Genomic DNA, 55,967 nt, shown 5'->3' with positions numbered 1-55,967 from the left:
CAAAGAAGTCATCGAGATTGACGTCATCAACATGGTGCTGAAAGTCGACGGCGTCGACCGTCTGGCAGAACACCGTAAGGCCATCGGCCTGTAACCCCTTAACCGGTCAGCCAGGCTGGCCGGTCATCCAACTTTGAAGAGAGCAACATCATGGAAAACATCACCGAAACTGTCACCACCGAAACTGAAAACCCGAACATTGTGATCCTCGATAATCCCGTCATGCGCGGTGAGCAAAAAATCGAACAGGTGACCGTGTTTAAACCCAATGCGGGAACCTTGCGCGGTGTGAGTCTCGCTGCACTGGCAAACTCTGATGTCGACGCGCTGATTAAGGTGCTGCCGCGCATGACTTATCCGGCACTCACCGAGCATGAAGTCACACGTCTGGAAGCATCAGACCTGATTTTATTCGCCGGTAAGGTGGTCGGTTTTTTGTCGCCATCTTCGGCTCGCTGAAATTTCCCGACAACCTGTCGGTCGATGACCTGATGGCGGATATCGCAGTGATTTTTCACTGGCCGCCATCAGAGCTGTATTCCCTGAGCGTGACCGAGCTCATCACATGGCGCGACAAGGCGCTGCAGCGTAGCGGAAACCACCATGAGCAATAACGTCAGACTTGAGGTGCTGCTTAACGCAGTAGACCGGGCAAGCCGACCGCTTAAAGCTATCCAGACCGCCAGCAAATCCCTTGCTGGCGACATCCGCACTTCACAAACCAGCCTGCGCGACCTCAATGCGCAGGCGTCCCGAATTGACGGATTCAGGAAAGCGAGCGCACAGCTTGCCGTGACCGGTCAGTCGCTTAACAAAGCGAAACAGGAGGCCGCAGCGCTGGCCGTCCAGTTAAAAAACACGGAAAACCCCACGAATGCGCAGGCGCGCGCGATGGAGGCGGCAAAGAAATCCGCTGCTGACCTGCAGCTCAAATTTAACGGGCTCAGGCAGTCGGTACAGCGCCAGCGCACCGAGCTCGCGCAGGCCGGGATTAACACCCGCACATTGTCGGCGGATGAGCGCCGTCTGAAATCCAGTATCAGCGAGACGACCGCGCAGCTTAACCGGCAACGTGATGCGCTGGCGCGCGTCAGTCAGCAACAGGCCAGACTCAGCGCGGTTAAACGTCGCTATGAATCCGGGCAACAGCTCGCCGCCGGTGCGCGCAATGCCGGGATGGTGGGTGTCGGGGTGGCGACCGCCGGGCTGTATGGTGCATCGCGCTTTATTGCGCCGGGCATCGGTTTTGATAAACAGATGTCAGGCACGCAGGCGATCCTCGGTCTCGATAAAGGGGATGACAAGCTCGCGGCCATTCGTCAGCAGGCGCGCGATATCGGTGCGACAACGGCCTTTTCGCCGGGTGACGTGGCGCGCACGCAGACCACGCTCGCACGCTCGGGCTATAACGCCGATGACGTGCTGGCCGCGACCGGGTCAACCGTAAACCTGAGCCTCGCGGCTGACGTGGATATCGCTGAAGCCGCCGACATTATCACCAATATGCAGTCGGCCTTTAACCTGCCGACCACGGAGATTGAGCGCGTCGCGGATGTGATGACAAAAGGTTTTACGTCATCCAATACCGGCCTTGTCGAGCTGGGCGAGGCGATGAAGTATGTCGCACCTATCGCGGAAGCTGCCGGGGCGAGCATTGAAGACACGACCGCCATGCTCGGCATTCTGGCTGATAACGGGATTAAGGGCTCGATGGCCGGTACGGGGGCGAGTGCCATTTTCAACCGCCTGCAGGCACCAATGGGTAAAGCCGTGGACGCCATTGCAGAGCTGGGCGTGAAAACCCGCGACAGCAAAGGGAACATGTTGCCGGTCGAGAAAATCCTCAAAGATATTCATAAGTCCTTCGTGAAAAATAAGCTCGGAACGGCTGAGCAGGGCGAATATCTGAAAGTGATTTTTGGCGAGGAAGCCATGAAGGGGGCGATTAAGCTGGTCGCCGCTGCCGGTGATGGCTCGCTCGATAATAAGCGCCAGCAAATCCGCGACTCGAAAGGCACGACTGAACGTATTGCGAAAATCCAGACCGATAACCTCGACGGCGACCTGAGAAACCTGCAGTCGGCATGGGAAGACCTGCAGATTGAGGTTTTCGAAAAAGAGGATTCAGCACTGCGCCGCCTGACGGTTTCCGCGACTGAGTGGCTCGGCAAGGTCGCCGCCTGGGCGAAAGCGAACCCTGAGCTTACGCAAACCCTGTTTAACCTTGTCGCCGGTGGGATGGCGCTGATTGGGGTGCTCGGGGGGATTGGTCTGATAGCGTGGCCGGTAGTAACGGGTATCAACATGATTATCGCCGCTGCCGGTATTCTTGGAACAAATCTGGCCGCAATGGGCACGGCCATTGTATCTGTCCTCGGTGCTATCACCTGGCCGGTTGTGGCCGTGGTTGCAGCATTTGTGGCCGGTGCGCTCCTGATACGTAAATACTGGGAACCCATCAGCGCATTCTTTTCGGGCGTGGTGGAGGGGCTCAAAGCTGCCTTTGCACCGGTGGCGGATATCTTTGCCCCGCTCGCGCCGGTGTTTGATTCCGTCATCGAAAAATTGCGCGGAGTCTGGCAGTGGTTCACTGACCTGATTGCGCCGGTTAAGGCAACGCAGGAAACGCTCGACCGCTGCAAAAATGTCGGGGTGGCGTTCGGTCAGGCGCTGGCTGATGCCCTGATGGCTCCACTCAATATCTTTAACAGCCTGAGCGGTAAGGTTGGCTGGCTGCTGGAGAAACTCGGGGTTATCAAAAAAGAGTCGGGCGACCTCGACCAGACTGCAGCGAAAGCCAGTGCAGCAGCCGGTGCGCAAAACGGGTCTTATATCCCGGCAACGTCTGCGTATGGAGGTTATCAGGCCTATCAGCCAGTAACTGCGCCTGCTGGCCGGTCTTATGTCGACCAGAGCAAAAGCGAGTATCACATCACCCTGCAGGGTGGCGTTGCGCCGGGCAGCGACCTTGAGCGACAGCTAAGTGACGCCGTCGAGACATTAGACCGGAAAAAAAGGGCGCGTCAGCGTTCAAGTATGCGCCATGACGGATGAGGGCTAAAGCATGTTAATGGTACTGGGTTTATTCGTGTTTGAGCGCCGCACGCTGCCGCATCAGTCGATGCAGTATTCGAAGGATTACCGCTGGGCGTCAAACGACCGCGTCGGCAAACCACCGGCTTATCAGTTTCTCGGGGAGGGGGAAACCTCACGCACGCTGTCGGGTGTGCTTTACCCTGAAATCACCGGCGGTCGCCTGTCGCTGACGGCTATCGAACTGATGGCCGATGAGGGCAGGGCGTGGCCGCTGATTGACGGAACGGGCATGATCCACGGCATGTATGTCATCGATAAAGTGACCCACACGCACAGCGAATTATTCAGCGACGGCGCGGCCAGAAAAATCGAGTTTAGCCTGTCGCTAAAGCGGGTCGATGACTCACTCGCCGCTATTTACGGCGACCTGAAAACACAGGCCGACAATCTGGTGACGTCTGCCGGTAACTGGCTGGGAGGGCTGGCAGGATGATTACCGGAATGAAAGTGCAGGCCGGGGCGCTCATTGCCCCGGCGTTTATGCTCACGTTAGATGGCGATGACATCACGCAGAATTTCAGCGACCGGCTTATCGGTCTGACGATGACGGACAATCGCGGATTCGAAGCTGACCAGCTCGATATCGAGCTCGATGATACCGACGGGCTGGTCGAGCTGCCGCCGCGCGGTGCAAAGCTGACGTTGTGGTTAGGCTGGCAGGGCTCAGCCTTGCTGAATAAGGGGAGTTTCACGGTCGATGAAATCGAGCACCGGGGCGCACCGGATACGCTGACCATCCGGGGGCGCAGTGCTGATTTTCGCGGGACGCTGAACTCACGCCGGGAACAGTCATGGCATGACACCACGCTCGGGGTCATTGTTGAGACCATCGCGGCGCGCAACAAACTGACGGCCAGCGTGGCCGACACGCTGAAAGCGATCCCCGTCCCTCACATCGACCAGACGCAGGAATCCGACGCGGTGTTTTTGTCCCGTCTGGCTGACCGCAACGGTGCAACGGTGTCAGTAAAAGCGGGGAAACTGCTATTCCTCAAAGCCGGTAGCGCGATGACGGCCAGTGGCAAACCTATCCCGCAAATGACCGTCGAAAGGGGCGACGGCGACCGGCATCAGTTTGCCATCGCCGACCGGGAGGCATACACCGGCGTTACGGCGAAATGGCTGCACACCAAAGACCCGAAACCGCAAAAGCAAAAAGTGAAGCTGCAGCGAAAACTGAAGGTGCAGCACCTGCGCGCGCTGCAGCACCCCAAAGCGGCCAAAACCACGGCAAAGGCCAAAGCCAAAAAAGAGCAGGAAGCGCGCGATGGTGAGTATATGGCCGGTGAGTCTGATAACGTGCTGGAGCTTACAACCATCTACGCGACAAAGGCGCAGGCCATGCGCGCCGCTCAGGCTAAGTGGGACAAGCTGCAGCGCGGTGTCGCAGAGTTTTCAATTTCGCTGGCGTTTGGCCGTGCGGATTTATTTCCCGAAACGCCGGTTGCGGTGAAAGGCTTTAAGCGCGTTATAGACGAGCAGGCGTGGATAATCAGTCGGGTGGTGCATAACCTCAACGGGAACGGCTACACGACAGGCTTAGAGCTTGAGGTTAAGGTTTCGGATGTGGAGTACGAAAGCGAGGAATTAAATCAATAAAATCTACTTAAGTGTTTGTTATGTAAGGTGTTAGCGGTTAAAATCAATGCATCGAAAATTTAAAGAGGTGCTCGCTATGTTTCACTGCCCAAAATGCCATTTCGCCGCCCACGCTCGCACAAGTCGCTATTTTTCTGACACGACAAAAGAGCGTTATCATCAGTGTACAAACATCAATTGCAGTTGCACGTTTGTCACCACTGAGACGGTCGAGCGGTTTATTGTATCGCCTGGTGAAGTCGTGCCAGCGCCGCCGCACCCGACCCAATCAGGCCAGCAACAAATCCACTGGATGTGACCAAAAGAAAGTCCCGCTAATGCGGGGTTTTTAAATATCTAAGTTGTTTCTCCCTCAATCGAGCGCCCGAAAAGTACAAATAGCTGAAATTTATCTCATAGGTAAAGTCAACTCTGGTGCGCCACTGTTCGGTTAACTATCCCCATTGGGTGATGTCTGGGAGGCCACTTTATGTGTATGACTCCAAGTAAACTTTGGAAGTTGGGAAGTTAACTGTGTTATATTTTTAAGCGATTTCAAATAATCCAGCTTTTCATAATGACAACAACGATATACCGTGAATACGAATTTGCTGCATGTGATGGGAGATGGTCTTCTGATGGGCACCCGCGCAGGGATGTCCTTGAAAAGAAGGCTATTCACATCAATTACAAGGGGCGCGAGGCTATCTCCTTTATGTGTGGAGATCACCCCATGATAGTACTTATGCAAGCACTTCAACTGAAAGTAATAACCGGTGATCAATACGCCAGTCTGATGAGCTTGTACATGGATGTTGATGATTTTTTCTTTGGCTTGGTCGTTCTTGACAAGGATACTGGTGATATCATTCTCAGCCATTACACACCCCCCATGGTTCAGATCAGACGTCAGGAGATCGCCTATGATTTAGGCTCGTCTGGAGGCATGTATGCTGCTGAATGCATTTACTATACTGAAAAAAAATTAAGAAAAAAAAGGCGTCATAAAGGATTTTTTACATCATTAGTTAGATGTAAAGTCTCAAGTGCTGTACAATATGCATACAGACGAGACCCCTTATCTGGCGGAAAAGTGTATAAAGCAATCTGGGGTCATAATGGCATAGAATTCAATAACATACCCTTGGTTAGTGATTGTGCTAAAAATCGATATTGTTTAAACTTACAAAAAACATTAAAAATAATCCACAACAGGTATTTAGAGATAATGACTATGAGACAGAATGCCCAGCTCAATCCGGCAGCCTCGCTCTCTAAAGCGGGACAGCCGCAGAAGAAACCAGAAAATCAGGCTCCAAAGGCAAATGGAGACAATGGGCAGCAGATGACTATGTCTAGGGTTATCAAATACGCTCGCCTTTTTTCTGACTAACCTCTTGGGTTACATGCACCGTAACATAAACAGGGTTCATCTTTTTCAAACCTGCTGATTCCTGTTGCAACCCATTTCTTAATACATACCTGATAACCTACAATTATTTAGGTTATCAGGTTTTTGTGCCTCCTATCCTAACTGCTCAGGTTGGCCAATTACAAACTCATGAAATAAATGCTTGGCATCAGCTTTTCGCTCGAACAGACGGTCTAAAGCAGGCTCGTCGCTCACCAATGATGCTTTCATGCGCAATTAATAGTTAAACAAAAAGCCCCGCATAACCGGGGCCATTTGTCTGATGTGGTCTATATGTGGACATCGAATGAAATAAATCCTTTTATTTCATTGTGTTGAAGCATTTTTAAAAGCTCCTGAGGGAGCCTTTTTAATGTCTGGCACATCAATCATCTATTCCCTCTGATTGACGCGGCAAATCATCACACAACTCTTGTAACTCATTGAACAGTCTTGCCATATGGAAACCATCACACACAGAATGGTGTATCTGAAGGGCGACAGGCAACAATACTTTTCCATCCTGATTGTAGTATTTACCAAGCGTGAACATCGGGGCGAAAAAGTTTTTCATGTCAGCAACGGTGATATTAAAACTGGTAAAGGTTACCCAGGGGATCGCCGATACGAAAAATATATTTTCGAGCGACTCTTCTTTAGGCCAGTATGCAAGGTTATCACCATAGCGTGCGATGTCTTCTGAATAAACGTTCTGGAAGTGATGAATATTGCCATCGTAGTGGCTCCATAATGATGAAAAGGTCTCCGTTTCATTATGGAAAATCGTATAGTTTGGATGTACTTCATTCCAGATAACTAACTCATTGTTTTTCATCGCCATACGGAATTCGGTATGGCTGTTTACGATCTTAGAAAGAAGGAAAATCATCGTAGGGTAAAATTTCCAGCCGGCTTCTTTGATATTTTTTAGCAGGGCAGTAATGTCTATCAGCACCGTCTGGTTAATAGTACTTTGAGCAAAGCCCTGAAATACCTCAAAATGTTCCTTCCTGGCCCAACGAGATAAGTCAACAGGGGTATATTCCGGGATTGTTTTTTTCATTTCTTACCCTTTGATTAGCAATAACACATCAAATGTTAGCCTAAATTCTTCTCATGAATGACGTAACCCTACAGGCCGCGAGCCGTTTGGGGCGTAATCGCGATCGTGAGATTAGCGCATCCTTATACAGTAGGGAAGTGGATGTTAACTATTTAATTTTTAAGGTAATAAAGGTAGGTTGTGCTATCTACAGGTGTTTTTCTGAATTGATAATTTCGTAGAATTACCGCCCTGGCAGATGTCGAATATCGTATGTGTGAAAAATCGCCTTAGCGAGGTTTTACATCACCCGCCAGAAAGCAAGTCCTGCACGAACTGGGATGTCGATGGCAGTGTTATGGCAGGCCGAAACGCATAAATAAAAGGCTCCTTTCGGAGCCTTTAGTGCATCAGAACACTTTCTTGAACGGACGCACGGTGACTTTTGCGTAAACGCCAGCCGCCACATACGGGTCAGCGTCAGCCCAGGCTTTGGCCGCTTCCAGGGATTCGAACTCTGCAATAACGGTTGAACCGGTAAAACCTGCCGCGCCAGGATCGTTGCTGTCTACCGCGGGCATTGGGCCTGCGGTTAACAAACGGCCTTCATCGTGTAACAGCTGTAAACGCGCCAGATGGGCAGGGCGCACAGATAGGCGTTTTTCCAGGGAATCAGCTACATCTTCTGCATAAATCACATAAAGCACGGCGGAGCTCCTTAACCAGTAAAAGTGGCAATTACGTTATGTGAAAGCACAATTGACTGCAATGTAAAGATAACGACAATGTTAAAACCCTGATCTGAATGCGCCTTTTTTGGCCTCTTATGCGCTTAAATCGCGTGAAGATAAAGTGTCTTATTGAATATGATTGCTATTTGCATTTAAAATCAACGTCTGGTTTTTTAACTCTGATGATTATGACTTCGATGACCCTAGATTTACCTCGCCGCTTTCCCTGGCCGACGTTGCTTTCCGTCGTTATTCACGGTGCTGTTGTGGCGGGTCTGCTCTACACCTCGGTTCATCAGGTTATTGAAATGCCAGCGCCCGCGCAGCCTATTTCTGTGACCATGGTAACGCCAGCGGAGCTTGAGCCGCCGCAGGCTGTCACACCACCGCCACAACCGGTTGCTGAGCCGGAACCCGAGCCAGAGGTTGTCCCGGAGCCACCGAAAGAAGCGCCAGTGGTGATCCACAAGCCTGAGCCAAAACCTAAGCCCAAACCGAAGCCAAAACCGGTAAAAAAGGTTGAAGAGCGTCCTAAACGTGAAGAACGCCCTGTTGAGACGCGTACCACTCAGCCGGTTGAAAACGCTGCGCCTGCGCGCGCAGTGGCCAACAATACGCCAGCGGTGGCAAAACCGACACCAGCCGCGCCAGCAGGCCCGCGGGCATTGAGCCGCAACCAGCCACAGTATCCGCAGCGTGCTCTGGCGCTGCGTATTGAAGGGCGTGTTCGCGTGAAATTTGACGTTACGCCAGATGGCCGCCTTGATAACATCGAAATATTATCTGCGCAGCCTTCTAACATGTTCGAACGCGATGTGAAAGACGCCATGCGTAAGTGGCGTTACGAAGCAGGCAAGCCCGGCAGTGGATTGGTTGTGAATATCGTGTTCCGCATGAATGGCGGGGCACAAATGGAATAAAAAAAAGCCTCCAGAATGGAGGCTTTTTTTGTCTGGCATTAAATTGCAGGTAGCTGGCGGGGTTTGCCCTGGCTATCGACTGCCACATAAATAAACAGCGCTTCGGTCGCTTTATAACGCTGACCGATAGGCTCGGAAGAGACTTTTTTCACCCACACTTCAATGTTGATCGAAATTGAGCTGTTACCGCGTTTCACGCAGCGCGCATAACAGCAGACGACATCACCCACGGCAACCGGGCGAAGGAATGTCATGCCATCTACCCGAACGGTCACCACGCGTCCGTGAGCAATCTCTTTTGCCAGGATCGCGCCGCCCATATCCATTTGTGCCATCAACCATCCACCAAAAATATCGCCATTGGCGTTGGTGTCCGCGGGCATTGCCAGTGTGCGTAATACCATTTCGCCCTGAGGGGCGTCATTTGTTGTCATTGTTTTAACTCGTAACTGAAGACTTCAGGCGGGATGCTACTATGATTTTCGGCTGGTGAGAATAGACCAGAACGCCCGTAGGGCGAGCGTTCTGGTAAAAAACTGTCAGTGCTTATCGTCCTGAGGCATGTGGCGGTAAATATAAACACCGCTTAAGAGCGTAAAAATAAGCGTCAGGGCGGTCAGGCCGAAGACTTTGAAGTTGACCCAAATATTCTGCGGCAGCCAGAAGGCGATGTAGATATTGGCCAGGCCACAAAGAATGAAGAACACCGCCCAGGCGATATTCAGTCGCGACCACACTTCCTGCGGGAGCGTCAACTCTTTACCCAACATACGCTGGATTAAAGGCTTTTTCATGACCCACTGGCTGATCAGCAGCGCACCAGCAAACAGGGCATAAATGACCGTGACCTTCCATTTAATAAATTCATCGTTATGGAAGAACAGGGTTAACCCGCCAAACACGGCGACCAGAACGAACGTGATCAACGCCATTTTTTCGACTTTGCGATAACGCACCCAGCTGTAGATAAGCACGATAGCGGTTGCGACGATCAGCGCCGTTGTGGCGGCATAAATGTCGTAGAGCTTATAAAACGCGAAAAATACGACAAGGGGTAAAAAATCAAGAAACTGCTTCATTCTGTGATTCCATCTTCTTCGTTGAGCCGGGTACAGCGACATACCCGGCCATCATGATTACTGACGAATTAACATATACAGGCGGAACAAGTAGACCAGCAATACCGCTGAAATCAGATTGCTCAGCGTATTGGCCACTACCGCGCCAACGTTTGGCGTGAGTACGGCAAAGTTTGGTGCAAACAGCAGCAAAAGCGTTTTGGCCAGCAACCAGCCGATTACTGCTGGAGCAACCAGGCGCATATTAGACCATGCCAGTTTTATGCTGCTGCGCATAGCGACGAATATTCCCATTTTATCCTGCACAACCATCACGGGTGCGAAGGAAAGAACAATCGCCAGAAGAACGCCAGGTACAACGACCAGCATAATGCCAATCTGAACCAGCATCGTGGTTAAAAAGATAAGGATGAACAGCTTCGGTAAAACCGGTGCGCTGGCACCGATAGCGCGTAGGGCGCTAACACGCTGTCCCGCAGACACCAGTTGGATCATCAGCAGAACCCCGCCTGCCAGAACGGCGTTGCCAATCAGGCCGGAGAAGGTTGATGCAGCAGATGCCCGCAGCAGGATTTGCTGCTGTTCGGGAGTCATGTTTTGCACCAGTTCAAATAGGCCCACGCTGCCTGCAAGATTGTCGCCCTGACTCAGGCTGGCAATCTGGTCATCACTGGGTGAAAACGCATGGCCAAGCACCACCGTGATAAACGCACATAGCAACGCTATCAGTAAAAAGGTAATGAACTGATTGCGGAAAAAATTCCCCGTGTCACGGTAGACAGACTTCGCCGTGATAGACATGCACTCTCCTTGAGTATTGCAGGTGTTAATTAGCCGGCAATTGTACACCGGATAAGTCTGCGGTGGCAGCATCAAGCCTTGTATGGAAAAGCATATCTTTGTAAAGCGGAGGTAATCCGTAGCGTGCTCTGGCTCGATTACAGGCCTCATTGACCTGCCCATCCTCGCCAGACATTGAAAGTTCGCGGCAGTGTGTCGGCACATCTGCAAATAAGAGCGCATCAAATCAAACTGTGAAACAGCTCAATTATTTAGCCGCTGAAAAGAGAACAAGAGGGGGAAAGCGGAATATTTTGTTACTGTGAAAAGGCAAAAATTGACTTAGAGACGATTTGCTCCTTTCTGATTAGTTATGAAAAATTAACTCAGATCAATGAATGTTAAATTACTGGTTTTTATGTGATCTGTGTTAGATCACTTATTACTCATTTATGAGTATATTCTGCTCCGAAATAAAACCACAACGATGGAGCGGATATGAAAAAATTAGCAGTGGCAGCCCTTATCTTAAGCAGTATCTCTGGCGGCGCGTACGCGCATGAAGCAGGCGAATTCTTTATTCGCGCAGGTTCGGCAACGGTTCGACCAACGGAAGGTTCCGATAATGTGTTGGGTAAACTGGGTGGCTTTAACGTCAGTAACAACACCCAACTGGGCCTGACGTTTACCTATATGGCAACCGAAAATATCGGGGTAGAACTGTTAGCCGCAACACCATTCCGTCATCACGTTGGCACCGGGCCTACCGGTAATATCGCGACGGTTAACCTGTTGCCGCCAACCTTAATGGCGCAATGGTATTTTGGTGATGCCAGCAGCAAGGCGCGTCCTTATATTGGTGCGGGCGTAAACTACACCACGTTCTTTAATGAGAAGTTTAACGATACCGGTAAAGATGCGGGTCTTTCAGATCTCAGCCTGAAAGATTCCTGGGGTGTGGCGGGACAGGTCGGGCTGGATTACCTGATTAACCGCGACTGGCTGATTAATATGTCCGTCTGGTATATGGATATCGACACGGATGTGCGCTTTAAAGCAGGCGGCGAACAACAGAGCGTTAGCACCCGTCTGGATCCGTGGGTATTTATGTTCTCGGCGGGTTATCGTTTCTGAGTATCACAACCACCTGCCAGGCAGGTGGTTGATCTACGCTTTGTAGCACAACACCTCATCGAACAACCAGCACCGAACAGGTGGCATGACGAACAACAACCGCCGCATTTGACCCTAAAAGGTAGGTCGAAATATCAGGGCGATGAGAGGCAATGATAATCAAATCGGCACTGATGGAATCCGCCAGCTTCAGTATCTGATCTTTAGGTGAGCCTGAAATGGCATGGGTATGCACTTTGTCTGCGGGCAAGTTGAACTGTTTAACCACCTCATCCAGCTTAGCAAGCGCTTGTTGCTGTATCTCCGCCAGTTTCGGCGTTTCAATCGAATAAGCCAGCCCCAGTGACGAGTAATAAGGCATAGACGGAATAACCGTCAGAAAATGCACACTTGCGTTGCCGATTGCTGCGTTCGCCTGAACATAGGGGATCACCCGATCGGTCAGGCGATTTTCGGAAATATCGAGAGGAACCAAAATGGAATGAAACATGCCGCACCTCCTGTTTGTTTTTTGTCCGCTTTAAGTCTAGCCCGCCGAAACATCGCCGGTGAGATTAGCGTGCAAAATGGGAGCCAGGGCATTTTTCAGGTGTGTTCAGGTAAAATTCAGTGCGCCCCGGAACGGGGCGCGAAGGGATTATTTCTGAATCAAATAGCGAATGGTAGGACCATCCTGTTGAATATCCAGCACCGTATAGCCGTGGTTTCTGGCATCCAGAGGAATGTTGTTAATGGATTGCGGACAATCGCTCACCACTTCCAGAATTTCCCCTTTCTTAAGCTGAGGCAGGGCTTCAAGCGTTGCGACAGCCGGATAAGGGCAAGGCTCGCCGACCATATCCAGGCGATAGTCAGGTACAATCTCTTTCATGCGATATTCTCCTGGGGGTGAGTCTTAGTAGCCTTGCGGCGAAAAAAGCGTTTTTCCTGGGCGACAACCAGCAGAAATGCAATCAGCAGCAGGGCGTATGTCACAAGTAAACCGCCCAGCGGACCAAAGGTGTTCAGCAGGTTAACCTTGTCCCAGTTGGTTGCCAGAACCGGGGATAAATCATCCCAGAAGTACGCCAGCACCGTAGAGCCAATCACATTGCCCAGTCCAACCCACCAGTAATGCACCTGGCCTTCTACCGCACGATACATCCAGCCCGTTTCACATCCACCGGCCAGCACAATCCCGAAACCAAACAGTAAACCGCCGATCACCGCATTGGGACCAGCCCACATGATTTTCGGTTCAACGCCGAGCTGTACGTAACTGAAAATACCGATAGCGCTGACCGCCATCCCGGCAATAATGGCTTTTGCCATCATTGTACGGCCGGTTATCCACATATCGCGAAATGCTGAAGTGAAGCAGATCTGCGCACGCTCTATCAGTAAGCCAAATCCAACGCCGAACAGCATTGCCAGGCCCAGTTTCGGCTGGTTAAGGGCGGTGCATAATGCCCAGGCCAGCATGGCGAAAAAGACCAGCATCCCGAGTCGAAATCGACGACGCGCCTGATCGGGTTTTTGTGTCAGTGGCGAGGCGGCGCTGACTTTGGTCATTTTCACCGGAATGCGGAAGAAGGGCAGTAGCGTAAAGCGCGCGCCAAAGTAAGAGCCAATGGCCGTTGCCACGGCAAAGAACCAGGCATGAAGTGAAAACTGAGGAATACCGGTAAAGAAGGCTGCCAGGTTGCAGCCCATCGCCAGGCGGGCGCCAAAGCCTGCGATAATACCGCCTGCGACGGCCTGCATAATGCGGATCCGGCTTTTTGGCATTCGTAGCTTCACGTTGTTTGCCCACAGCGCGGCAGCAAAACAGCCCCCAAACATGCCGATAATCATCATCCCGTCGATACGGGTCAGGGGAGTACCATCCAGATGAATCAGTTTAAAATAGCCCCACTCTTCGGTATGCACGCCCGCGAGCTGTAATAATTGCCCACCCCAACGGGTAAACTCACCCGTTACCGCCCAGAAGGTGCCGGTGATCCCGAAATAGTAGGTAGAGAGAATGCCCGCGGCGATAACCGCCGGAACCGGAGACCAGAACTTAACCAGGTAAGTCTGTTTGAAATGATGCCATGTCATGACTGTGCCTCTGAACTCAGAAGGTGTATGTGGATTTAACGGGCTGGAATATATAGTTCTTTTTCTTTCTCCAAAACCTCTCCAAAACTTTTCTCCAAAATACCTGCCTTTTTAATGACCTCAATCATCAAAACTTCATGCTCTGGTACGCAAGGGATATTCAAAAATTAAATGACAAGCCTGGTACACTCTTTCCCTCGCTCAAGACGCTCTGATAATGAATGCTGTTCGTGAAACTATGCAGGTAACCGTCTTTGATATCTGAGGATTTCATTTTTGCAATATCATCCCGGCGCTGGCCGGTAGGCTGGTTGCCAACGGACTGGACAGAAAACAGATGACGCTCATTTACGATGTTGCCGTTTTGCACTTTATACAAGAAATTTCCGGCGAGCGGAAAGTCACGGTTTACAGGCAGGCATATCATCAATTGACTGCCTGCTGGTATTGAAGACCATCAAGTGAAGACTAAGCTTCAAGCCACATATCAGCTTCTTCAAACATCTCCTGCACGACCCTGCTTATCTGTTCCTTTTCATGCTTGCTCGCATCAGTGTTGATCGCTGGAAGCGTCATCATTGGTTTAACGCGAACGTCTGCATCCGGGAAAACGCGGCAAATCCTCTTTGTTAACTCATCCAGAATGATGTTTTTTGCACCTGGCAGGCCTTCGAAATTGCGTTTGTCGTAAACGAGTTCTACGAACATAACCTTTCCTTAGAATGTGAAATAGTCTTGGCTTGATCTGTGGCCCTAAAAATACTACTGTACATGTATACAGTCAATGGGTGAGTAAGGAAACAACTCGTACCCACCCCACCTGACATCCGAACTTCGCTTTGACAAGCAGAGTAACAGCAATACTCTGATATCACTTTTAGCCCTATAGTGATGTTTTTTATGGCAGTACTTGATTCATCCTCTGACATCGAACAGCCAAGGGGTTGCGACGAAAAGGCAGGAAAAAAGCCTTCTCGTTCGCGTCATCTACATCGTCAGCACAATTTTTCCGACGTTAAGGCCATCTTCCATACGCTGGTGAGCTTTACTGGCTTCCGCCAGCGGGAATACGCTGTCAATCACCGGGTTCAGCCCATCCTTACCGAAGCGAGTTAACCAGCACTCTCTAAAGCGGCGGGACATCTCATGTTTCACTTCTTGCGAACGCGATTTCATTACCGTACCGATAATCTGCAGATGGCGGTACAACACCCGATCCAGCGGTATCTTCGCGTTTTCAATCCCCCCCATGATGCCAATCTGCACCAGACGTCCACCAAAGTTGAGTGCATTCACGTTTCGTTCAAAATAAGGCGCGCCAATAAAATCGAGAATAAGATCGACCCCCTTGTTATCCGTAATGCTGGCGACAACTTCCGAGAAGTCTTCTGTCACGTAATCAATGGCGTGATCAGCACCCAGATGGCGAACGAGATCGTGTGCTGCAGCATTCGCGGTGGTGATTACCGTCGCGCCTGTCGCGTGCGCCAGTTGCACGGCGGCACCTCCCACACCGCCGGCCCCGGCGTGGATCAGTACCGTTTCCGTGGGTTTCAGTTTCCCCAGATGGATAAGTGCTTCATGGGCGGTTACAAAGACCTCGGTAATGGCCGCCGCATGGATATAGTCCATACCTTCCGGCACTGGCATAGCCATCCGGTAATCGATACGGGCCATTTCCGCGTAAGCCCCGCCCCCGACGATACCCATAACACGGTCACCCACGTTATAGCCTTTTACATTCTCCCCGACGGCAATAACGTCACCGGCGATTTCCAGCCCCATAATCGTCGAGTCGCCAAAATCAGGACGGCCATACCCGCCGCGTCTGTGGGTGAGGTCGGCCCGATTAACTCCCGCGGCCCGCGTGCGGACCAGCAGATCATTGGGGCGCAACTGTGGGTCTGCGACTTCACTGATGCGAAGTACATCTGCCGGACCGAATTGATCAAAAGTGATTGCTTTCATGGTTCTGTTTCCTGAAATAAGAAGATGGATAACCCGTCGTTCAGGCCTGTTCGTCAAACGTGGCGTTGGCATAGCCAGACGCGGTAATCGCTGCCGGAAAGCCTGCGTAAAACGCCATGTGCGTAATCAGGGCGGAAATTTCTGTTTTGGTCAGACCGTTTTCAATGCCGCGACGCAAGTGGGCCGGTAGCTCATTGGAGTGATTCAGCGCAATGAGACAGGCGATGGTAACCAGACTACGGTCGCGCGGTGCCAGGTCCGGATCTGTCCAGACATCGGAATACAGCGGTTGCTCAACGAAGTCGGAAAGTTTAGGGGTAAATGCGCGGGCAGCTTCACGCGGACGAGTAAAATCAACAGGTTTCATGGTCAGTTCCTCTTATATTCTGTTATTAGTGCCAGTGTGTTTTAGATTTGGCTGATGAATTTATTCACCAGGTAATGGCCGATACCTTCCCGGCCACCCTCAGATCCATGCCCACTTTCTTTCATGCCGCCGAAAGGCAGTTCCGTCGCCACCATGCGGTACTGATTAATGCCGATCATTCCGGCTTCAAGGCCATCGCCAACATCCAGCACGGTACGGGCGTCACGCGTAAAAGCGTAAGCTGACAGGGCATACGGCAGGCGGTTTGCTTCTGCCAGCCCATCCTCAAGCACGTCGAACGGACGCATAACGGCAATCGGGCCAAAGGGTTCTTCGTGCATGATCCGCGCCTCCATCGGCACATCGGCAAGCACCGTGGGTTCAAAGAAAAAGCCCGGACGGTTGAGCCGTTTCCCGCCAGTGAGCACTTTCGCACCCTGCGCGACAGCATCGGCAATCAGCGCTTCCATTTTTTCCAGCTGGCGGATATTCGCCAGTGGCCCCACCTGCGTGTTTTCCGCCATGCCATCGCCGATAACAAGTTGCTCCGTCGCACTCACGAAGCGTTCGACAAACTGCGTGTAAACACCACGCTGAATCAGAAAGCGGGTTGAAGATATACAGATTTGGCCGGTGCCCCGGAACCGGTTAGCCGCCCCGCCAGCCGCCGCCGCGTCAATATCAGCATCTGCAAAGACCAGTACCGGCCCATGGCCGCCCAGTTCCAGGGTAATCGGTTTAACACCAGCGGCGGCACGCTGAGACAGTAGCCGACCTACCGGTACAGAACCGGTGAATGCCACTTTGCGAATAACCGGTGAGGCGATAAGAGTGGCGGAAACCTGATCTGGCACGCCAAACACAATTTGCAGTACGCCTTTAGGCAAACCGGCATCATCCAGGCAACGTGCCAGCGCCAGCGCCGTCGCCGGGCTCTCTTCACCGGGTTTCAGGATCACGCTACAACCTGCGGCCAGTGCTGCTGATAATTTGCGTGCCGGGGTAATGGCCGGGAAATTCCACGGAGTGAAGGCGGCGACCGGGCCGATGGGCTCTTTTTTGACCAGTTGCAGTACACCGGGGCGATTTGACGGTACAACGCGTCCATCAATGCGGCGGGCTTCCTCCGCAAACCATTCAAAATAGTCGGCTGCACGCAGTACTTCGTCGCGGCTTTCAGCCAGGGGCTTACCTTCTTCCAGCGTCATCAACGAGGCAATATGTTCAGCGCGTTCGCGCATCAGGGCAGCGGCATTCTTCATGATGAGGGCGCGTTCGGCAGGCACGGTATGGCGCCAGACGTCAAAGCCAGAACGGGTGGCTGACAGGGCACGTTCAAGGTCGGCGGCGGTCGCCAGCGGCAAGCGGCCGATAGTGGCTTCGGTTGCGGGGTTAATCACAGCGACAGTGTCGCGATTACCCGCTTCAATCCAGTCACCGTCGATAAAAAGATAAAGGGGATCATATTGATGATTTTGCATGGTCGTTATCCTCAGTGTGTGTGTTTGTGTAATGTCATTCGGCTGAGGGGATATTAAGTTCAGCGTACATAACTGATAAGATGGCTTCTCCCCACAACAGCTATGCAAGAAATGCACAGATGCAATCAGAGAAATTTGCCGAGTTCCTTGGAGTCTTTGTCGATGTCGCCCGTGAAAGCAGTTTTTCGGGTGCTGGTCGCCGTCGCGGACGCACCCCCTCCTCGATAGGACGGCAGATTGATGCGCTGGAAGCGTACCTGGATACCCCGCTCTTTTTGCGATCTACACGGCATTTAACCCTGACCGATGCTGGGGAAATACTGCTGATTCGCGCCAGACAGATCCTCGATTCACTGGTAGATACGCAGCAGGAACTGGCGTCGATGAAGGGCGAAGTAACCGGTGTGCTGAGAGTGGCGTGTTATCCCACATTTGGTAAACGCTATGTGCTGCCGGTGATGGCAAAACTCTCCCGACAGTATCCGGCGCTGGGCTTCGATTTGGATCTGACCGAACGGCTGGCAGATCCTGTCTCTGAACGCCTTGATGTTGTCATCCGTATTGGTGATATGGCCGACAGCACGTTGATTGCCAGCAAAATAGCAACGCAAATACGCGTGCTGTGCGCAAGCCCAGCATACCTGGAAAACGCGGGAATTCCCGTCTCGCTGGATAACATCGCCTCACATCGTTTAATCGATAAGCTGCACGGTGCTGATCTGCTTTGCTGGTCGAGCGTGATTGGCCATCCGGCCAGAGAAAACACTAGCCAGCCCATCTTTGGCTGTGATGATTTTGAAGCGATGCGTCAGGCTGCGGTTGATGGGCTGGGGATCGCGTTCCTGCCAGACTGGGTGGCGGGAGATGACATTAACAGTGGCGCGCTGGTACAACTCTTCCCGGAAATGTCATCGCAACCACATGTATCTACAGGAATATATGCGCTACGCGCGTTACGTCATCCGCCTGCCAGAGTCACGGTATTTCTCGACACATTGCGTGAATTCATCGGACATCCTGCAAAATGGTCAACACTTCGCAGTCAGCTCTGACGACATAAGCAACATTGCCGTTTTGCACTATATGAACGTCCACTGTTCGCTCGCAGCAGACCTTCGCAGCGGTCCGTTAAGTGCCAGAAGCGGAAGTTGCTTACATCGTGCTATGTTAGTTTAATGGGAGCAGGTCAGTTCGCCTTCAGCTACACTTGTTCCTGTTTTTCATCATGAACAGATAGTATTCCGCTGCAGCAGGCTGGTATGTTTGTTCCAGGACATTTAAATCAACAACATGCATGGTCCAATAACGATGAAAGTGATTCTTGTTCGACACGCAGAAACAGAGTGGAATGTGAGAGGCGTTATTCAGGGGCAGAGCGATAGTACGTTGACCCACCGGGGGGAGCGCCAAACATCAGCCTTACTGGCAGCATTTGCCGCAAGTGATTACCAGATTGAACGTGTTTACGCTTCTCCACTTGGTCGTACCTGGCAAATGGGACAGAGCCTGTCTGAGTGCTTTGGTTGCTCATTGGTAGCTGAAACCGCCCTTAAAGAACAGGCATTTGGTCAGTTTGAAGGCATGTCAACGGCACAGTTCCTGCAACACCATCCGAACGATGCAAATGCGTTATTCAAACTTGATGCAGAGTATTGTCCGCCAGAGGGAGAGTCATTAGCACAGGCAACTCAACGCGTAATAAGTTTCTTACAAAACCTGCAAGGCACCAAAGAACATCAGTGCGTATGTATCGTCTCGCATGGGCATGTCAGTCAGGGAGTGCTGGCAATACTTAAAGAAGGGACTATCGATAACTTTTCCCGATATGCTCACCCCAATGCAAGTTACTCCGTTTTCGATTTTTTTGATGGAAAATGCATTGCGCTCAGATGGGGAATTGCCACACACCTACTTGAACGATAGGTTTCTAGTGGCCATTTGAGTTCAGCGATCTTACCGTAACACGATGTCCGCTCCTCGCTCAAAGCAGCCTGTCATGCCTGATTAAGAAACAGGCTTAACGTAGTTTCCCGGCGGCCATCTTCCTGAATCAGAGCCCGCAGTGACGAACATCGGTGTTCTGTTGGTGGTCTGGAAGCCAGAAGTGACCACATGTTTCGACTGCAAAACGGCATTGATGAGAAGTTGCCGGGCAACGTAATGAATTACATTACTAGCGGCCAATAAAAACCACAAAGACCACGTCATGTGGCCTTTTTTGATACGGCAAGGTACAGCAGATAGATTACGCCTACTGGTATGGCCACGACGAAAATCAGCATGAAGTAGACTGCATACAACCCGCTCTTCATCGGCGTTTCAGTATAGAAACCTGTAGTCCACTGTTTGCGTGTTGAATATTTCAGGACAATCCGCTCAATCGCTTTTTTTGCAAAGGGGAAAATCAACCCACTTAGCAACCCCAGTCCCATCAATGTCCTCATTGTGGTTGTTTGAGGTTCATCATGCCAGCCAAAGGCGATAATCCCGAACACGACCAAACCCAAACATAAGTTACCCAGATAGTATTTAAGTGTCATGCTTACCTTATAAATCTAAACAGCCCTGTCGAAGTTTCGCCTGTTTTTCGCCTTCCTGCTTCTCACAATTACAGCTTGAATGCAAAAGAGAGAGGTTTAAACATCCGCCTGGTACTGCTCACGGGTCATTGATTGCGAAACGCGTCCACACATAAGAACCCCAGTCAGAAGACTGAAAGTATAGGGCAGGGAGCAAATAGGTGTGCACTGAAGATTATCATTCCCTGGTAAGGGAGAAAAATTTCTTCTCCAGAACCATGCATTAACTATATGAAAATGAGCGTATTTACAAAAACAGAAAATGCAGATTGAAAACGGTCTGAGAATGTATCTACCTGCATGATTTAAGGCGATAAACTCAACTTTTAATCGACCTCTGAACTCAGAAGGTAAAAGACAGCCGTCAGCATTTGAAAAGCCAATTAGAGTCAAAGTATCGATACGATCATTTTTGACCTCCCCCAAAGACTTCTCTGAACCGTCATAAAAGCGCTTTACAATGTCGGGTTTGCTGGCTTTTTACTGAGGACTCTATGAACCAACAGGCTGTTCTTTTTCTGGCGATTGCCATTGTGATGGAAGTCATTGCCACCACGGCGCTCAAGCTCTCGGACAGCTTTACGCGTCTGTTACCGAGCGTGGTGGCCATTCTGGGGTATTGTATTGCTTTCTGGTGCCTGACTATCCCGATGAAAAGCATTCCTACGGGGATTATTTATGCTATCTGGTCCGGGGCGGGTATTGTCATGATCGGCGCGGTTGGCTGGCTGTTTTTGGGGCAAAAACTGGATTTCCCGGCCATGCTGGGGATGTTGATGATTATCGGTGGGGTGGTGGTCATTAATCTCTTTTCGAAAAGCGTGGTCCACTAAGGGATACCCGTCTGGCAGTGGGCCAGACGGGTGACACCGATTACGCTTTACGTGTAGCGGCTTTCATCGCAATCACGAAGGCTTTCAGCTCGGCCAGCATCTGCTCTGGCTTATCAACGTTCTTCTCGATGATTTTCACAATTGCGGAGCCTGAAATAGCCCCGGCAGCCTGGGTGTCAATCGCCGCAGTCACCTGCTCTGGTGAGGAGATACCAAAGCCTTGCAGCGGAGGCGCTGCATTGTATTGCGCCAGTTTTTCCACCAGATGATGCAGCGGCAGCGCCGCCTTGTTCTCGGCTCCGGTTACGCCTGCACGGGAAAGCAGATAAGTGTAACCACGGCCATAAGAGGCAATCTGGCGCAGCAGTTCGTCATCGGCGTTTGGCGGGCAGATGAAAATCGGCGCAACGTTATGACGCATCGCTGCCTGGCGGAACGGGGCAGACTCTTCAATCGGTACATCTGCAACCAGTACGGAATCAACACCCACGCGCGCGCATTCGGCATAGAACTCATCAATACCGCGGTTAAACACCAGGTTGGCATACATCAGCAGGCCAATCGGGATTGTCGGGTGTTTCTGACGAATGGCGGCCAGCATCTCAAAGCACTGGGTTGGCGTTACGCCCGCAGCAAAGGCGCGCAGGGTGGCATTCTGAATGGTTGGGCCATCCGCCAGTGGGTCTGAGAACGGGATACCCAGTTCCAGCGCATCGGCACCGGCTTCCACCAGGGTGTCGATGATTTTCAGTGACTGTTCCGGGCCAGGATCGCCAAGGGTGACGAAGGGAACGAACGCGCCTTCCTTGCGGGCTTTCAGTTGTGCAAATGCGTTATCATAGCGTTCCATCAGATTTCCCCTCGTGCTTTCAGAATATCGTGAACGGTGAAGATATCTTTGTCACCGCGACCGGAAAGGTTAACCACCAACAGCTGCTCTTTTTCCGGGTTTTCTTTCATCATTTTCAGCGCGTGTGCCAGCGCATGAGAGGACTCCAGCGCCGGGATGATCCCTTCGTGGCGACACAGCGTTTTAAATGCTTCCAGCGCTTCGTCATCGGTGATAGAAACATAATCCGCACGACCGATGCTGTTCAGATACGCGTGCTGCGGCCCAACGGACGGGAAATCAAGGCCCGCAGAGATAGAGTAAGACTCTTCAATCTGGCCCTCATCCGTTTGCATCATCGGGGACTTCATACCGAAGTAGATCCCAACGCGGCCATGCTTGAGCGGTGCACCGTGTTCACCGGTTTCGATACCGTGACCAGCAGGTTCAACGCCAATCAACCCTACGCTGGTGTCGTCGATGAAATCTGCAAACATTCCAATGGCGTTAGAACCGCCGCCCACGCAGGCGATCACCGCATCAGGCAGGCGCCCCTCTTTGTCGAGGATCTGAGCTTTGGTCTCTTCGCCAATCATGCGCTGGAATTCACGTACGATAGTCGGGAACGGATGCGGACCCGCCGCGGTACCCAGCATATAGTGCGCGGTGTCATAGCTGCCAGACCAGTCGCGCAGCGCTTCGTTACAGGCATCTTTCAGCGTGGCCGAGCCGCTGTGTACAGGGATCACTTCAGCACCCATCAGACGCATACGGAACACGTTCGGCGACTGACGTTCAACGTCTTTCGCACCCATGTAAATACGGCATTTCAGGCCGAGCAGGGCGCTGGCAAGTGCCGACGCCACACCGTGTTGACCCGCACCGGTTTCAGCGATGATTTCGGTTTTGCCCATGCGCTTGGCGAGTAACGCCTGACCCAACACCTGGTTGGTTTTATGCGCGCCACCGTGCAGTAAATCTTCACGCTTAAGGTACAGCGTGGTTTTTGTGCCTTCGGTCAGGTTACGGCACTTGGTCAGTGCCGTCGGGCGGCCTGCGTAGTTTTTCAGCAGGTCGGTAAATTCAGCCTGAAATGCCGGATCCTTTTGCGCACTGACGAACGCGTCTTCCAGCTGGCGCAGCGCAGGCATCAGAATTTGCGGTACATACATACCACCGAACTCACCAAAATAAGGGTTTAGTAATGTCGTCATCTTCTCTTCCTTAATATGCACGCAGAGTTTTAAACACCGAGGCCAGCTTGCTGGCATCTTTGATACCCGGTTGGGACTCTACGCCTGAATTGAAATCGAGGCCGGCACAGCCGGTTTTCGCCGCTTCTACACAGTTATCCGGGCTCAGCCCGCCTGCCAGCAGCACGTTGTCCAGTACTTCACCATTCAGCAATGACCAGTCAAAACGCTGGCCTGTACCGCCCTGGCCGTTGTCGAGTACGTATTTATCAACATGATTAAGATTACGCGCTGGCAGAGTGTCGCCTACGCTCTGGGCTTTCCAGATTTGCACCTGTGGCGCAAGAACTTCCCGCAGGGTATCGATATACGCCTGGTCTTCGCTACCGTGCAGCTGGACTGCGCTCAGCGATAAGGTTTCGGCTTTAGCGGCTACATCAGCAATATTCGCGTTGCGGAAAACGCCCACGTAGCTGAGTGGCGCCGCCGCGATAATCGCACGAGCCTGCTCGACGGTGACGGCCCGAGGGGAGGTTTCGACGAAGATTAGCCCGCCGTAAATCGCTCCGGCTTCGCAGGCTGCCTGCGCATCCTGTTCACGGGTCAATCCACAAACTTTGTTTTCCCCAAGCAGTACCCGGCGCACGGCGGCGTTGAGATCGTCATACGCCATCATGGCGGAGCCAATCAGGAAGCCGTTGGCAAAATGGCTCAGTTCGCGCACCTGCGCATAACTATTGATACCGGATTCGCTGATAACTGTCACACCAGAACCGAGGCGCGGCGCAAGCTGGCGCGTGCGGTTGAGGTCAATGGACAGGTCACGCAGGTCGCGGTTGTTAATGCCAACCACTTTGGCTTCCAGCGCAATGGCGCGTTCCAGCTCTTCTTCGTTGCTCACTTCGGTCAGCACGCCCATGTTCAGGCTGTGTGCCACGGCAGAGAGCTGGCGATACTGTTCGTCATCAAGCACGGAGAGCATCAGCAGGCAGGCATCGGCCTGATAAAACCGCGCCAGCCAGATTTGGTACGGGTCGATAATAAAGTCTTTGCACAGGATCGGCTGCGGCGCGATGCCGCTGACAATCGGCAGAAAATCAAAACTGCCCTGGAAATATTTCTCATCCGTCAGCACGGAGATGGCTGACGCATGATGTTTATAGACGCCTGCAATGCGTGCAGGATCAAAATCATCACGGATAACGCCTTTTGACGGAGAAGCTTTTTTGCACTCCAGGATAAACGCGGTGCGCGCACCCTGAAGGGCATCGTAAAAACGGCGGCTGCTTGGTACGACATCATTCTGAAAACTGGCAAGCGGCTGCTGCTGTTTGCGTGCTTCTACCCAAATGGCCTTATCGGCAACAATTTTCGCTAAAACGGTCTGCATTCTTTACCCTCTCGCCGCAAGTGCGGTAACGCGATCGTATGCTGCACCAGAGCGCAGTACGTCCAGAACTTTTTGTGCGTTGACCTTCAGGTCTTCCTCACCGTGTAAACGCATCAGCATGGCAACGTTGGCGGCAACGGCAGCCTCATGAGCGGACTCACCTTTACCTTGTAGTAAGCGCGTCAGAATGTCACGGTTTTCTTCCGGTGTGCCGCCTGCCAGCGCTTCCTGACGATAGGGCACTAATCCAAAGTCTTCAGCTTCAAGCTGGTAGCTCTGGATTTCTCCCTCGCGCAGCTCTGCAACCAGCGTTGGTGCATGAAGAGACACTTCGTCCATGCCGCCGCTGTGTACGACTGCGGCACGCTGATAACCCAACATACGCAAGGTTTCGGCAATCGGCAGTACCAGTTCCGGGCTGTAAACGCCAATCAGCGCCAGGGGCGGATGCGCCGGGTTAATCAGTGGACCCAGCACGTTAAACAGGGTGCGGGTTTTCAACTGCTGGCGAACTGGCATCGCATGGCGGAAACCAGTGTGGTATTTCGGGGCAAACAGGAAACAGACACCCAAATCATCCAGCGCTTCACGGGAGCGTTCGGCTTTCATGTCCAGGTTGATGCCAAAGGCCGCCAGTAAATCAGACGACCCCGAGCGGCTGGATACGCTGCGGTTACCGTGTTTCGCCACTTTCATTCCACAGGCTGCCGCTACAAATGCACTGGCAGTGGAGATATTGATGCTGTTGCTGCCGTCACCGCCGGTGCCGACGATATCGGCAAACGGATAATCCGGGCGCGGGAACGGTGCGGCGTTTTCCAGCAGTGCGGTTGCTGCACCGGCGATCTCCTGTGGGCTTTCGCCGCGGACTTTCATGCTGACAAGCGCGGCCGCCAGCTGTTCAGGCTTCAGCTCACCGCGAACCACGGCGGAGAAGAGCTGGTGGCTTTCCTGCTGGCTCAGCGTCTGCGCCTGGTACAGTTTTTCCAGAATCGGCTGGAGCGTATTGGTTTGCTCCAGTTTCTGTAACGCCCAGTCGAGGGTTTGCTCCAGCAAACGCGCACCGTTGGAGGTCAGGATTGATTCAGGGTGGAACTGCAAACCGCAGACGCGATCGGCATCGTGGCGCACCGCCATCACCATGCCTTCAAAAGAGGCGTTAATCGTCAGTCCTGCCGGGATATTGCTGCCAACCAGCGAGTGATAACGCGCAACCGGCAGCGGGTTTGGCAACCCGGCAAACATCGCCTGGCCGTCATGTTCAATGCTGGAAGCTTTACCGTGCAGAATTTCACCGGCCTGGCCGACGTAGCCGCCGTAAGCCTCAACAATCGCCTGATGACCAAGACAGATGCCGATGATAGGCAGCTTGCCGCGCATCCGGGTCAGCAGCTCTGGCATACAGCCCGCTTCGCTTGGTGCGCCAGGCCCAGGGGAGAGCATCAGCACCGGGTTTTGCATGGTGCCCAGACGCTCAATCAGGGTCTGCGCCGGAACATGGTTACGGTAAATAACGACGTTGTGGCCATTCGCACGCAGCTGATCTGCCAGGTTGTAAGTAAAGGAGTCGATATTATCGAGCAGCAGAATGTCAGCCATCAGAAAATCTCCTGTGCATGGTGTGCGGTAGCGATGGCGCGCAATACCGCGCGAGCTTTACTGCGAGTTTCGTCAGCTTCAGACTGCGGAACAGAATCCAGAACGATACCTGCGCCTGCCTGGACGGTGGCAATGCCATCTTCCACATACGCAGAGCGGATAACAATGCAGGTATCGAGATCACCGTGAGCGGTGAAGTAACCCACCGCACCGCCGTAGCTACCGCGACGACGGCCTTCGGCTTCGGCGATAAGCTGCATAGCACGAACTTTTGGCGCACCGCTCAGGGTGCCCATGTTCATGCAGGCGCGGTAGGCGTGAAGCACGTCCAGGTCGCTGCGCAGTTCACCGACCACGCGGGACACCAGGTGCATCACAAATGAATAACGGTCAACTTTGGTCAGGTCTGCGACGTAGCGGCTGCCTGGGGTACAAATTCGCGCCAGGTCGTTACGCGCCAGGTCAACCAGCATCAGGTGTTCGGACAGCTCTTTATGGTCGGTACGCATTTCCAGCTCAATACGGCTGTCGAGATCGCGGTCAAGCGAGCCATCGGCACGGCGGCCACGCGGGCGCGTCCCGGCAATCGGGTAGATCTCAATCTGGCGGCTGGTGGCATCGTACTTCAGGGAGCTTTCCGGGGAGGCACCAAACAGGGTGAAATCATTGTCCTGCATAAAGAACATGTACGGGCTCGGGTTGCTCTTTTTCAGTACATCGTAGGCTGCCAGCGGCGACGGGCAAGGCAGCGAGAAACGACGGGACGGAACAACCTGGAAAATTTCACCGACACGAATCGCTTTTTGCATCTGGCGAACGACGGCACCGTACTGATCGTCAGTCTGATTAACATCGCATTGCATTTTTTCCACGCGCTGAACTGGCAGCACGGGTGGCTCTTCGGTCAATTGCTGCTGGAGTTGCGCGATGCGGTGATCAAGACGTTTCTTTTCAGATGCTGACGGCGTGAACAGGCTTGCCTGGATGCGGGTGTATTTTTTCTGATGGTCGATCACCAACAATGTTTCGGCCAGATAGAAGCAGTAGTCCGGACAGCGATTGCCTTGTTCGGTTTCCGGTAAATCTTCAAAACCCGCGACCAGGTCATACGCAAACAGCCCGCCAAAGAACATGGCTTCACGTTCATCTTCAGGTACTGAAACCAGATTTTGCAGCAGACGGAAGGCATCGAAAACGGACAGAGAGCACAGGCGGGCGTCTTCATCCAGCAACTGACTGACCGGCGGGAAATGCAGCACACGCATCTCCGGGTGATGTTCATTTTCGATGCCGGCAGGCAGCGCGGCATCCAGCAGCGGCAGCAGGGATGCGCCGTTGTCAGATAAGGCTTTAATCGTGACGGTGTCACCTAATGCGGTAATACGCAGCGCGCTGTCGACCAGCAACAGGCTCTTGAGGTCGTCTTTGCTGTCGATATCCGCTGATTCCAGCAGCAGGGTGGCCGGACGCGCACCGCATACCTGATGAAACAGCGCGGTAGGGTTATGGCGATAGGCCGCCTCGCAGGTCAGCAATTCGAGGTGTGGTTTGGCTGTTTGCATGATGTTCTTCTCATTTATGCTGTTCAAAAAAAAGCCCGCTTTAGCGCGGGTCTGGTATCTGTTTGCATTTCGCAGACGAGTGACACTGCCCGATAATCAGGAAGTGCGCCACCAACCATGCAGAGTGAAATGTGCTGTCATTTTCAGATACCTTTCTCGTGTGAACTTGCGTACTAGTTAACTAGTTCGGTGGCGTATTGTCAACCCTTGATTTCAGAATTTCGCGGCAAGCCGTTATCATAGGCTTCTAAGATGTTATTAACCTGTGATGGGATGTGCTTTGAGCGACAACACCTACGCCGTAATTTACGATTTACACAGCCACACTCAGGCTTCTGATGGCCTGCTGACGCCCGAAGATCTCGTCCACCGTGCCGTTGAAATGCGCGTTGGCACGCTGGCGATAACCGATCACGACACAACAGACGCCATTCCTGCGGCGCGGGCCGAAATTGCCCGCAGCGGTTTACCGCTAAACCTGGTCGCAGGTGTGGAGATCTCAACTCTCTGGGAAAACCATGAGATTCATATCGTTGGCCTGAACATCGATACAGAACATCCTGCAATGTGCGCATTTTTGCAAGAACAAAAAACGCGCCGTAACCTGCGCGCAGAGATGATTGGCGAGCGCCTGGAAAAGGCGCATATCCCGGGGGCGCTGGAAGGGGCTCAGAAGCTGGCGAACGGCGGTGCCGTTACGCGCGGTCATTTTGCCCGTTTTCTGGTTGAGGCCGGTAAAGCCACCACCATGGCCGACGTGTTTAAAAGATACCTGGCGCGCGGGAAAACCGGTTACGTTCCGCCACAGTGGTGTACAATAGAACAAGCTATTGATGTGATTCATCATTCTGGTGGCAAGGCAGTGCTGGCCCATCCTGGGCGGTATAATCTTTCTGCTAAATGGCTGAAAAGACTGTTGGCTCACTTCGCCGAGCGCGGAGGAGACGCGATGGAAGTCGCACAATGCCAGCAGGCACCCAACGAGCGTTCGCAGCTCGCGACCTATGCCCGCCAGTTTGGGCTGCTTGCGTCACAGGGCTCTGATTTCCATCAGCCTTGTGCGTGGATAGAGCTGGGTCGCAAGCTCTGGCTACCCGCAGGCGTAGAGCCTGTCTGGCAGCTCTGGGAACAGCCAAAGCAACTTGAAGAGAGGGAAGTATGAGTCAGTTTTTCTATATTCATCCAGATAACCCGCAACCTCGTCTGATTAATCAGGCTGTGGAGATTGTCCGCAAGGGGGGCGTTATCGTTTACCCGACCGATTCTGGTTACGCGCTTGGCTGCAAAATTGAAGACAAAGGGGCGATGGAGCGTATCTGCCGCATTCGCCAGTTACCAGACGGCCATAATTTTACGCTGATGTGCCGCGATCTCTCTGAGCTGTCCACCTATGCTTATGTTGATAACGTGGCGTTTCGTCTGATCAAAAACAACACGCCGGGTAACTACACTTTTATCCTTAAAGGGACAAAAGAGGTTCCGCGCCGTCTGTTGCAGGAAAAACGAAAAACCATCGGGATGCGCGTTCCTTCTAATCCGATTGCGCAGTCGTTGCTGGAGACGCTCGGCGAGCCGATGCTGTCAACGTCACTCATGCTGCCTGGCAGCGAATTTACCGAGTCCGACCCGGATGAAATCAAGGATCGGCTGGAGAAGGTGGTTGACCTGGTGATTCACGGCGGATACCTCGGACAGCAGCCGACAACTGTTGTTGATCTGACTGACGATGCGCCGGAAGTGATTCGCGAAGGCGTGGGTGATGTTAAACCTTTCTTGTAAAGGTGTAAGCAGCTATACTACGCGGCCATCAAAACGGGGCGCAGCCGTGTTTTGACCTGATTCGACGCCTGTGAAGGCGACACCTGAGGAAGCTCAATGAGCGAGAAGTTACAGAAAGTGCTGGCGCGCGCCGGCCACGGTTCACGCCGTGAAATCGAAGCCATTATTGAAGCCGGTCGCGTGAGTGTGGACGGTAAAGTCTCCACGCTGGGCGACCGCGTAGAAATCGTACCGGGACTGAAGATCCGTATTGACGGTCATCTTATCTCGGTAAAAGAGTCCGCTGAACAGATCTGCCGCGTGCTGGCCTATTACAAGCCAGAAGGTGAGCTGTGTACCCGTAATGACCCGGAAGGTCGCCCGACAGTGTTTGACCGTCTGCCTAAGCTGCGCGGCGCTCGCTGGATTGCCGTGGGTCGTCTGGACGTGAACACCTGCGGTCTGCTGCTGTTTACCACTGATGGTGAACTGGCAAACCGCCTGATGCACCCAAGCCGTGAAGTTGAACGTGAATATGCGGTGCGTGTTTTTGGCCAGGTTGATGAGAACAAACTGCGCGACCTGTCGCGTGGCGTGCAACTGGAAGACGGCCCGGCGGCGTTCAAGACCATCAAATTTACCGGTGGTGAAGGGATTAACCAGTGGTACAACGTCACCCTGACTGAAGGCCGTAACCGCGAGGTTCGTCGTCTGTGGGAAGCGGTAGGTGTGCAGGTGAGCCGCCTGATCCGCGTACGTTATGGCGACATCCTGCTGCCAAAAGGTCTGCCGCGTGGTGGTTATACTGAGCTGGATTTAACCCAGACTAACTACCTGCGTGAACTGGTCGGCCTGACGCCGGAAACCACCTCTAAAGTGGCGGTTGAAAAAGATCGTCGTCGCATGAAGGCGAACCAGATCCGCCGTGCGGTAAAACGTCACAGCCAGGTGAGCAATAATCGCCGTTCTGGCAGCCGTAATAACAACGGTTAACATCTAAAGCCCGGTCTTATCAACCGGGCTTTTTTCTTAGTAATCAATCCCGATCTGGGCTTTGATACCTGCATCGAAAGCGTGTTTTACCGGGCGTAATTCGCTGACGGTATCGGCTATTTCCAGAATGTCCCGATGGCAACCGCGCCCCGTTATAATCACCGTCTGGTGCGCAGGGCGAGCCTGTAATGCAGCCAGTACGGCATCCAGTGGCAGGTAGTCGTAGGCCACCATATAGGTGATTTCATCCAGCAACACCATGTTCAGCGTGGGGTCCGCCAGCATTCTTTTCGCGTGTTCCCAGACGGCCAGACACGCGGCTGTATCTGTTTCACGGTTTTGCGTGTCCCAGGTAAACCCGGTCGCCATAACCTGAAATTCGACGCCGTGCGGCTCCAGCAGGTTACGCTCTCCGTTAGGCCATTCACCTTTAATAAACTGAATAACACCCACTTTCTGACCATGGCCCACTGCACGGGTTGCCGTACCAAACGCGGCGGTGGTTTTACCTTTCCCGTTGCCCGTGAAGACAATAATAATCCCGCGCTCGTCCTGGGCTGCGGCGACACGTGCATCGACCTGTTCTTTCAGACGTTGCTGGCGTTGCTGATGGCGTTCTTCACTCATTGCGAAATCCCCGGTTTACGGCCTGGCTGTGCGTCAAACGTCATACCTGTTTTACGGCGGCTGTCATCGCCCATGAGCCAAAGATAGAGCGGCATAATTTCTGCCGGTGTTTTCAGTTTTTGCGGATCTTCACCCGGGAATGCGCTTGCGCGCATTTTGGTGCGTGTTCCGCCCGGGTTAATGCAATTTACGCGCAGATGGCGACTTTGGTACTCCTCGGCCAGCACCTGCATCATGCCTTCTGTGGCGAATTTCGATACCGCGTAAGCTCCCCAGTTCGCGCGTCCCTGACGGCCAACGCTTGAGGATGTGAAGACCAGCGATCCTGAATCAGACTTGAGTAATAAAGGAAGCAATGCTTGTGTCAGGAAAAATGTCCCGTTGACGTTAACCTGCATCACCTGCTGCCAGATCTCCGGCTTTTGTTCATCCATAGGACGAACGTCCCCGAGAAGCCCGGCGTTGTGTAACACACCGTCGAGGCGTGAGTGGTGTGTTGCTATCCGCTGTGCAAGCTCCTGGCACGTATCAGGCGTGCAGGTCAGTAAATCGAGGGTATACCAGGGGGCTGGCGCGCCGCCTTCGTCTTCTATTTCTTGCGCCACGCCGCGCAGTTTGTCTTCGTTTCGACCCACCAGGATGACGTGTGCCCCGTAGCGGGAGTAGGTCAGCGCAGCTTCACGACCAATCCCGTCGCTGGCACCGGTGACAAGAATGATGCGGTTTTGTAGTAAATCTTTTTGTGGTTGATAGTGCACGGTGACTCCTCTGGACGCTGCACGTCGGTAGCGCCTGCTTTTTATCACTTTTCGGCTTTATGCCCGAAATAGCATGAGAATTCAATCAGTCTACAGGACGCTTCTCTGTGAAATTAACAATTTGCAAATATTTCATCCAGTAACGGAGATTCCTGAAGGCGGCTCGCACAGGTATTGTCACGAGCAAGACGCCTGACAATGGCTGTTGTACACTGGCGGGGAAGAATCGTGGTTAAATCAAGGTGGAACACGTGGAATTACTTTCTGAATATGGGTTGTTTTTAGCCAAAATCGCGACGGTGGTGATTGCCATTGCGGTAATCGCGGTATTGCTCGTTAACCTGACCCAGCGTAAACGTCAGCGCGGTGAATTGCGGATCACCCGCTTAAGCGAACAGTATAAGGAGATGCAAGAAGAGATGTCTCTGGCGTTGCTGGATAGCCATCAGCAAAAACAGTGGGCAAAAGTGCAAAAGAAAAAGCACAAGCAGGAAGCTAAAGCGGCAAAAGCGAAAGCAAAATCACATCTCCCGCAGGATGACGTTAAACCACGTGTCTATGTTCTCGATTTTAAAGGCAGTATGGATGCACATGAAGTGTCTTCCTTACGCGAAGAGGTAACGGCAGTACTTGCTGTTGCGAAGCCAAAAGACCAGGTGGTATTGCGTCTTGAAAGCCCGGGTGGCGTTGTGCATGGCTACGGCCTGGCGGCGTCTCAGCTCCAGCGTCTGCGGGATAAACAGATTCCGTTAACTGTTGCCGTGGATAAAGTGGCTGCGAGCGGTGGCTACATGATGGCATGTGTGGCCGACAAAATTGTTGCTGCGCCGTTTTCAATCATTGGCTCCATTGGCGTTGTGGCGCAAATTCCGAATTTTAACCGCTTCCTGAAAAACAAAGAGATCGACATTGAGCTGCATACCGCCGGACAGTACAAACGCACGCTAACGCTGCTGGGTGAAAACACCGAAGAGGGGCGTCAGAAGTTTCGTGAAGACCTTAATGAAACCCATCATCTTTTTAAAGACTTTGTGCAGCGTATGCGCCCAACCCTGGATATTGATCAGGTTGCAACCGGGGAGCACTGGTACGGTACGCAGGCTCAGGAAAAAGGGCTGGTGGATGATGTCGGCACCAGCGACGATCTGTTGTTAGGGCTGATGAATGGCCGCGAGCTGGTCGGCGTGCGCTTCGCACAGCGTAAACGACTGCTCGACCGGTTTACCAACAGCGCCGCAGAGAGCGCAGACCGCCTGTTGTTACGCTGGTTACAACGCGGACAAAAACCGCTGCTGTAAACGAAAACGCGAGGCATCTGCCTCGCGTTTTGCGTTAATCGACCAGGTGATACTTCTCGGAAAGCGTATGCGCCAGGTATTTAAACATGTTAAACACCGCGGTGCTTTTCGGGGTGGGTAACCCTTGCTCATCAAGGAAATATTCGCCGCTGAACACCAGTACGCCATTTCGTTGCTCTACACCGGTCGCTTCGATGCCAGCGAGGGTGTCTTCATGGTTGCGAATCAGCTTGTTCGCTTCAATAAGCAGAGATGCTCGGTCAATTGGTTGGGTTGTATTCTGCATAATCCACTCCTTAAACAGTGACAATAGTCTACGCCGGAGGGGCTTTGGGGGCAAATTTTCCCTGTTATCTGAGGGGGTAAGCACGGTTGCGGTGGCTGGCGGGAATCGCTATTACATGCTAATAAAGTTGCGTAACGAATTTTATCAGGTACAGTGTGCGCTTTCGTCATTCTGGCAACAGAATTGCTTGACATTCGAGCGGGAATTCGTCACGAATTAACGTCTATCTGAGAAAAATACCCGATAACTCAATCACCTGGACGTCATCTTTCTGACGCAGGGTAAGACAAAGGGGTTGATATCCCCTGACGCAGTCTCAATATCAAGAGCTCGTCGTCAGCGGAAGGGAAATCAACGTGCGGCGTATTCCTGGAAGAATTAAATTAGGTAAAGGTGAATATGGGTAAAGCTCTCGTCATCGTTGAGTCCCCGGCAAAAGCCAAAACGATCAATAAGTATCTGGGTAATGACTACGTGGTTAAATCCAGCGTTGGTCACATCCGCGATTTGCCGACCAGTGGCTCAGCCAGCAAAAAGAGCGCAGACTCTACCTCCACCAAAGGGGCTAAAAAGCCTAAAAAGGATGAACGTAGCGCGCTTGTCAACCGCATGGGTGTTAACCCGTGGCACAACTGGGATGCACAATATGAAGTGCTGCCAGGGAAAGAAAAGGTCGTCAATGAGCTGAAGCAGCTTGCTGAAAAAGCCGACCACATCTATCTCGCAACCGACCTTGACCGCGAAGGGGAAGCCATTGCATGGCACCTGCGGGAAGTCATCGGTGGCGACGAAAAACGCTACAGCCGTGTAGTGTTTAACGAAATTACGAAAAATGCGATTCGCCAGGCGTTTGAAAAGCCAGGTGAGCTGAATATCGACCGCGTAAATGCTCAGCAAGCACGCCGCTTTATGGACCGTGTTGTGGGCTATATGGTTTCTCCGCTTCTGTGGAAAAAGATTGCCCGTGGTCTGTCAGCAGGGCGCGTTCAGTCCGTTGCAGTGCGTCTGGTTGTTGAACGCGAGCGCGAAATCAAAGCGTTTGTACCAGAAGAGTTCTGGGAAGTTGACGCCAACGTCACCACACCAGGCGGTGACGCGCTGCCGTTGCAGGTAAGCCATCACAACGACAAACCGTTCCGCCCTGAAAATCGCGAGCAGACAATGGCTGCCGTCGCGTTGCTGGAAAAAGCACGCTATCAGGTTCTGGAGCGCGAAGATAAACCGACCAGCAGTAAGCCTGGTGCTCCTTTTATTACGTCTACATTGCAACAGGCGGCGAGCACGCGTCTGGGCTATGGCGTGAAGAAAACCATGATGATGGCGCAGCGCTTGTATGAAGCGGGCTACATCACCTATATGCGTACTGACTCTACCAACCTGAGCCAGGATGCAGTCAACATGGTGCGTGGTTATATCAGCGACAACTTCGGCAAAAAATATCTGCCGGAAGGTCAAAATCATTACGCCAGCAAGGAAAACTCCCAGGAAGCGCACGAAGCGATTCGTCCTTCTGACGTGTCCGTACTGGCTGAATCGCTGAAAGATATGGAAGCCGATGCGCAGAAGCTGTATCAGCTGATCTGGCGTCAGTTTGTGGCGTGCCAGATGACGCCAGCCCAGTACGACTCCACCACTCTGACTGTGGGTGCAGGTGATTTCCGCCTGAAAGCGCGTGGGCGTATCCTGCGCTTTGACGGCTGGACGAAAGTGATGCCTGCGCTGCGTAAAGGCGATGAAGACAGAACCTTGCCTGCGGTGAACAAGGGCGATGAACTGTCTCTGGTCGAACTGGTACCGGCGCAACACTTCACCAAACCGCCTGCGCGTTTCAGTGAAGCGTCACTGGTTAAAGAGCTGGAAAAACGTGGAATTGGCCGTCCATCAACGTATGCGTCAATTATCTCGACAATCCAGGATCGTGGTTACGTCCGCGTTGAAAGCCGTCGTTTCTATGCAGAAAAGATGGGTGAGATTGTTACTGACCGCCTGGAAGCTAACTTCCGCGAGCTGATGAACTACGATTTCACCGCGCAGATGGAAGACAGCCTTGACCAGGTCGCCAGCCATCAGGCTGAGTGGAAAAAGGTACTCGACAGCTTCTTTAGCGACTTTACCCATCAACTGGATAAAGCCGAGAAAGATCCAGAAGAAGGCGGAATGCTGCCTAACCAGATGGTGCTGACCAGTATTGATTGCCCAACCTGTGGTCGTAAAATGGGTATCCGTACTGCCACGACCGGCGTCTTCCTTGGCTGTTCAGGCTACGCGCTTTCACCGAAAGAGCGTTGCAAAACGACCATTAACCTGGTGCCAGAGAACGAAGTGCTCAACATTCTTGAGGGCGACGATGCTGAAACAAACGCCTTGCGTGCGAAGCGTCGTTGTAAGAAATGTGGCACCGCGATGGACAGCTATCTGATCGATCCGAAACGTAAACTGCACGTCTGCGGTAATAACCCAACGTGTGATGGGTATGAGATCGAAGAGGGCGAGTTCCGCATTAAGGGTTATGACGGCCCAATCGTTGAGTGTGAAAAATGTGGCTCCGAAATGCACCTGAGAATGGGGCGTTTTGGTAAGTACATGGCCTGTACCAACGACGAGTGTAAGAACACCCGTAAGATCCTGCGTAACGGCGAAGTTGCACCGCCGAAGGAAGATCCGGTTCCGCTGCCGGAGCTGCCGTGTGAGAAATCAGATGCCTACTTCGTACTGCGTGACGGTGCCGCTGGGGTCTTCCTTGCAGCGAATACCTTCCCGAAATCGCGTGAAACGCGTGCGCCGCTGGTAGAAGAGTTGTATCGCTTCCGCGATCGCCTGCCGGAGAAACTGCGTTATCTGGCCGACGCGCCTCAGCAGGATCCCGAAGGTAATAAGACAGTTGTGCGTTTTAGCCGTAAAACCAAACAGCAGTATGTTGCCGCTGAGAAAGAAGGTAAAGCGACTGGCTGGTCAGCCTTCTTTGTTGACGGTAAATGGGCTGAAGGCAAAAAATAATCTGCACTTACCGTAACTTACCTGTAAAAGGGCCGGTCTTCCGGCCCTTTTTTATTACGTCGTTATTATTTTTTGTTCCGTACTATACAGTCAGGCTATAAATGATATAGTGGTTATAGTTAACCCGTTTCTTATTATCAAATCGTCTTAAACGATTGACCGCGTGCGCTAAATCGGATGGTCCGGCATGAAACTACAGCAGCTTCGCTATATCGTTGAGGTGGTAAATCACAACCTTAACGTCTCTTCTACCGCTGAAGGTCTATATACCTCTCAACCCGGCATCAGTAAGCAAGTTCGAATGCTGGAGGATGAACTCGGTATTCAGATTTTTGCCCGTAGCGGTAAACACCTCACTCAGGTTACGCCCGCGGGGCAGGAGATAATCCGTATTGCCCGTGAAGTGCTTTCTAAAGTCGATGCAATTAAATCGGTTGCAGGAGAGCACACCTGGCCTGACAAAGGTTCGTTGTACATTGCCACCACCCATACGCAGGCGCGTTATGCCCTGCCAGGGGTGATTAAGGGCTTTATCGAGCGTTACCCGCGCGTATCATTGCATATGCATCAGGGCTCACCCACGCAAATCGCTGAAGCGGTGTCAAAGGGCAACGCAGATTTCGCCATTGCCACAGAAGCGCTGCATCTTTACGACGACCTGGTGATGCTGCCGTGCTACCACTGGAATCGCTCGATTGTGGTTACGCCCGACCACCCGCTGGCCGGTAAGGGCTCGGTGACTATTGAAGAGCTGGCGCAATATCCGCTGGTGACCTATACCTTCGGGTTTACCGGTCGTTCTGAGCTGGACACTGCATTTAACCGTGCAGGTTTAACGCCGCGGATCGTCTTCACGGCCACTGACGCAGACGTGATTAAAACCTATGTCCGGCTGGGGCTTGGGGTAGGGGTCATTGCCAGCATGGCGGTTGATCCGGTATCCGACCCTGATTTAGTCCGTCTTGATGCGCATGATATTTTCAGCCATAGCACAACCAAAATTGGTTTCCGCCGCAGCACCTTCCTGCGCAGCTATATGTATGATTTTATTCAGCGCTTTGCGCCGCATTTAACGCGCGATGTCGTAGATACCGCCGTAGCTCTGCGTTCCAATGAAGACATCGAAGAGATGTTTAAAGACATTAAGCTCCCTGCCAAATAATCACTCCCGGTATCTTTCCATTACGGAAAGATACCGATATATCCGCTTAAACCTAAATCAGAATTATCATCATCTGCACTTCGCTGACATATAATGTCATAACCCATTTTATTTATAAGGCTTTACTGTCGCGAATTTGCGACAAAAGTAGAAAGTAAATTCCGACTGCGCAAATAATTCGTTTCAATTATTTATTTCTGGTCAAAAGATTGAATATTTAACCTGCGCCGCTGCGTAAATTCACTGGCTTTTCAGCTAAAGTTTCTTTAGGATTTATCTCAACTGATAATTACTTGTACCAATTGTTTGGTATCAAAATGATAAGCGATGTCGATTGTATGAGGTTAGCAATGCCGTCAGGAAGTGAAGAACCGCAAAGGGACCCTGCGCTTAAACGCAAAGCCTGGCTGACGGTCTTTGTTGTCTCTGCCCTGTTTTGGGTGGTGGTTGCTCTCCTGGCCTGGAAATATTGGGGTTAACTATGACAGTGACGGTACGTACAGAATCGGTCAAACAGATGTGTCAGCATCGTAACAGTCGCCGCAAAGCGCGTAAAGAGCCGGCTACCAGTGTTCCAGCCTCATGGGAACTCACTCCCCAGCAGAAGGCCTTTATTGATATCTTCGCTGAAGACGAACCTAAAAAACAATAATTTGGTTTTGAGCGTTATTACGCGAATAGTCCGAAGAATGTCTCTGCGCTTTTGTACTCTTTTATAAATACACATCAGCAATATAGTACTGAGGAATTCACTCAGGATCACTAATTAATAAAGTCTGGTGTTGCTATGATGAATAACGTGAGAACTCTCAAATACTGGTCGTGGATAGGCGTTTTTTCGTTGTCGATTCTCTTCTGGTGTCAGCTTGTCTGGCTAACCTTTTACTGATTGATAAAACCTCGCTACGGCGGGGTTTTTTGTTTTTTACCCGCCTTCTTCACTCGCGACAATTTATCAATTTGGGTTGTTATCAAAACGTTACATCCACCATGTGTTATCTTTAATTACGGCCCTGGAATTTATCAGGGTATCTCTGCAATTAAGGAGGAGCTTATGTCGTTAACCCTACGCGAAGCCAGTAAGGACACGTTGCAGGCAGAAAACAAAACCTGGTATTACTACAGTTTGCCGCTGGCTGCCAAAAGCCTTGGGGACATTTCGCGGTTACCCAAGTCGCTGAAAGTTTTACTGGAAAACCTCTTACGCTGGCAGGATGACGATTCTGTCACTGCGGATGACATTCATGCACTGGCAGGCTGGCTAAAACATGCCCACGCTGACCGGGAAATTGCCTATCGCCCTGCGAGGGTGCTGATGCAGGACTTCACGGGTGTACCTGCCGTTGTTGATTTAGCCGCCATGCGGGAAGCCGTAAAACGTCTTGGTGGAAATACGGCGAAAGTAAACCCGCTATCCCCGGTGGATCTGGTTATTGACCACTCCGTCACTGTCGACCGCTTTGGTGACGAGGGTGCGTTCGATGAGAACGTGCGTCTGGAGATGGAGCGAAATCACGAGCGCTATGTCTTTCTGAAGTGGGGACAACAAGCTTTCAGTCGGTTCAGTGTCGTGCCACCCGGCACCGGCATTTGCCACCAGGTTAACCTGGAGTATCTGGGGAAAGCCGTCTGGAGCGAGTTACAGGGTAAAGAGTGGATCGCATACCCCGATACGCTGGTGGGCACCGATTCGCATACCACCATGATTAATGGCCTGGGTGTGCTGGGCTGGGGTGTTGGGGGGATTGAAGCTGAAGCCGCGATGCTCGGGCAGCCGGTTTCAATGCTAATACCCGACGTAGTGGGTTTTAAACTCAACGGCAAGCTTCCTGAGGGTATTACTGCCACGGATCTGGTGCTGACAGTCACTCAGATGCTGCGCCAGCATGGTGTGGTCGGCAAATTTGTTGAGTTCTACGGTGACGGCCTTGATTCACTGCCGCTTGCCGACCGTGCCACTATTGCCAATATGTCGCCAGAGTATGGTGCAACCTGCGGCTTTTTCCCGGTTGATAATGTCACGCTGGAATATTTACGCCTGAGTGGGCGCACAGAAGAGCAGGTGGCGCTCGTAGAGGCTTACACCAAAGCGCAGGGGATGTGGCGCAACCCGGGCGATGAGCCGGTCTTTACCAGCACGCTGGAGCTTGATATGGGCTCCGTAGAGGCAAGCCTGGCAGGGCCAAAACGTCCGCAGGATAGGGTGGCGCTACAAAACGTACCAAAAGCGTTTGCGGCCAGTAACGAGCTGGAGCTTAACGCAGCGCAAAAAGATCATCGCCCGGTAGATTATGTTCTGAACGGGCAAACCTGGCAGTTGCCGGAAGGCGCAGTTGTCATTGCGGCAATTACCTCCTGTACCAATACCTCTAACCCGAGCGTGCTGATGGCCGCGGGTCTGCTGGCGAAAAAAGCCGTAGAGCTAGGGTTAAAACCGCAACCGTGGGTGAAAGCGTCGCTGGCTCCGGGGTCGAAAGTGGTATCCGATTATCTGGCCAAGGCAAAGCTCACACCGTATCTGGACGAACTTGGGTTTAATCTTGTGGGATACGGATGTACCACCTGTATCGGGAACTCAGGGCCTCTGCCTGAGCCTATTGAGCTGGCGATAAAACAGGGTGATCTGACGGTTGGGGCTGTTTTGTCCGGTAACCGCAATTTCGAAGGCCGTATTCACCCGTTGGTGAAAACTAACTGGCTGGCATCACCTCCGTTGGTTGTGGCTTATGCGCTGGCCGGCAACATGAACATCAATCTGGTTTCCGACCCGCTTGGCCAGGACAGGAACAACCAGCCAGTTTACCTCAAAGATATATGGCCGACATCGCAGGAAATTGCGCGCGCGGTTGAGCAGGTTTCTACCGAAATGTTCCATAAAGAGTACTCGGAAGTGTTTGAAGGCACGCCTGAGTGGAAAGCCATTGCGGTAGAGGGGTCTGACACCTACGCCTGGCAGGATGATTCGACTTATATCCGCCTGTCGCCTTTCTTTGATGAGATGCAGGCTCAGCCTGCGCCGCTGAAAGATATCCAGGGGGCGCGCGTGCTGGCAATGCTGGGCGACTCCGTTACCACAGACCATATCTCTCCGGCAGGCAGTATAAAAGCCGACAGCCCTGCAGGGCGCTATCTGCAAGGACGTGGTGTGGAGCGCAGGGACTTTAACTCGTACGGTTCGCGTCGTGGTAACCATGAGGTCATGATGCGCGGTACGTTTGCCAATATTCGTATCCGCAATGAAATGGTACCGGGCGTGGAAGGGGGCATGACTCGCTATCTGCCAGGAACGGAAGTGGTATCGATGTATGATGCGGCGGTCAGTTATCAGCAGGCGGGTGTTCCACTCGCGGTTATCGCCGGTAAAGAGTACGGTTCCGGCTCAAGCCGTGACTGGGCGGCAAAAGGACCGCGTCTGCTGGGTGTACGGGTGGTTATTGCCGAGTCATTTGAACGTATTCACCGTTCGAATCTGATTGGTATGGGGATTTTGCCACTTGAGTTCCCGCAGGGCATGACGCGCAAAACGCTGGGGTTGACCGGGGAGGAGCAGATAGACATCAGTGGATTGCAAAATCTGCAACCGGGTAAAACTGTGCCGGTGAAGCTCACGCGTGCTGACGGGAAAACAGAAATGCTTGATTGCCGGTGTCGCATCGATACCGCAACAGAGCTGACGTATTACCAGAATGACGGCATCCTGCATTATGTGATTCGGAAGATGCTGGATTGATTGAACGTGCCCGGCGCGAATTATCGCGCCGGGCTTACAGCAATTATTCGCTTAACAGATGGCCCATTTTCGCGGCTTTGGTGTCGAGATAGTGGGCATTTTTCGGGTTACGCCCCACAATCAGCGGTACACGTTCAACAATATTGATGCCGGCTTCCGTCAGGATCTCAACTTTACGCGGGTTGTTCGTCAGCAGACGTACTGCATCCACACCCAGCAGCTTGAACATATCTGCACACAGGGTGAAATCACGCTCATCGGCGGCAAAACCGAGTTGATGGTTAGCTTCGACCGTATCGTAACCCTGATCCTGAAGGGCGTAAGCACGGATTTTATTCAACAGACCGATATTACGGCCTTCCTGGCGGTGATAGAGCAGAACCCCGCGACCTTCCTCCGCGATGTGCGTCAGGGCCGCTTCCAGCTGGAAACCGCAGTCGCAGCGCAGGCTGAACAAGGCATCGCCAGTCAGACACTCCGAATGGACGCGAGACAACACCGGTGTCTGCCCTGAAATGTCGCCAAACACTAAGGCGACGTGATCCTGTCCGGTTGCCAGTTCTTCAAATCCCACCATCAGGAAATCGCCCCATGGGGTTGGCAGTTTGGCTTCTGCCACACGTTTAAGCTGCATGTGATTCTCCAGAGTATGCTGACACGTTTCGTGTCTTTCGCCTGTTTGGCTTTCTGTATCTGTTCATTTTGCCACAAGCTCAGCAACTTCACCTAATCGCCGCCATGCTATACGAACGTTAAACGCACGATCCGACATATCCACCTGCCGGGCTAAATTCAGTTATGATTGTGACGCTTAGCGAACAAGGAGAAGACATGCTTTCAATTGCCCGACGAACGGCAGCAGGTGCGGCCATCTTACTTATCATGCCCCTGGCCGTGTGGATTTCCGGCTGGACATGGCAGCCCGGACAACATACTGCCTGGCTTAAAGTTCTGTACTGGATAACAGAAACGGTTTCTCAACCCTGGGGGATCATTACCCATGTACTGCTGTGTGCATGGTTCCTGTGGTGCCTGCGTTTTCGTCTTCGCCCTGCAGTAATGCTATTTGCCATTCTTGCGGCGGCAATTGTCGTTGGGCAAGGGGTGAAGTCCTGGGTGAAAGACCAAGTGCAGGAGCCACGCCCGTTCGTTGTCTGGCTGGAAAAAACGCACCATGTCCCTGTGGATGAGTTCTACAATTTAAAGCGTAAGGACCGTGGCGCGCTGGTCAAAGAACAACTTTCGGAACAACAGGATATTCCCAAGTTTTTGCGTAAGCACTGGCAAAAAGGAGCTGGATTCGCGTTCCCTTCCGGTCATACGATGTTTGCTGCCAGCTGGGCGTTACTTGGTGTGGGGTTACTCTGGCCACGTCGCCGGACGGTGACGATAGCTGTGTTGCTGGTGTGGGCAACGGCTGTGATGGGAAGCCGTCTGCTGCTGGGTATGCACTGGCCACGTGATTTGATTGTTGCCACGCTTATCTCCTGGGTGCTGGTGACCTTCGCCACCTGGCTTGCCCAGAGAGTGTGTGGGCCGCTGACGCCGCCACCGGAAGAGAAGAAAGAAATCGCGGAAAGAGAGCAAAGCGGGGTCTGACGGTTGATATTCTGCATTTAGCCCATAAATCCCATGCTGGCGCGTTACTTTTTCCGTATCGCGCCCGTCACTAAAATGATAGTTTATAAGGCTGATTGCGGTAAGTTGAACACACTTTATTCGCTTGAACCACATAACGGGAAGTAATGTGAAATATTTACTCATTTTCTTACTGGTATTGGCGATTTTTGTCATTTCAGTCACATTGGGTGCGCAGAACGACCAACAGGTGACGTTTAACTATCTGCTGGCACAAGGTGAGTACCGGGTATCAAGCCTGCTCGCGGTGTTGTTCGCTGCGGGATTTATCATCGGCTGGCTGGTTTGCGGTCTGTTCTGGCTTAAAGTTCGTGTTTCTCTTGCGCGCGCTGAACGTAAAATCAAACGCCTTGAACTTCAAATTGCGCCCGCGGCTGACATTCCAGAGCGTTCTGGTGTGCCGGTAGCCAAGGAATAATCGAATATGCTGGAGTTGTTGTTTCTGCTTTTGCCTGTAGCCGCAGCCTATGGCTGGTATATGGGCCGCAGAAGTGCGCAACAAACAAAGCAGGATGAAGCAAACCGACTCTCCCGTGACTATGTTGCGGGGGTGAACTTCCTGCTGAGCAACCAACAGGATAAAGCGGTAGACCTGTTCCTCGATATGCTTAAAGAGGACACCGGTACCGTTGAAGCCCATCTTACCCTCGGAAACCTGTTCCGCTCGCGAGGCGAAGTTGACCGCGCGATCCGCATTCACCAGACCCTCATGGAAAGCGCTTCGCTGACCTACGATCAGCGCTTACTCGCGGTTCAGCAACTGGGCCGTGACTACATGGCCGCCGGTCTGTACGACCGTGCCGAAGACATGTTTACGCAACTGGTCGATGAAACCGATTTTCGAATCAGCGCGTTGCAGCAGTTGTTGCAGATCTACCAGGCGACAAGCGACTGGCAGAAGGCCATTGATACTGCTGAACGTCTGGTGAAGCTGGGTAAAGACAAACAGCGCGTTGAGATAGCCCATTTCTACTGTGAACTCGCATTGCAACAGATGGGTAGCGATGACATGGATAAAGCCATGACATTGCTGAAAAAAGGTGCCGCGGCTGACCGTAACAGTGCGCGTATTTCCATCATGATGGGTCGCGTCTTTATGGCAAACGGTGAGTTTGCCAAAGCGGTTGAATGCCTGCTGCGGGTGATTGATCAGGATAAAGAGCTGGTTAGCGAAACGCTGGAAATGCTGCAAACCTGCTACCAGCAGTTGAATAAACAAGATGAGTGGGTCACCTTCCTGCGTCGTTGTGTCGAGGAAAACACCGGAGCTACCGCCGAGCTGATGCTGTCTGACGTTGTTGAACAGCACGAAGGCAGTGACACGGCGCAGGTGTATATCACCCGTCAGCTTCAGCGCCATCCAACAATGCGGGTCTTCCATAAGCTGATGGACTATCACCTGAATGATGCGGAAGAAGGGCGCGCTAAAGAGAGCCTGATGGTGCTGCGCGACATGGTGGGTGAACAGGTGCGCAGTAAGCCGCGCTATCGCTGCCAGAAATGCGGTTTCACCGCTTATACGCTTTACTGGCACTGTCCTTCGTGCCGTGCGTGGTCCACGATTAAGCCTATTCGCGGCCTTGACGGGCAGTAATTTTTTAAAACGCATTATTTTAGTTACAACATACTAATGTGTGTTTTATATATTGTCAGCACCGTGCAGTCATTAGCCTGGCAGGAAAAGAAATCGATTCTGTTCATTTGTGGCGCCGGCAGGTAGAATGCTGGCCGTTTATCTGTTCCGCGCCGCTGTGCGCCCATAGACGAAAAAGGGCTGGTCATGACGTCTGTTACTTCCTCCGCTTCCCGCGTAGTTACTGATTCTCCTGTTGTTGTTGCTCTCGATTACAATAACCGCGATGCTGCACTTGCCTTCGTCGATGGCATTGATCCGCGTGACTGCCGCCTGAAAGTCGGCAAAGAAATGTTCACGCTGTTTGGGCCACAAATCGTGCGTGACCTCCAACAGCGGGGCTTTGAAATCTTCCTCGACCTGAAATTTCACGATATCCCCAACACCACGGCACATGCGGTTGCCGCGGCTGCCGAACTGGGTGTATGGATGGTAAACGTCCATGCATCGGGCGGGGCGCGTATGATGACTGCCGCGCGTGAAGCGCTTGTACCTTTTGGCAAAGACGCGCCATTACTGATTGCCGTAACGGTTCTGACCAGCATGGACGAAAGTGACCTGCGCGATCTTGGCGTGACGTTGTCACCTGCTGAGCATGCTGAACGCCTTGCGCGCCTGACACAAAACTGTGGTCTGGACGGGGTGGTCTGTTCCGCGCAGGAAGCTGTACGCTTCAAATCTGAACTGGGTCAGGCGTTCAAGCTTGTCACACCGGGTATTCGTCCGGCAGGAAGTGACGTGGGCGATCAGCGCCGCATCATGACGCCTGAGCAGGCGCTGGCGGCGGGTGTTGACTATATGGTTATCGGTCGCCCGATAACGCAATCGGCTAACCCGGCTCAAACGCTGAAGGCCATCAATGCCTCACTGAAGAAGGGCGCGTAATGAGCGATTCTAACAGCCGCCTGGTGTACTCCACTGAAACCGGCCGCATCGATGAACCCAAAGCTGCGGCAGAGCGCCCGAAAGGCGACGGCGTAGTGCGCATCCAGCGTCAGACCAGTGGCAGAAAGGGTAAAGGTGTTTGCCTGATTACCGGTATTGATGCAGACGATGCTGAACTGGCGAAACTTGCAGCTGAGCTTAAAAAGAAATGCGGATGTGGCGGCGCTGTGAAAGACGGTATTATTGAAATTCAGGGCGACAAACGAGATTTAATTAAGTCACTGCTCGAAGCCAAAGGTATGAACGTAAAACTGGCGGGCGGTTAAAATAAGTGAGCCACGGTAAATACCGTGGCTCTATTTTTACGTGCGTAAGTCAGACCTGAAATATATTCAAAATTATCTTTATATCGGTGGCTGCCGTTATGGAGATTATTTGCCCACCTGGTGACCGATAATACCGCCAACAGCAGCACCACCTAACGTACCCAGCGTACTACCGTCAGTTAAGACCGCACCACCGATTGCACCGGCACCGGCGCCAATGGCAGTGTTACGGTCGCGTTTTGACCAGTTGGAACATGCGCTCAGGGACATTGCCAGAGCAACAGCCAGAACAGCTGCGGTTAATTTTTTGCTGGTTAAAGACATAATACTTTCTCCTGAATTATCGATTCACGGAAAGAAATACACTTTAAGTATAGACCATTGGCATACTTAAATTCCGTTTCCCGTGAAAGCTGGTCGCGCAGGCGTTACGTAATCACGCAGGTGATAGTCACTTCCTGTTATATCGCTAATATTAATTTTACGATTTTAACGCTGGTTAAACAGGTAAAAAGTCTTAAAGGGAGTCCAGGAATTCTCTCAGAGATGAAATTGACGGCGCCCGGGAGCCGGGCGCAGAAAAGATATTATGCGGGGTTTTTGACAATATCGACCGTCAGGCCAGTATGTTCGAGTTGCTGGCGATGTTCGTTACTTAACCTATCATCGGTAATTACGCGACTGAAACGGGAAATCGGCCCCATCATATAAGGGTGAACCGCGCCAAATTTTGAACTGTCGGTGAGAACAATGGCTTCACACTCTTTTTCAAGTACCGCGTTAACCACATCTGAACGCATCATGTCCCGGCCGGTAAAACCTGTCTCTGCCTGCCAGCCGTCGATCCCGATAAAGGCTTTACTGAAGTGCACTTGCTGAACATATTGCCGGGTTAGAGGCCCAACCATACTCTCGCTTTTTTTCTGATAAATACCCCCGAGCAGAATCACTTCGCAGCGGGTTTCTTTAAGCAGATGAGCGATATAACTGCTGACGGTGATGATTGTGATGTCTTTCTGGTCGGCAAGCGTACGCGCCAGTAGCGCATTGCTGCTGCCGTTCTCGATAAATACCGTCTCACCATTATTCACCAGAGAAGCCGCAAACTCTGCGAGTTCACGCTTCAGCGCATAGTTGTTCATCATGCGCGTTTCGACGTCTTCGCTATCAAGAGGAACGGCATACCCGTGCGCACGACGCAGGTAACTCTGTTTTTCCAGCAGATTAAGATCCTGACGGATTGTGACTTCAGATACGCCGGTGGTTTTAGCGAGGTCGACCACGCTCACGCGTCCCTGATCGATGACCATCTGTAAAATGAGTTGTTGTCGGGAATTCATAGCATCCATTTAAAAAAAGCTGAACGAGGTCGGAAACGTGGTGGTTACACTTCCCACGGGGCTTTAGGTTGCGCGCTTTCTGGTGCGGTGTCGGCGCCATTCTGAGCCAGCAATTCGGATTTTAAGATCTCAAGATTACGGATAGCAGAGTGATAATCGCCCGCAACCAGGATATCCAGCACGGTATCAATACGTTGTGCCACGGTCAGTGCATCAATGTTGGACATAATTTCACCCCTGGAGCGAAAAGTTAATATTTTCAATGATGCAGAAAATAGGATCAAAAGAGAAGGGAAAAAATGCAATAAGGAAATTACATAAATGAAAGTGATAAATTTATCCCTCCTCATGCAGTGAGTTGAATGTGTGGATTAGGCTAATTCTGCGCGCAAGGCGCTTTTTTATATGAGGAATTAGACTATGACAGTTATCAATCAAGCTACTTGCACACTGTTCACTGATGCTGAACGTTTTACCCAACTCGCTGCGTATTATGAGGAGGAACGCCACACCGTCTGGATGATGTTGAAGTCCCAGCCACGACCTTGCTTCAACCACGCGTTGATTGAGGAGATCATGAACTTGTCCTGGCTGGTGCGGCAGTCTGGTTTTGTTGTCGACTTCTGGGTCACCGGCTCGCTTGTTCCTGATATGTACAACACGGGGGGCGATTTGAAGTTCTTTGTCGATTGCATACAGAACGGGCGTCGCGAGGCATTACGTGCCTATGCCCGAGCTTGTGTCGATTGCGTACACGCCGCATCACGCGGTTTTGATACTGGCGCTATTACACTGGCGATGGTTGAAGGCAGCGCCTTAGGTGGTGGATTTGAGGCGGCCCTGGCGCACCATTTTGTTCTTGGCCAGCGCGATGCACGTTTAGGATTTCCTGAAATTGCCTTCAACTTGTTCCCGGGTATGGGGGGGTATTCGCTGGTTGCCCGTCGTTCAGGTATGAAACTGGCGGAGGAACTTATCTACAAAGGGGAGTCTCATACTGCGGAGTGGTACGAACAGCACGGGTTAGTGGATGTCCTTTTCGAGCCAGGACAAAGCTATATGGCGGTACGTACGTTTATCGACACATTACAGCCGAAGATGAACGGGGTAAGGGCAATGCTGCGCGCCCGTACACGCGTTCTGCAACTTCCGCGTAGCGAGTTGATGGACATTACTGAAGATTGGGTCGACGCTGCGTTTTGCCTCGAACCCAAAGATATTGCCTATATGGAGCGTCTGGTTATGCTGCAGGACCGCCACCACGCTGCGGGTTTACGCAAAGCCAGTTAACGCATTTTTCGCGCCTGATAACGCTTTAGCCATCGCTCGAATGCGGCAGCGGGCATAGGCTTAGCAAACAGGTATCCCTGCCGTTCATTGACGCCGTTCTTAGTCAGAAAGGCGTCTTCTTTTGCGCTCTCTACACCTTCGGCAATAACTTGTAAATTCAGCGCCTGCGCCACCGCAACGATCGCACGCACCAGCGATTGTGAAATCGACTGCTTATGAATATCCCGAACGAATGACTGATCGAGCTTAATCGCATCGATTGGGAAACGCGCTAATTGCGAAAGTGACGAGTACCCCGTACCAAAGTCATCCAGGTGGATTTGCGCCCCGAGTTGGCTGAACTGCTGGATAACCGAAAGCGCCAGTTCTTCGTTTTCAATCAGGCAGCTTTCGGTTAATTCCACATCGATAGGGCAGTATTCAAAGTTCAAATCTTTCAGCGCCTGTTTTAAATCGCTGAAAATGGTCTGGTCGGCGAGCTGACGCGCCGAGACGTTAACTGCGACGCGCAGATTAATGCCCTTATCGCGCCATTTGGCAACCTGGCGTACCACATCGAGCATAACCCAGCGGCCAAGCGGCACAATCAGCCCCGACTCTTCGGCATAGGAGATAAATTCCAGCGGCGGGATAAGGCCGCGCTCCGGTGACTGCCAGCGTACCAGCGCTTCCAGGCTTCTGATTTCGCCACGCCAGGTCATTTTCGGCTGATAGTGAATTAGCAACTGATCGTTATCCAGCGCTTTACGCAGGTTGGTATCAAGCCAAAGGTACTCGAAAACGCGCTGGTTCATCTCTGGCGAGAAGACGCAGAACTTACCGCGGCCGCTCTCTTTGGCGGTATACATTGCTGTATCTGCGTTACGAATGACGCTTTCGCGATCGATGCCGTGCTGAGGCGCAAGGGCGATACCGAGCGAGCAGCCGGTATAAATCTCAATCAGTCCGATGCGGAATGGCTGGCGTAAGCGGGTGAGGATCCGCGAGGCCATCGCCTCCAGCGTACCTTGCGAAGTGTCCGTTGCCAGCACGATAAACTCATCGCCACCGAGACGGGCGAGGATTTGCCCATCATCCAGACAACTCAGGATCGCCAGGGCAACCGCCTGTAATAACTGATCGCCGAACATATGCCCGTAGGCATCATTTACCTTTTTGAAGTTATCCAGGTCGAGATACACCACGCCGACCTGGGTTTCTCCGCGCGCCTCTATGGCGTCGGATATCAGTTCGTGGATAGCATTCCGGTTAGGCAACCCAGTGATGGTATCGGTATTCGCCAGCACGCGCAGGCGCTCCTGGGCGCGGCGTTCCTCGGTGATATCGGTTCCTGAACAGATAAGGTAAATTTCATTCTTACCGCTGCCGCTGTGAACAAATTTGTTTCGGAACAGAAACAATCTTTGTCCCTTGCGCGTTTTGATCCAGCGCTCGACTTCATAGGAACTGCCGTTACGAAAAAAACCGGTAATGTTGCGTTTGGACGCGGCCGCTTCACTGCGGCTCATGAACAGCTTAAAAACGTTCTGGCCGATTACTTCCTGTTCTTTCAGACCGGTATACTCTTCGCTAAGACGGTTGAAACGCTGAATGTTCCCGTTTTGATCGAGGATGACAATCACGGAGTTGGCTTCGGAGACAACCTGCTCTGCAAATGAGAGTCCCTGGAGCAGGTCGCGGGCAACAGAAGGGGTATCGTTCCAGGCCGATGCTGTGCCAGCCCACTCTTTTTTATTGATTTTACGGCCGACCAAATGAACAGGGACATCAACACCATACAGTGGCAACGTCATCGTAATGCTGGAGGTAATAACGGTAAGTTGACGAATGAGATCGGCCTGCTCATCACTCAGCGCAACGACCTGAATAACATCGGCACTTTCGCTGGTGGCCAGATGCAGAGCATTGCTATCGGCTGTCAGTCGCCACCAGGGGCTGTGCGTACCCATGTAACGAAACAGCAAATTCTGCTCCAGATCATCCATCATGTTTTCTCCTGCGGCTGCTCATTAGCGCAAACATTATTCAATTGCAGTCGACTTTTCCGTAGTGAGACAGCGGCAAAACCGAAGTGAACTTATTGTTTTTTCCCAGTTTTATTATATTAAAACGAGTCGCGTCAAAAAGGATACGTGCGGTATAAAAATTCACGTAACCGGATATGACGGCTCTCTTTTAATGTAGATAATTCTGGCAAGTTTTGGCGGGCAGAAGAGGAAAATAATAAGAAAAAATGGTGATTTGGCGAAATAAGACGGGTTGAAGATATGTCGGCCTTTCCAAAAAGGAAATGACCGACATTTTAATAAGTTATCAGGCAGCAGGGCGCGCGATAATGCTACGGGTTTCCATGCGAACTTCAGCGATGGTTACGTCAATCACGTCTGTGACTTTATAAACCGTTTCGCCTTTGATTTGCACGGTACCGTTTTCCTGGCTACAAACCAGTTCATCACGAACAGCGTGCAGGAATGGAGCAGGGATAAAGGCAACCGCGCCATTATCAACCAGACGTACACGCATCCCACCACGGCTGATATCGATGATCTCTGCCGGGAAACGGGTGTCAGTACCCGCTTTGTCGTTCAGGAAGCGAGCATACAGCCAGTCACCGACATCGCGCTCAGCCATGCGGTTCAGGCGGCGACGTTCCGCCATCTGTACCGTGGTATCGTCCTGCGGACGTGCAATGGATTCGCCTTTGATAATCGCTTTCAGCAAGCGATGGTTAACCATATCGCCATACTTACGGATTGGAGAAGTCCAGGTTGCGTAGGCTTCAAGGCCCAGACCAAAGTGCGGCCCTGGCTCAGTGCTGATTTCAGCGAAGGACTGGAAGCGACGAATACGGCTGTCCAGGAAACCGGATGGTTGTGCATCCAGCTCGCGGCGCAGTTTGCAGAAGCCGTTCAGTGTCAGCACTTCTTCAGGATCGACGTGAACATCATGGTTTTTCAGCAGGGCAGCCAGCGCTTCGGTGTTTGCCGGATCAAAACCGGTATGCACGTTGTAAATGCCAAAACCTAATTTGTCGCGCAGCACGCGCGCGGCACAAATATTGGCGGAAATCATGGCTTCTTCAACAATGCGATTCGCGATGCGACGCGGCTCTGCGACGATATTCAGCACTTCGCCTTTTTCACCGAGAACAAAGCGGTAATCAGGACGGTCTTTAAATACCAGCGCGTGAGTGGTACGCCATTCGCTACGGCTCAGGCAGATGCGATGCAGCAGACGGATCTGCGCGGCAATAGCCTCGCTTTCTGGTTTCCAGCTGCCGGAATTTTCCAGCCAGTCAGAAACGTCGTCATAGGCCAGTTTGGCTTTAGACTCGATGGTGGCGGCAAAGAATTCGATATCGTCTTCAATGGTCCCGTCAGCAGCAATGATCATGCGGCAGGCGAGAACAGGACGGATTTCGTTTGCACGCAGCGAGCAGAGATCGTCGGACAGTTCGCGTGGCAGCATCGGGATGTTGAAGCCCGGCAGGTAGTTGGTGAATGCGCGAATTTTCGCAGCATCGTCCAGCTTACTGCCTTCAACGATCCATGCCGTTGGATCGGCAATCGCTACGGTCAGATGCATTTTGCCGTCAGCTGACTCTTCAGCAAACAGGGCATCATCCATATCTTCAGTGCTGGCACTGTCGATAGTGACAAAATCCAGAGCAGTCAGGTCACGACGTGCCAGACCTTCGTCCTGCATTTCGGTTGCTACGCCATCTGGCGCTTCTTTTTCAAGATTATGGCGTGCCAGCGTCACCCACCATGGGACGAAATGATCGTCGCCAAAGGTAATGAACTGGGTCAGTTCCGCATAGAAACCGCGATCGCCTTTCAGAGGATGACGGCGCATTTCAGCAACGGCCCAGTCACCTTCTTTAAAATCATGCTCAACACCACGCGCAGCGCGGCACGGAATGGCATCTTTCAGCAGGGGATGATCCGGAACGATAGACAGACGGTCGTCTTTTTTATGTACCTTACCCACGAAACGGGTCAGGAAAGGTTCGATCAGTTCTTCCGGCTCGGCGGACTCACGTTCTTTCTCGGTGTGAATGACGGCAGTGACGCGATCGCCGTGCATCACTTTTTTCATCTGCGGAGGCGGAATGAAGTAGCTTTTCTGCGCATCGACTTCAAGGAAGCCAAAGCCCTTTTCCGTGGCTTTTACGACCCCTTCTGCACGCGGCGTCTGGGAATGCAGTTGCTGTTTTAGCTGCGCTAGCAGCGGGTTGTCCTGAAACATAATGTTCTATTTTCGTAGCCATTGAGCGGCTGACAGTTTTACGCGATTCTCACTGCTACAGCAAGCGCTCTTTAGGTAATTAGTATGGTTATTCCCCTTTACCGAAGGCGATGCCAAGACGGTCAAGCCAGCCGTTAAATGCACTCCAGGTAAGAAGATTAATTGCCTGAACTTCGCTCAGGCCACTTTGGGTCAGAGGGGTAAACTGTGCGGCGCTGAACCGGTCTGGGGAGCAGTTTAGCAGCACAGTTGCACTAGCCAGTGCCGCAGAGGATGCATCATCGACAGACGAATGAATACCGCCGGTCAGGATCTCCCCGGTCAGGGCTAGCAGGGCCGGCTCATGACACAGAACGGGCGTCAGCGCCTGAAGTTCAGGTTGCGCCTGCCAGCGGGCGAGCAGTTCAAGCTGCTGGGCACTGGCATAGCGCAATTCGACAACGGGCAGGTTGCACTCCCATTCACCCGGAAGCCTGTTCGTGCCACTGATTAGCGCATGAGGCTGGATATGATGCCCCGGTAGCCAGCGCACAGGATGCCCCAGTAAGGCCTGAAACGCCGCCACCACGCGTGCCTGGAATCCAGTGAAGCCGATTATCTGGTTGATCAGCACAATGTCGTAGGTTGTCAGACCGACTTCATCGAGTTGTTGCTGCGCTTTATCGTCGATAACGTCAGGAGAGCTGGCAAGCTGGCGGGCATACTGGGTAATTTGGGCAAGGCGGCGATTGCTTTCTCGTGAGGAATCCGGGCCGGGAAGCGGGGCGAGCAGGGCAGCGTAGTGGTTACAGAGCCGTTGAACGCCGCACGCCTGAGCAACGGTCAATGCAGTGCTCAGCCTGTCGTACGCGCTGAGTGTCCGCAGACGGCTTACGGCGACGTTGAGCGGAAACAATTGGTGACAGAGCGCTCTGGCAGGGGCAAGCCAGCTTTCGCATCCGGTGACAATCTCTTCGGGAAGGGCTAAATCGAGCAAAAAACGATCGTCAACGTAAGCGGCTTCGGGCACCAGAGGCAGAACATCCGTCTGCGAATGATTTGACTGGGTTTCATGATACCAGTGGCCTTTGCCAGAAAAACGGCGTTGTTCCATGGGCGTTCCTTGATCTCAAAATGGCGATCAATATCCTGGCGTAAGGCGGATGAGGGGAAAAATATTGTTAGGTGATAATAAATAGCAGAACGGAATAACGAAAGGTCTTGCAGGAGAGGAAAAACTCTCTTCCCGGGCGGGAAGAGAGTGACAACTTATTTGATTTCCAGCTCGTTCATTGCAGCGATGTTGAAGCCGCCATCAACGTGAACCACTTCGCCGGAGATACCCGCGGAAAGGTCAGAGCACAGGAATGCTGCGGAGTTACCCACATCTTCAATGGTAACGGTACGGCGAATCGGGGTTACCGCTTCGCAGTGTGCCAGCATTTTACGGAAGTCTTTGATGCCAGACGCCGCCAGGGTGCGGATTGGGCCAGCAGAGATACCGTTAACACGCACACCTTCTGGACCCATCGCGTTCGCCATGTAGCGCACGTTTGCTTCCAGGGATGCTTTAGCCAGACCCATAACGTTGTAGTTAGGGATTGCACGCTCTGCGCCCAGATAGGACAGAGTCAGCAGTGCAGCGCCCGGGTTCAGCATGGTGCGGCAAGATTTAGCCATCGCCACGAAGCTGTAAGAGCTGATGTCGTGAGCGATTTTGAAGCCTTCACGGGTTACCGCGTTCACGTAGTCACCGTCCAGCTGGTCGCCAGGCGCGAAGCCGATGGAGTGAACGAAACCGTCGAATTTTTCCCACGTTTTTGCCAGTTCAGCGAACATGCCATCGATGCTTTCATCTTGTGCAACGTCACATTCCAGAACAATGCTGGAACCCAGCTGCGCGGCAAACTCTTCAACACGGCCTTTCAGCTTGTCGTTCTGGTAGGTGAACGCCAGCTCAGCGCCTTCGCGATGCATAGCCTGTGCGATGCCGTATGCGATGGACAGTTTGCTGGCAACGCCGGTCACCAGAATGCGCTTACCGGAAAGAAAACCCATAGCTTTAATCCTTATATTCATTGTTGTGGCGATCGTCATCTTCTTGGGACAATCGTCGTTAAAACGCGGCGATAATATCACGTGTCGCGTGCTTAGTTAATCCGACCACTCTTTTGACGCGCGGTTAACGGTCTTTTCGCCATGCATCGGCGGTTAAGGCTTCACCAAAATGCCCGGCAATCAGTCTTTTCGTCAGCTCATGAAGCGGGGAGGCCATCACATCTGCAGTACTTCCGCGTTCAACCACTTCGCCCTGATGCATCACCAGCACCTGATCGCTAATGTGCTTCATCATGCCAAGATGCTGGGTTACATAGATATAAGAGATACCCTGTTTTTCCTGCAATTCCAGCATCAGGTTAATTAACTGCGAACGCATCGACATATCCAGCGAAGCCAGCGCTTCGTCGGCGATAATCACTTTCGGGCGTAAAATTAACGCGCGCGCCAGACCCAGACGCTGCTTCTGCCCCGGAGCAAGCATATGCGGATAATAACTCTCGTGGTCAGGCAGCAAGCCGACCATGCGCAGGGTTTCGATAATCCGCTTGCGGCGCTCTTCCGGCTCCAGTTCCGTGTTTAATCTCAGCGGGAAGTCCAGAATTTGCGAAATGCGCTGGCGCGGGTTGAGGGATGTCGACGGATCCTGAAAAATCATACGGATGCGCTGGCTGCGAAACGAGTAATCACCAAATTCCAGCGGATGATCGTCAATCAGCACTTCCCCTGCAGTGGGCTCAACCATTCCGGCGAGCATTTTCGCGAGCGTAGATTTTCCGGAGCCGTTCTCGCCGATAATGGCCAGCGTCTGTTTTTCGCGCAGCGTAAAGCTCAGGGGTTTAACCGCTTCGACGGTCTGGCGATGAAATAACCCTGTCCGGTAGCGAAAGGTCTTACTCAGGTTGCGAACTTCCAGCAAAGTTTCGACCATTTCACTCTCTCTCCATGTTCAACGGGAAATGACAGGCATAAAGATGGTTTTTGGCCCCTGATAACCGTGGCGTCTCAATACATTTACGCTGGGCATAAGGGCAGCGCGGGCCAAGACGACAGCCGATGGGCAGTGATTCCAGCAACGGAATTGCCCCAGGCAGGGTATTCAGTCGGCTTTTGTGCGGCATGGCGCTGCCAAAATCAGGAATAGCGCGGATCAGTGCCTGGGTATAAGGATGATGCGGGGTGTTCACCAGCTCTTCGCTGATGGCCGTTTCTACCGTCTGACCACAGTACATCACATCAATCTTATCGGCCCATTTGCTCAGCATTTGCAGGTCATGGCTGATCAGCAAAATGGTGGTGTTGTTGTTCTG

The 55,967-nt window shown here is 52.3% G+C and carries 61 protein-coding genes, 1 pseudogene and 1 other annotated feature (2 of these 63 cut by a window edge); of the genes and pseudogenes, 29 read left to right on the top strand and 33 right to left on the bottom strand.

Annotated features, from left to right (window positions below; all coding sequences use genetic code 11):
* From ACS603_RS02085 to ACS603_RS02050, 8 genes are all read left to right on the top strand, one after another.
* A protein-coding gene (locus ACS603_RS02085; RefSeq protein WP_166715563.1) for a phage major tail tube protein crosses the window boundary here: on the top strand, positions 1-94 show its 3' end. It extends 425 nt beyond the left edge of the window; 94 of the gene's 519 nt are visible here — the last part of the coding sequence; the start codon falls outside the window, past its left edge; the stop codon is at positions 92-94.
* Positions 95-150: 56 nt separating this feature from the next.
* The gene (locus ACS603_RS02080) at positions 151-459 is read left to right on the top strand and encodes a phage tail assembly protein (RefSeq protein WP_394119391.1); all 309 of its coding nucleotides are present in this window, start codon (positions 151-153) and stop codon (positions 457-459) included.
* 32 nt (positions 460-491) lie between these two features.
* Positions 492-614, top strand: coding sequence for a GpE family phage tail protein (locus ACS603_RS02075; protein WP_006175769.1), 123 nt, complete (start codon positions 492-494; stop codon positions 612-614).
* Positions 604-3,054, top strand: a complete 2,451-nt coding sequence (locus tag ACS603_RS02070; protein ID WP_474943661.1) for a phage tail tape measure protein — start codon at positions 604-606, stop codon at positions 3,052-3,054. The genes ACS603_RS02075 and ACS603_RS02070 overlap by 11 nt, the downstream gene beginning before the upstream one ends.
* Before the next feature lie 10 nt (positions 3,055-3,064).
* On the top strand, positions 3,065-3,529 hold the full coding sequence (locus ACS603_RS02065) for a phage tail protein (RefSeq protein WP_266071690.1): 465 nt from the start codon (positions 3,065-3,067) through the stop codon (positions 3,527-3,529).
* Positions 3,526-4,695, top strand: coding sequence for a phage late control D family protein (locus ACS603_RS02060; protein WP_474943660.1), 1,170 nt, complete (start codon positions 3,526-3,528; stop codon positions 4,693-4,695). The genes ACS603_RS02065 and ACS603_RS02060 overlap by 4 nt, the downstream gene beginning before the upstream one ends.
* A gap of 76 nt (positions 4,696-4,771) precedes the next feature.
* Entirely contained in the window at positions 4,772-4,993 is a 222-nt protein-coding gene (locus tag ACS603_RS02055; RefSeq protein ID WP_221696660.1) for a DNA-binding transcriptional regulator, read from the top strand.
* Positions 4,994-5,407: 414 nt separating this feature from the next.
* Positions 5,408-6,067 carry a hypothetical protein gene (locus ACS603_RS02050; RefSeq protein WP_474943732.1) on the top strand — a complete coding sequence of 220 codons (660 nt, stop codon included), beginning with the start codon at positions 5,408-5,410 and terminating at the stop codon, positions 6,065-6,067.
* 403 nt (positions 6,068-6,470) lie between these two features.
* Here the strand turns inward: ACS603_RS02050 and catA are convergent, their stop codons facing one another.
* Together catA and ACS603_RS02040 are read right to left on the bottom strand one after the other, a co-directional pair.
* Positions 6,471-7,148, bottom strand: a complete 678-nt coding sequence (gene catA / locus ACS603_RS02045) for a type A chloramphenicol O-acetyltransferase (protein ID WP_474943659.1) — start codon at positions 7,146-7,148, stop codon at positions 6,471-6,473.
* Positions 7,149-7,537: 389 nt separating this feature from the next.
* Complete coding sequence (locus ACS603_RS02040; RefSeq protein WP_166715541.1) at positions 7,538-7,834, bottom strand: YciI family protein; 297 nt, start codon at positions 7,832-7,834, stop codon at positions 7,538-7,540.
* Between the two features lie 221 nt (positions 7,835-8,055).
* Here ACS603_RS02040 and tonB point away from each other — a divergent pair, with 221 nt between their 5' ends.
* Positions 8,056-8,778, top strand: a complete 723-nt coding sequence (gene tonB, locus ACS603_RS02035; RefSeq protein WP_474943658.1) for a TonB system transport protein TonB — start codon at positions 8,056-8,058, stop codon at positions 8,776-8,778.
* 38 nt (positions 8,779-8,816) lie between these two features.
* On the opposite strand, the gene yciA is transcribed toward tonB, so the two are convergent.
* The 4 genes and pseudogenes from yciA to ACS603_RS02015 all read right to left on the bottom strand — a co-directional run.
* The gene (gene yciA / locus ACS603_RS02030) at positions 8,817-9,212 is read right to left on the bottom strand and encodes an acyl-CoA thioester hydrolase YciA (RefSeq protein WP_014070524.1); all 396 of its coding nucleotides are present in this window, start codon (positions 9,210-9,212) and stop codon (positions 8,817-8,819) included.
* 105 nt (positions 9,213-9,317) lie between these two features.
* Positions 9,318-9,857: a septation protein A gene (locus ACS603_RS02025; RefSeq protein WP_014070523.1), complete on the bottom strand. Its 540-nt coding sequence runs from the start codon at positions 9,855-9,857 to the stop codon at positions 9,318-9,320.
* Positions 9,858-9,914: 57 nt separating this feature from the next.
* Positions 9,915-10,658: a YciC family protein gene (locus ACS603_RS02020; protein WP_014070522.1), complete on the bottom strand. Its 744-nt coding sequence runs from the start codon at positions 10,656-10,658 to the stop codon at positions 9,915-9,917.
* A gap of 25 nt (positions 10,659-10,683) precedes the next feature.
* A pseudogene (locus ACS603_RS02015) lies at positions 10,684-10,857 on the bottom strand (YkgJ family cysteine cluster protein); the annotation flags it as partial.
* A 278-nt stretch (positions 10,858-11,135) separates the two neighbouring features.
* Here ACS603_RS02015 and ompW point away from each other — a divergent pair.
* Positions 11,136-11,771: an outer membrane protein OmpW gene (gene ompW / locus ACS603_RS02010; RefSeq protein WP_182061329.1), complete on the top strand. Its 636-nt coding sequence runs from the start codon at positions 11,136-11,138 to the stop codon at positions 11,769-11,771.
* A gap of 55 nt (positions 11,772-11,826) precedes the next feature.
* Here the strand turns inward: ompW and uspF are convergent, their stop codons facing one another.
* The 7 genes from uspF to ACS603_RS01975 all read right to left on the bottom strand — a co-directional run bounded on the left by uspF (position 11,827) and on the right by ACS603_RS01975 (position 17,666).
* Positions 11,827-12,261 (bottom strand): universal stress protein UspF, encoded by a 435-nt coding sequence (uspF, locus tag ACS603_RS02005; RefSeq protein ID WP_182061328.1) that lies wholly within the window; start codon positions 12,259-12,261, stop codon positions 11,827-11,829.
* Between the two features lie 147 nt (positions 12,262-12,408).
* Positions 12,409-12,642, bottom strand: a complete 234-nt coding sequence (yedF, locus tag ACS603_RS02000) for a sulfurtransferase-like selenium metabolism protein YedF (protein ID WP_166715534.1) — start codon at positions 12,640-12,642, stop codon at positions 12,409-12,411.
* A complete protein-coding gene (gene yedE, locus ACS603_RS01995) occupies positions 12,639-13,850 on the bottom strand; it encodes a selenium metabolism membrane protein YedE/FdhT (RefSeq protein ID WP_182061327.1) in 1,212 nt (403 codons plus the stop codon). The genes yedF and yedE overlap by 4 nt, the downstream gene beginning before the upstream one ends.
* Before the next feature lie 468 nt (positions 13,851-14,318).
* Positions 14,319-14,558, bottom strand: coding sequence for a DinI-like family protein (locus ACS603_RS01990; protein ID WP_182061325.1), 240 nt, complete (start codon positions 14,556-14,558; stop codon positions 14,319-14,321).
* Positions 14,559-14,837: 279 nt separating this feature from the next.
* Positions 14,838-15,818: an NAD(P)H-quinone oxidoreductase gene (locus ACS603_RS01985; protein ID WP_474943657.1), complete on the bottom strand. Its 981-nt coding sequence runs from the start codon at positions 15,816-15,818 to the stop codon at positions 14,838-14,840.
* Between the two features lie 40 nt (positions 15,819-15,858).
* A complete protein-coding gene (locus ACS603_RS01980; RefSeq protein ID WP_182061323.1) occupies positions 15,859-16,185 on the bottom strand; it encodes a carboxymuconolactone decarboxylase family protein in 327 nt (108 codons plus the stop codon).
* 41 nt (positions 16,186-16,226) lie between these two features.
* Entirely contained in the window at positions 16,227-17,666 is a 1,440-nt protein-coding gene (locus tag ACS603_RS01975) for an NAD-dependent succinate-semialdehyde dehydrogenase (protein WP_474943656.1), read from the bottom strand.
* A 119-nt stretch (positions 17,667-17,785) separates the two neighbouring features.
* Between ACS603_RS01975 and ACS603_RS01970 the strand changes: the two genes are divergently transcribed.
* Entirely contained in the window at positions 17,786-18,718 is a 933-nt protein-coding gene (locus tag ACS603_RS01970; RefSeq protein ID WP_474943655.1) for a LysR family transcriptional regulator, read from the top strand.
* A 256-nt stretch (positions 18,719-18,974) separates the two neighbouring features.
* Positions 18,975-19,589 carry a histidine phosphatase family protein gene (locus ACS603_RS01965; protein WP_248193399.1) on the top strand — a complete coding sequence of 205 codons (615 nt, stop codon included), beginning with the start codon at positions 18,975-18,977 and terminating at the stop codon, positions 19,587-19,589.
* Between the two features lie 281 nt (positions 19,590-19,870).
* On the opposite strand, the gene ACS603_RS01960 is transcribed toward ACS603_RS01965, so the two are convergent.
* Positions 19,871-20,206, bottom strand: coding sequence for a colicin E1 family microcin immunity protein (locus ACS603_RS01960; protein WP_315685922.1), 336 nt, complete (start codon positions 20,204-20,206; stop codon positions 19,871-19,873).
* Positions 20,207-20,739: 533 nt separating this feature from the next.
* On the opposite strand from ACS603_RS01960, the gene ACS603_RS01955 reads away from it, so the two are divergent.
* Positions 20,740-21,078 carry an SMR family transporter gene (locus ACS603_RS01955; RefSeq protein ID WP_474943654.1) on the top strand — a complete coding sequence of 113 codons (339 nt, stop codon included), beginning with the start codon at positions 20,740-20,742 and terminating at the stop codon, positions 21,076-21,078.
* A gap of 40 nt (positions 21,079-21,118) precedes the next feature.
* Here the strand turns inward: ACS603_RS01955 and trpA are convergent, their stop codons facing one another.
* From trpA to trpL, 6 genes are all read right to left on the bottom strand, one after another.
* Complete coding sequence (trpA, locus tag ACS603_RS01950; protein ID WP_474943653.1) at positions 21,119-21,928, bottom strand: tryptophan synthase subunit alpha; 810 nt, start codon at positions 21,926-21,928, stop codon at positions 21,119-21,121.
* A complete protein-coding gene (trpB, locus tag ACS603_RS01945) occupies positions 21,928-23,121 on the bottom strand; it encodes a tryptophan synthase subunit beta (RefSeq protein WP_182061317.1) in 1,194 nt (397 codons plus the stop codon). The genes trpA and trpB overlap by 1 nt, the downstream gene beginning before the upstream one ends.
* 10 nt (positions 23,122-23,131) lie before the next feature.
* Positions 23,132-24,490: a bifunctional indole-3-glycerol-phosphate synthase TrpC/phosphoribosylanthranilate isomerase TrpF gene (trpCF, locus tag ACS603_RS01940; protein ID WP_474943652.1), complete on the bottom strand. Its 1,359-nt coding sequence runs from the start codon at positions 24,488-24,490 to the stop codon at positions 23,132-23,134.
* A 3-nt stretch (positions 24,491-24,493) separates the two neighbouring features.
* Positions 24,494-26,089 carry a bifunctional anthranilate synthase glutamate amidotransferase component TrpG/anthranilate phosphoribosyltransferase TrpD gene (gene trpD, locus ACS603_RS01935; protein WP_182061315.1) on the bottom strand — a complete coding sequence of 532 codons (1,596 nt, stop codon included), beginning with the start codon at positions 26,087-26,089 and terminating at the stop codon, positions 24,494-24,496.
* A complete protein-coding gene (locus ACS603_RS01930) occupies positions 26,089-27,651 on the bottom strand; it encodes an anthranilate synthase component 1 (protein WP_182061314.1) in 1,563 nt (520 codons plus the stop codon). Before ACS603_RS01930 ends, trpD begins: the two co-directional genes overlap by 1 nt.
* Before the next feature lie 25 nt (positions 27,652-27,676).
* Positions 27,677-27,771: a sequence feature (Trp leader region), on the bottom strand.
* On the bottom strand, positions 27,748-27,792 hold the full coding sequence (trpL, locus tag ACS603_RS01925) for a trp operon leader peptide (protein WP_106993556.1): 45 nt from the start codon (positions 27,790-27,792) through the stop codon (positions 27,748-27,750). Its footprint overlaps the feature before it by 24 nt.
* A gap of 139 nt (positions 27,793-27,931) precedes the next feature.
* Between trpL and rnm the strand changes: the two genes are divergently transcribed.
* The 3 genes from rnm to rluB all read left to right on the top strand — a co-directional run bounded on the left by rnm (position 27,932) and on the right by rluB (position 30,402).
* Entirely contained in the window at positions 27,932-28,813 is an 882-nt protein-coding gene (gene rnm / locus ACS603_RS01920; protein ID WP_182061313.1) for an RNase RNM, read from the top strand.
* Entirely contained in the window at positions 28,810-29,430 is a 621-nt protein-coding gene (locus tag ACS603_RS01915; protein WP_182061312.1) for an L-threonylcarbamoyladenylate synthase, read from the top strand. Before rnm ends, ACS603_RS01915 begins: the two co-directional genes overlap by 4 nt.
* A gap of 96 nt (positions 29,431-29,526) precedes the next feature.
* Positions 29,527-30,402, top strand: coding sequence for a 23S rRNA pseudouridine(2605) synthase RluB (rluB, locus tag ACS603_RS01910; protein ID WP_014070506.1), 876 nt, complete (start codon positions 29,527-29,529; stop codon positions 30,400-30,402).
* Between the two features lie 36 nt (positions 30,403-30,438).
* On the opposite strand, the gene cobO is transcribed toward rluB, so the two are convergent.
* Together cobO and ACS603_RS01900 are read right to left on the bottom strand one after the other, a co-directional pair.
* Positions 30,439-31,029 (bottom strand): cob(I)yrinic acid a,c-diamide adenosyltransferase, encoded by a 591-nt coding sequence (gene cobO / locus ACS603_RS01905; protein ID WP_166715519.1) that lies wholly within the window; start codon positions 31,027-31,029, stop codon positions 30,439-30,441.
* Positions 31,026-31,787, bottom strand: a complete 762-nt coding sequence (locus tag ACS603_RS01900) for a YciK family oxidoreductase (RefSeq protein WP_474943651.1) — start codon at positions 31,785-31,787, stop codon at positions 31,026-31,028. The genes cobO and ACS603_RS01900 overlap by 4 nt, the downstream gene beginning before the upstream one ends.
* 251 nt (positions 31,788-32,038) lie before the next feature.
* Between ACS603_RS01900 and sohB the strand changes: the two genes are divergently transcribed.
* Positions 32,039-33,085, top strand: coding sequence for a protease SohB (gene sohB / locus ACS603_RS01895; RefSeq protein ID WP_182061310.1), 1,047 nt, complete (start codon positions 32,039-32,041; stop codon positions 33,083-33,085).
* A gap of 34 nt (positions 33,086-33,119) precedes the next feature.
* Here sohB and ACS603_RS01890 read toward each other — a convergent pair whose 3' ends face one another.
* Entirely contained in the window at positions 33,120-33,371 is a 252-nt protein-coding gene (locus ACS603_RS01890; RefSeq protein WP_014070502.1) for a YciN family protein, read from the bottom strand.
* 399 nt (positions 33,372-33,770) lie between these two features.
* Here ACS603_RS01890 and topA point away from each other — a divergent pair, with 399 nt between their 5' ends.
* From topA to acnA, 6 genes are all read left to right on the top strand, one after another.
* Entirely contained in the window at positions 33,771-36,368 is a 2,598-nt protein-coding gene (gene topA, locus ACS603_RS01885) for a type I DNA topoisomerase (RefSeq protein ID WP_315685916.1), read from the top strand.
* 187 nt (positions 36,369-36,555) lie between these two features.
* Positions 36,556-37,530: an HTH-type transcriptional regulator CysB gene (gene cysB, locus ACS603_RS01880; RefSeq protein WP_006175683.1), complete on the top strand. Its 975-nt coding sequence runs from the start codon at positions 36,556-36,558 to the stop codon at positions 37,528-37,530.
* Between the two features lie 338 nt (positions 37,531-37,868).
* A complete protein-coding gene (locus tag ACS603_RS01875; protein ID WP_220458422.1) occupies positions 37,869-38,009 on the top strand; it encodes a YmiA family putative membrane protein in 141 nt (46 codons plus the stop codon).
* A gap of 2 nt (positions 38,010-38,011) precedes the next feature.
* The gene (locus ACS603_RS01870) at positions 38,012-38,182 is read left to right on the top strand and encodes a hypothetical protein (RefSeq protein WP_474943650.1); all 171 of its coding nucleotides are present in this window, start codon (positions 38,012-38,014) and stop codon (positions 38,180-38,182) included.
* Positions 38,183-38,320: 138 nt separating this feature from the next.
* The gene (gene ymiC / locus ACS603_RS01865) at positions 38,321-38,419 is read left to right on the top strand and encodes a small membrane protein YmiC (protein ID WP_315688707.1); all 99 of its coding nucleotides are present in this window, start codon (positions 38,321-38,323) and stop codon (positions 38,417-38,419) included.
* A 165-nt stretch (positions 38,420-38,584) separates the two neighbouring features.
* Positions 38,585-41,260 (top strand): aconitate hydratase AcnA, encoded by a 2,676-nt coding sequence (acnA, locus tag ACS603_RS01860; protein WP_474943649.1) that lies wholly within the window; start codon positions 38,585-38,587, stop codon positions 41,258-41,260.
* 43 nt (positions 41,261-41,303) lie between these two features.
* On the opposite strand, the gene ribA is transcribed toward acnA, so the two are convergent.
* Entirely contained in the window at positions 41,304-41,894 is a 591-nt protein-coding gene (gene ribA, locus ACS603_RS01855; RefSeq protein WP_182061306.1) for a GTP cyclohydrolase II, read from the bottom strand.
* A 197-nt stretch (positions 41,895-42,091) separates the two neighbouring features.
* Here ribA and pgpB point away from each other — a divergent pair, with 197 nt between their 5' ends.
* The 5 genes from pgpB (at position 42,092) to yciH (ending at position 45,742) form a co-directional block, all read left to right on the top strand.
* Positions 42,092-42,859, top strand: a complete 768-nt coding sequence (pgpB, locus tag ACS603_RS01850; protein ID WP_474943648.1) for a phosphatidylglycerophosphatase B — start codon at positions 42,092-42,094, stop codon at positions 42,857-42,859.
* Positions 42,860-43,007: 148 nt separating this feature from the next.
* Positions 43,008-43,316, top strand: a complete 309-nt coding sequence (locus ACS603_RS01845) for a LapA family protein (RefSeq protein WP_182061305.1) — start codon at positions 43,008-43,010, stop codon at positions 43,314-43,316.
* Between the two features lie 6 nt (positions 43,317-43,322).
* On the top strand, positions 43,323-44,492 hold the full coding sequence (gene lapB / locus ACS603_RS01840; RefSeq protein ID WP_182061304.1) for a lipopolysaccharide assembly protein LapB: 1,170 nt from the start codon (positions 43,323-43,325) through the stop codon (positions 44,490-44,492).
* 186 nt (positions 44,493-44,678) lie between these two features.
* Positions 44,679-45,416: an orotidine-5'-phosphate decarboxylase gene (gene pyrF / locus ACS603_RS01835; RefSeq protein ID WP_182061303.1), complete on the top strand. Its 738-nt coding sequence runs from the start codon at positions 44,679-44,681 to the stop codon at positions 45,414-45,416.
* Positions 45,416-45,742 (top strand): stress response translation initiation inhibitor YciH, encoded by a 327-nt coding sequence (yciH, locus tag ACS603_RS01830; RefSeq protein ID WP_474943647.1) that lies wholly within the window; start codon positions 45,416-45,418, stop codon positions 45,740-45,742. The genes pyrF and yciH overlap by 1 nt, the downstream gene beginning before the upstream one ends.
* 105 nt (positions 45,743-45,847) lie before the next feature.
* On the opposite strand, the gene osmB is transcribed toward yciH, so the two are convergent.
* The 3 genes from osmB to ACS603_RS01815 form a co-directional block, all read right to left on the bottom strand.
* On the bottom strand, positions 45,848-46,066 hold the full coding sequence (gene osmB, locus ACS603_RS01825; protein WP_182061301.1) for an osmotically-inducible lipoprotein OsmB: 219 nt from the start codon (positions 46,064-46,066) through the stop codon (positions 45,848-45,850).
* 263 nt (positions 46,067-46,329) lie between these two features.
* Positions 46,330-47,082, bottom strand: coding sequence for a DNA-binding transcriptional regulator YciT (gene yciT / locus ACS603_RS01820; protein ID WP_315685913.1), 753 nt, complete (start codon positions 47,080-47,082; stop codon positions 46,330-46,332).
* Between the two features lie 44 nt (positions 47,083-47,126).
* Positions 47,127-47,309 (bottom strand): YciZ family protein, encoded by a 183-nt coding sequence (locus ACS603_RS01815; protein WP_014070489.1) that lies wholly within the window; start codon positions 47,307-47,309, stop codon positions 47,127-47,129.
* 193 nt (positions 47,310-47,502) lie between these two features.
* Between ACS603_RS01815 and ACS603_RS01810 the strand changes: the two genes are divergently transcribed.
* Positions 47,503-48,372, top strand: coding sequence for a crotonase/enoyl-CoA hydratase family protein (locus ACS603_RS01810; protein WP_182061299.1), 870 nt, complete (start codon positions 47,503-47,505; stop codon positions 48,370-48,372).
* Here ACS603_RS01810 and pdeR read toward each other — a convergent pair.
* The 6 genes from pdeR to sapD all read right to left on the bottom strand — a co-directional run.
* Positions 48,369-50,360: a cyclic di-GMP phosphodiesterase gene (gene pdeR, locus ACS603_RS01805; RefSeq protein ID WP_182061298.1), complete on the bottom strand. Its 1,992-nt coding sequence runs from the start codon at positions 50,358-50,360 to the stop codon at positions 48,369-48,371. The two genes, ACS603_RS01810 and pdeR, sit on opposite strands and share 4 nt — an antisense overlap.
* 325 nt (positions 50,361-50,685) lie before the next feature.
* Complete coding sequence (locus ACS603_RS01800) at positions 50,686-52,620, bottom strand: exoribonuclease II (RefSeq protein WP_182061297.1); 1,935 nt, start codon at positions 52,618-52,620, stop codon at positions 50,686-50,688.
* Between the two features lie 88 nt (positions 52,621-52,708).
* A complete protein-coding gene (locus tag ACS603_RS01795; RefSeq protein ID WP_182061296.1) occupies positions 52,709-53,713 on the bottom strand; it encodes a CMD domain-containing protein in 1,005 nt (334 codons plus the stop codon).
* A 155-nt stretch (positions 53,714-53,868) separates the two neighbouring features.
* The gene (gene fabI, locus ACS603_RS01790; protein WP_014070484.1) at positions 53,869-54,657 is read right to left on the bottom strand and encodes an enoyl-ACP reductase FabI; all 789 of its coding nucleotides are present in this window, start codon (positions 54,655-54,657) and stop codon (positions 53,869-53,871) included.
* A 124-nt stretch (positions 54,658-54,781) separates the two neighbouring features.
* Positions 54,782-55,588 carry a putrescine export ABC transporter ATP-binding protein SapF gene (gene sapF / locus ACS603_RS01785; protein ID WP_182061295.1) on the bottom strand — a complete coding sequence of 269 codons (807 nt, stop codon included), beginning with the start codon at positions 55,586-55,588 and terminating at the stop codon, positions 54,782-54,784.
* A 1-nt stretch (position 55,589) separates the two neighbouring features.
* Positions 55,590-55,967: the 3' end of a putrescine export ABC transporter ATP-binding protein SapD gene (sapD, locus tag ACS603_RS01780; protein WP_182061294.1), read on the bottom strand. The gene runs 615 nt beyond the window's last position; only the last 378 of its 993 coding nucleotides appear in the window; its start codon lies off the right edge, out of view — the gene reads right to left on this strand; the stop codon is at positions 55,590-55,592.

Source organism: Enterobacter sp. Li2LvB3 (assembly GCF_056156645.1).
Note: the sequence above shows the minus strand (reverse complement) of the source record. Positions and strands in the feature narration are given on the sequence as shown.

What these genes read in the sequence shown, in the direction of transcription:
- yedF (WP_166715534.1), bottom strand. Translation starts at nt 12,642, where the DNA reads ATGAAAGAGATTGTACCTGACTATCGCCTGGATATGGTCGGCGAGCCT.
- ACS603_RS02070 (WP_474943661.1), top strand. Translation starts at nt 604, where the DNA reads ATGAGCAATAACGTCAGACTTGAGGTGCTGCTTAACGCAGTAGACCGG.
- cobO (WP_166715519.1), bottom strand. Translation starts at nt 31,029, where the DNA reads ATGAGTGAAGAACGCCATCAGCAACGCCAGCAACGTCTGAAAGAACAG.
- ACS603_RS01795 (WP_182061296.1), bottom strand. Translation starts at nt 53,713, where the DNA reads ATGGAACAACGCCGTTTTTCTGGCAAAGGCCACTGGTATCATGAAACC.
- ACS603_RS02050 (WP_474943732.1), top strand. Translation starts at nt 5,408, where the DNA reads ATGATAGTACTTATGCAAGCACTTCAACTGAAAGTAATAACCGGTGAT.
- ACS603_RS01815 (WP_014070489.1), bottom strand. Translation starts at nt 47,309, where the DNA reads ATGTCCAACATTGATGCACTGACCGTGGCACAACGTATTGATACCGTG.
- yedE (WP_182061327.1), bottom strand. Translation starts at nt 13,850, where the DNA reads ATGACATGGCATCATTTCAAACAGACTTACCTGGTTAAGTTCTGGTCT.
- yciA (WP_014070524.1), bottom strand. Translation starts at nt 9,212, where the DNA reads ATGACAACAAATGACGCCCCTCAGGGCGAAATGGTATTACGCACACTG.
- ACS603_RS01875 (WP_220458422.1), top strand. Translation starts at nt 37,869, where the DNA reads ATGAGGTTAGCAATGCCGTCAGGAAGTGAAGAACCGCAAAGGGACCCT.
- catA (WP_474943659.1), bottom strand. Translation starts at nt 7,148, where the DNA reads ATGAAAAAAACAATCCCGGAATATACCCCTGTTGACTTATCTCGTTGG.
- pyrF (WP_182061303.1), top strand. Translation starts at nt 44,679, where the DNA reads ATGACGTCTGTTACTTCCTCCGCTTCCCGCGTAGTTACTGATTCTCCT.
- ACS603_RS02025 (WP_014070523.1), bottom strand. Translation starts at nt 9,857, where the DNA reads ATGAAGCAGTTTCTTGATTTTTTACCCCTTGTCGTATTTTTCGCGTTT.
- topA (WP_315685916.1), top strand. Translation starts at nt 33,771, where the DNA reads ATGGGTAAAGCTCTCGTCATCGTTGAGTCCCCGGCAAAAGCCAAAACG.
- trpA (WP_474943653.1), bottom strand. Translation starts at nt 21,928, where the DNA reads ATGGAACGCTATGATAACGCATTTGCACAACTGAAAGCCCGCAAGGAA.
- ompW (WP_182061329.1), top strand. Translation starts at nt 11,136, where the DNA reads ATGAAAAAATTAGCAGTGGCAGCCCTTATCTTAAGCAGTATCTCTGGC.
- ACS603_RS02060 (WP_474943660.1), top strand. Translation starts at nt 3,526, where the DNA reads ATGATTACCGGAATGAAAGTGCAGGCCGGGGCGCTCATTGCCCCGGCG.
- ACS603_RS01965 (WP_248193399.1), top strand. Translation starts at nt 18,975, where the DNA reads ATGAAAGTGATTCTTGTTCGACACGCAGAAACAGAGTGGAATGTGAGA.
- sapF (WP_182061295.1), bottom strand. Translation starts at nt 55,588, where the DNA reads ATGGTCGAAACTTTGCTGGAAGTTCGCAACCTGAGTAAGACCTTTCGC.
- yciH (WP_474943647.1), top strand. Translation starts at nt 45,416, where the DNA reads ATGAGCGATTCTAACAGCCGCCTGGTGTACTCCACTGAAACCGGCCGC.
- acnA (WP_474943649.1), top strand. Translation starts at nt 38,585, where the DNA reads ATGTCGTTAACCCTACGCGAAGCCAGTAAGGACACGTTGCAGGCAGAA.
- ACS603_RS01955 (WP_474943654.1), top strand. Translation starts at nt 20,740, where the DNA reads ATGAACCAACAGGCTGTTCTTTTTCTGGCGATTGCCATTGTGATGGAA.
- ACS603_RS02065 (WP_266071690.1), top strand. Translation starts at nt 3,065, where the DNA reads ATGTTAATGGTACTGGGTTTATTCGTGTTTGAGCGCCGCACGCTGCCG.
- rluB (WP_014070506.1), top strand. Translation starts at nt 29,527, where the DNA reads ATGAGCGAGAAGTTACAGAAAGTGCTGGCGCGCGCCGGCCACGGTTCA.
- lapB (WP_182061304.1), top strand. Translation starts at nt 43,323, where the DNA reads ATGCTGGAGTTGTTGTTTCTGCTTTTGCCTGTAGCCGCAGCCTATGGC.
- ACS603_RS02075 (WP_006175769.1), top strand. Translation starts at nt 492, where the DNA reads ATGGCGGATATCGCAGTGATTTTTCACTGGCCGCCATCAGAGCTGTAT.
- cysB (WP_006175683.1), top strand. Translation starts at nt 36,556, where the DNA reads ATGAAACTACAGCAGCTTCGCTATATCGTTGAGGTGGTAAATCACAAC.
- ACS603_RS01915 (WP_182061312.1), top strand. Translation starts at nt 28,810, where the DNA reads ATGAGTCAGTTTTTCTATATTCATCCAGATAACCCGCAACCTCGTCTG.
- ACS603_RS01970 (WP_474943655.1), top strand. Translation starts at nt 17,786, where the DNA reads ATGCAATCAGAGAAATTTGCCGAGTTCCTTGGAGTCTTTGTCGATGTC.
- pgpB (WP_474943648.1), top strand. Translation starts at nt 42,092, where the DNA reads ATGCTTTCAATTGCCCGACGAACGGCAGCAGGTGCGGCCATCTTACTT.
- tonB (WP_474943658.1), top strand. Translation starts at nt 8,056, where the DNA reads ATGACCCTAGATTTACCTCGCCGCTTTCCCTGGCCGACGTTGCTTTCC.
- ACS603_RS02080 (WP_394119391.1), top strand. Translation starts at nt 151, where the DNA reads ATGGAAAACATCACCGAAACTGTCACCACCGAAACTGAAAACCCGAAC.
- osmB (WP_182061301.1), bottom strand. Translation starts at nt 46,066, where the DNA reads ATGTCTTTAACCAGCAAAAAATTAACCGCAGCTGTTCTGGCTGTTGCT.
- ACS603_RS01960 (WP_315685922.1), bottom strand. Translation starts at nt 20,206, where the DNA reads ATGACACTTAAATACTATCTGGGTAACTTATGTTTGGGTTTGGTCGTG.
- trpCF (WP_474943652.1), bottom strand. Translation starts at nt 24,490, where the DNA reads ATGCAGACCGTTTTAGCGAAAATTGTTGCCGATAAGGCCATTTGGGTA.
- ymiC (WP_315688707.1), top strand. Translation starts at nt 38,321, where the DNA reads ATGAATAACGTGAGAACTCTCAAATACTGGTCGTGGATAGGCGTTTTT.
- uspF (WP_182061328.1), bottom strand. Translation starts at nt 12,261, where the DNA reads ATGTTTCATTCCATTTTGGTTCCTCTCGATATTTCCGAAAATCGCCTG.
- ACS603_RS01990 (WP_182061325.1), bottom strand. Translation starts at nt 14,558, where the DNA reads ATGTTCGTAGAACTCGTTTACGACAAACGCAATTTCGAAGGCCTGCCA.
- trpB (WP_182061317.1), bottom strand. Translation starts at nt 23,121, where the DNA reads ATGACGACATTACTAAACCCTTATTTTGGTGAGTTCGGTGGTATGTAT.
- ACS603_RS01985 (WP_474943657.1), bottom strand. Translation starts at nt 15,818, where the DNA reads ATGAAAGCAATCACTTTTGATCAATTCGGTCCGGCAGATGTACTTCGC.
- ACS603_RS01890 (WP_014070502.1), bottom strand. Translation starts at nt 33,371, where the DNA reads ATGCAGAATACAACCCAACCAATTGACCGAGCATCTCTGCTTATTGAA.
- pdeR (WP_182061298.1), bottom strand. Translation starts at nt 50,360, where the DNA reads ATGATGGATGATCTGGAGCAGAATTTGCTGTTTCGTTACATGGGTACG.
- ACS603_RS01800 (WP_182061297.1), bottom strand. Translation starts at nt 52,620, where the DNA reads ATGTTTCAGGACAACCCGCTGCTAGCGCAGCTAAAACAGCAACTGCAT.
- ACS603_RS01810 (WP_182061299.1), top strand. Translation starts at nt 47,503, where the DNA reads ATGACAGTTATCAATCAAGCTACTTGCACACTGTTCACTGATGCTGAA.
- ACS603_RS01870 (WP_474943650.1), top strand. Translation starts at nt 38,012, where the DNA reads ATGACAGTGACGGTACGTACAGAATCGGTCAAACAGATGTGTCAGCAT.
- ACS603_RS01930 (WP_182061314.1), bottom strand. Translation starts at nt 27,651, where the DNA reads ATGCAAACAGCCAAACCACACCTCGAATTGCTGACCTGCGAGGCGGCC.
- ACS603_RS02055 (WP_221696660.1), top strand. Translation starts at nt 4,772, where the DNA reads ATGTTTCACTGCCCAAAATGCCATTTCGCCGCCCACGCTCGCACAAGT.
- trpD (WP_182061315.1), bottom strand. Translation starts at nt 26,089, where the DNA reads ATGGCTGACATTCTGCTGCTCGATAATATCGACTCCTTTACTTACAAC.
- yciT (WP_315685913.1), bottom strand. Translation starts at nt 47,082, where the DNA reads ATGAATTCCCGACAACAACTCATTTTACAGATGGTCATCGATCAGGGA.
- ACS603_RS01980 (WP_182061323.1), bottom strand. Translation starts at nt 16,185, where the DNA reads ATGAAACCTGTTGATTTTACTCGTCCGCGTGAAGCTGCCCGCGCATTT.
- ACS603_RS02020 (WP_014070522.1), bottom strand. Translation starts at nt 10,658, where the DNA reads ATGTCTATCACGGCGAAGTCTGTCTACCGTGACACGGGGAATTTTTTC.
- ribA (WP_182061306.1), bottom strand. Translation starts at nt 41,894, where the DNA reads ATGCAGCTTAAACGTGTGGCAGAAGCCAAACTGCCAACCCCATGGGGC.
- ACS603_RS01975 (WP_474943656.1), bottom strand. Translation starts at nt 17,666, where the DNA reads ATGCAAAATCATCAATATGATCCCCTTTATCTTTTTATCGACGGTGAC.
- fabI (WP_014070484.1), bottom strand. Translation starts at nt 54,657, where the DNA reads ATGGGTTTTCTTTCCGGTAAGCGCATTCTGGTGACCGGCGTTGCCAGC.